Annotated in this window: 46 protein-coding genes and 1 pseudogene (2 of these 47 running past the window's edge); 28 read left to right on the plus strand and 19 right to left on the minus strand. The window is 66.2% G+C overall.

Annotated features, from left to right (window positions below):
• The 3 genes in view from ACZLZQ_RS00290 to ACZLZQ_RS00300 are tightly spaced (each overlapping or abutting the next) and all read left to right on the plus strand, a layout consistent with a single transcriptional unit that may run on beyond the window.
• Nucleotides 1-403: the end of an HlyD family secretion protein gene (locus tag ACZLZQ_RS00290; RefSeq protein WP_472947542.1), read on the plus strand. Its footprint begins 662 nt before the window's first position; 403 of the gene's 1,065 nt are visible here — the last part of the coding sequence; the start codon falls outside the window, past its left edge; it ends in the stop codon at nt 401-403.
• Entirely contained in the window at nt 400-2,736 is a 2,337-nt protein-coding gene (locus tag ACZLZQ_RS00295) for an ABC transporter permease (protein ID WP_472947543.1), read from the plus strand. Before ACZLZQ_RS00290 ends, ACZLZQ_RS00295 begins: the two co-directional genes overlap by 4 nt.
• Nucleotides 2,729-3,721, plus strand: coding sequence for an HlyD family secretion protein (locus tag ACZLZQ_RS00300; RefSeq protein ID WP_472947544.1), 993 nt, complete (start codon nt 2,729-2,731; stop codon nt 3,719-3,721). Before ACZLZQ_RS00295 ends, ACZLZQ_RS00300 begins: the two co-directional genes overlap by 8 nt.
• Nucleotides 3,722-3,830: 109 nt before the next feature.
• Here ACZLZQ_RS00300 and ACZLZQ_RS00305 read toward each other — a convergent pair whose 3' ends face one another.
• Together ACZLZQ_RS00305 and ACZLZQ_RS00310 are read right to left on the minus strand one after the other, a co-directional pair.
• Complete coding sequence (locus tag ACZLZQ_RS00305; RefSeq protein ID WP_472947545.1) at nt 3,831-5,549, minus strand: methyl-accepting chemotaxis protein; 1,719 nt, start codon at nt 5,547-5,549, stop codon at nt 3,831-3,833.
• Between the two features lie 365 nt (nt 5,550-5,914).
• On the minus strand, nt 5,915-6,157 hold the full coding sequence (locus ACZLZQ_RS00310) for a hypothetical protein (protein ID WP_472947546.1): 243 nt from the start codon (nt 6,155-6,157) through the stop codon (nt 5,915-5,917).
• Between the two features lie 228 nt (nt 6,158-6,385).
• Between ACZLZQ_RS00310 and ACZLZQ_RS00315 the strand changes: the two genes are divergently transcribed.
• Complete coding sequence (locus ACZLZQ_RS00315) at nt 6,386-6,580, plus strand: hypothetical protein (protein ID WP_472947547.1); 195 nt, start codon at nt 6,386-6,388, stop codon at nt 6,578-6,580.
• Between the two features lie 19 nt (nt 6,581-6,599).
• Here ACZLZQ_RS00315 and ACZLZQ_RS00320 read toward each other — a convergent pair whose 3' ends face one another.
• On the minus strand, nt 6,600-7,397 hold the full coding sequence (locus ACZLZQ_RS00320; protein ID WP_472947548.1) for a fatty acid desaturase: 798 nt from the start codon (nt 7,395-7,397) through the stop codon (nt 6,600-6,602).
• A gap of 301 nt (nt 7,398-7,698) precedes the next feature.
• On the opposite strand from ACZLZQ_RS00320, the gene ACZLZQ_RS00325 reads away from it, so the two are divergent.
• On the plus strand, nt 7,699-8,256 hold the full coding sequence (locus tag ACZLZQ_RS00325) for a DUF2585 family protein (protein ID WP_472947549.1): 558 nt from the start codon (nt 7,699-7,701) through the stop codon (nt 8,254-8,256).
• Nucleotides 8,257-8,385: 129 nt separating this feature from the next.
• On the plus strand, nt 8,386-8,925 hold the full coding sequence (locus tag ACZLZQ_RS00330; RefSeq protein WP_472947550.1) for a sterol desaturase family protein: 540 nt from the start codon (nt 8,386-8,388) through the stop codon (nt 8,923-8,925).
• A gap of 62 nt (nt 8,926-8,987) precedes the next feature.
• Here ACZLZQ_RS00330 and ACZLZQ_RS00335 read toward each other — a convergent pair whose 3' ends face one another.
• The 3 genes from ACZLZQ_RS00335 to ACZLZQ_RS00345 are packed head-to-tail and all read right to left on the minus strand — an operon-like array spanning nt 8,988 to nt 14,551.
• Nucleotides 8,988-12,416 (minus strand): SbcC/MukB-like Walker B domain-containing protein, encoded by a 3,429-nt coding sequence (locus ACZLZQ_RS00335; RefSeq protein WP_472947551.1) that lies wholly within the window; start codon nt 12,414-12,416, stop codon nt 8,988-8,990.
• Nucleotides 12,409-13,158, minus strand: a complete 750-nt coding sequence (locus ACZLZQ_RS00340; protein WP_472947552.1) for a DUF4194 domain-containing protein — start codon at nt 13,156-13,158, stop codon at nt 12,409-12,411. Before ACZLZQ_RS00340 ends, ACZLZQ_RS00335 begins: the two co-directional genes overlap by 8 nt.
• Nucleotides 13,148-14,551 (minus strand): Wadjet anti-phage system protein JetA family protein, encoded by a 1,404-nt coding sequence (locus ACZLZQ_RS00345; protein WP_472947553.1) that lies wholly within the window; start codon nt 14,549-14,551, stop codon nt 13,148-13,150. Before ACZLZQ_RS00345 ends, ACZLZQ_RS00340 begins: the two co-directional genes overlap by 11 nt.
• A gap of 367 nt (nt 14,552-14,918) precedes the next feature.
• Here ACZLZQ_RS00345 and ACZLZQ_RS00350 point away from each other — a divergent pair, with 367 nt between their 5' ends.
• Together ACZLZQ_RS00350 and ACZLZQ_RS00355 are read left to right on the plus strand one after the other, a co-directional pair.
• Nucleotides 14,919-16,793 (plus strand): heavy metal translocating P-type ATPase, encoded by a 1,875-nt coding sequence (locus ACZLZQ_RS00350; protein WP_472948417.1) that lies wholly within the window; start codon nt 14,919-14,921, stop codon nt 16,791-16,793.
• Nucleotides 16,794-16,832: 39 nt separating this feature from the next.
• Nucleotides 16,833-17,282 (plus strand): universal stress protein, encoded by a 450-nt coding sequence (locus ACZLZQ_RS00355; RefSeq protein WP_472934902.1) that lies wholly within the window; start codon nt 16,833-16,835, stop codon nt 17,280-17,282.
• Nucleotides 17,283-17,518: 236 nt separating this feature from the next.
• On the opposite strand, the gene ACZLZQ_RS00360 is transcribed toward ACZLZQ_RS00355, so the two are convergent.
• Nucleotides 17,519-19,288, minus strand: coding sequence for an SLC13 family permease (locus ACZLZQ_RS00360; RefSeq protein ID WP_472947554.1), 1,770 nt, complete (start codon nt 19,286-19,288; stop codon nt 17,519-17,521).
• 290 nt (nt 19,289-19,578) lie between these two features.
• Here ACZLZQ_RS00360 and ACZLZQ_RS00365 point away from each other — a divergent pair, with 290 nt between their 5' ends.
• Nucleotides 19,579-20,196 (plus strand): hypothetical protein, encoded by a 618-nt coding sequence (locus tag ACZLZQ_RS00365; protein WP_472947555.1) that lies wholly within the window; start codon nt 19,579-19,581, stop codon nt 20,194-20,196.
• On the opposite strand, the gene ACZLZQ_RS00370 is transcribed toward ACZLZQ_RS00365, so the two are convergent.
• On the minus strand, nt 20,174-20,584 hold the full coding sequence (locus tag ACZLZQ_RS00370; RefSeq protein ID WP_472948418.1) for a CBS domain-containing protein: 411 nt from the start codon (nt 20,582-20,584) through the stop codon (nt 20,174-20,176). The genes ACZLZQ_RS00365 and ACZLZQ_RS00370 overlap by 23 nt on opposite strands.
• 163 nt (nt 20,585-20,747) lie before the next feature.
• Between ACZLZQ_RS00370 and glgX the strand changes: the two genes are divergently transcribed.
• Nucleotides 20,748-23,015, plus strand: a complete 2,268-nt coding sequence (gene glgX / locus ACZLZQ_RS00375) for a glycogen debranching protein GlgX (protein WP_472934898.1) — start codon at nt 20,748-20,750, stop codon at nt 23,013-23,015.
• A 256-nt stretch (nt 23,016-23,271) separates the two neighbouring features.
• Here the strand turns inward: glgX and mbfA are convergent, their stop codons facing one another.
• Together mbfA and ACZLZQ_RS00385 are read right to left on the minus strand one after the other, a co-directional pair.
• Complete coding sequence (mbfA, locus tag ACZLZQ_RS00380; RefSeq protein WP_472947556.1) at nt 23,272-24,255, minus strand: iron exporter MbfA; 984 nt, start codon at nt 24,253-24,255, stop codon at nt 23,272-23,274.
• A gap of 147 nt (nt 24,256-24,402) precedes the next feature.
• Nucleotides 24,403-25,314 (minus strand): mechanosensitive ion channel domain-containing protein, encoded by a 912-nt coding sequence (locus ACZLZQ_RS00385; RefSeq protein ID WP_472947557.1) that lies wholly within the window; start codon nt 25,312-25,314, stop codon nt 24,403-24,405.
• Nucleotides 25,315-25,614: 300 nt separating this feature from the next.
• Here ACZLZQ_RS00385 and ACZLZQ_RS00390 point away from each other — a divergent pair, with 300 nt between their 5' ends.
• The 7 genes and pseudogenes from ACZLZQ_RS00390 (at nt 25,615) to ACZLZQ_RS00420 (ending at nt 34,957) form a co-directional block, all read left to right on the plus strand.
• Nucleotides 25,615-25,926: a hypothetical protein gene (locus ACZLZQ_RS00390; RefSeq protein ID WP_472947558.1), complete on the plus strand. Its 312-nt coding sequence runs from the start codon at nt 25,615-25,617 to the stop codon at nt 25,924-25,926.
• 134 nt (nt 25,927-26,060) lie between these two features.
• Nucleotides 26,061-27,795 (plus strand): annotated as a pseudogene (locus tag ACZLZQ_RS00395) (sensor histidine kinase).
• Nucleotides 27,792-28,520: a response regulator gene (locus ACZLZQ_RS00400; protein ID WP_472934893.1), complete on the plus strand. Its 729-nt coding sequence runs from the start codon at nt 27,792-27,794 to the stop codon at nt 28,518-28,520. The pseudogene ACZLZQ_RS00395 and the gene ACZLZQ_RS00400 overlap by 4 nt, the downstream one beginning before the upstream one ends.
• A 155-nt stretch (nt 28,521-28,675) precedes the next feature.
• Nucleotides 28,676-31,051, plus strand: coding sequence for a sensor histidine kinase (locus ACZLZQ_RS00405; protein ID WP_472947559.1), 2,376 nt, complete (start codon nt 28,676-28,678; stop codon nt 31,049-31,051).
• Complete coding sequence (locus ACZLZQ_RS00410) at nt 31,051-32,670, plus strand: ABC transporter substrate-binding protein (protein WP_472947560.1); 1,620 nt, start codon at nt 31,051-31,053, stop codon at nt 32,668-32,670. Before ACZLZQ_RS00405 ends, ACZLZQ_RS00410 begins: the two co-directional genes overlap by 1 nt.
• Nucleotides 32,671-32,909: 239 nt before the next feature.
• The gene (locus ACZLZQ_RS00415) at nt 32,910-34,571 is read left to right on the plus strand and encodes a phosphoethanolamine transferase (RefSeq protein WP_472947562.1); all 1,662 of its coding nucleotides are present in this window, start codon (nt 32,910-32,912) and stop codon (nt 34,569-34,571) included.
• Nucleotides 34,568-34,957 carry a diacylglycerol kinase gene (locus tag ACZLZQ_RS00420; protein ID WP_472947563.1) on the plus strand — a complete coding sequence of 130 codons (390 nt, stop codon included), beginning with the start codon at nt 34,568-34,570 and terminating at the stop codon, nt 34,955-34,957. The genes ACZLZQ_RS00415 and ACZLZQ_RS00420 overlap by 4 nt, the downstream gene beginning before the upstream one ends.
• Nucleotides 34,958-35,040: 83 nt before the next feature.
• Here the strand turns inward: ACZLZQ_RS00420 and ACZLZQ_RS00425 are convergent, their stop codons facing one another.
• Nucleotides 35,041-35,949 (minus strand): LysR family transcriptional regulator, encoded by a 909-nt coding sequence (locus ACZLZQ_RS00425; protein WP_472947565.1) that lies wholly within the window; start codon nt 35,947-35,949, stop codon nt 35,041-35,043.
• Nucleotides 35,950-36,053: 104 nt separating this feature from the next.
• Between ACZLZQ_RS00425 and ACZLZQ_RS00430 the strand changes: the two genes are divergently transcribed.
• The 3 genes from ACZLZQ_RS00430 (at nt 36,054) to ACZLZQ_RS00440 (ending at nt 40,160) form a co-directional block, all read left to right on the plus strand.
• Entirely contained in the window at nt 36,054-37,067 is a 1,014-nt protein-coding gene (locus tag ACZLZQ_RS00430; RefSeq protein ID WP_472947567.1) for a zinc-dependent alcohol dehydrogenase family protein, read from the plus strand.
• 328 nt (nt 37,068-37,395) lie between these two features.
• Nucleotides 37,396-38,823, plus strand: a complete 1,428-nt coding sequence (locus ACZLZQ_RS00435) for an MFS transporter (RefSeq protein ID WP_472947568.1) — start codon at nt 37,396-37,398, stop codon at nt 38,821-38,823.
• A 71-nt stretch (nt 38,824-38,894) separates the two neighbouring features.
• Entirely contained in the window at nt 38,895-40,160 is a 1,266-nt protein-coding gene (locus ACZLZQ_RS00440) for an arsenic transporter (protein ID WP_472947570.1), read from the plus strand.
• Between the two features lie 104 nt (nt 40,161-40,264).
• Here the strand turns inward: ACZLZQ_RS00440 and ACZLZQ_RS00445 are convergent, their stop codons facing one another.
• Nucleotides 40,265-41,380: a metallophosphoesterase family protein gene (locus tag ACZLZQ_RS00445; RefSeq protein ID WP_472947571.1), complete on the minus strand. Its 1,116-nt coding sequence runs from the start codon at nt 41,378-41,380 to the stop codon at nt 40,265-40,267.
• 371 nt (nt 41,381-41,751) lie between these two features.
• On the opposite strand from ACZLZQ_RS00445, the gene ACZLZQ_RS00450 reads away from it, so the two are divergent.
• From ACZLZQ_RS00450 to ACZLZQ_RS00480, 7 genes are all read left to right on the plus strand, one after another.
• Nucleotides 41,752-43,341 (plus strand): FecR domain-containing protein, encoded by a 1,590-nt coding sequence (locus ACZLZQ_RS00450; RefSeq protein WP_472947573.1) that lies wholly within the window; start codon nt 41,752-41,754, stop codon nt 43,339-43,341.
• A gap of 17 nt (nt 43,342-43,358) precedes the next feature.
• The gene (locus ACZLZQ_RS00455; protein ID WP_472947574.1) at nt 43,359-46,187 is read left to right on the plus strand and encodes an EAL domain-containing protein; all 2,829 of its coding nucleotides are present in this window, start codon (nt 43,359-43,361) and stop codon (nt 46,185-46,187) included.
• 69 nt (nt 46,188-46,256) lie between these two features.
• Nucleotides 46,257-46,607, plus strand: a complete 351-nt coding sequence (locus ACZLZQ_RS00460) for an ArsR/SmtB family transcription factor (RefSeq protein ID WP_472934881.1) — start codon at nt 46,257-46,259, stop codon at nt 46,605-46,607.
• Complete coding sequence (locus ACZLZQ_RS00465) at nt 46,604-47,134, plus strand: arsenate reductase ArsC (protein WP_472934880.1); 531 nt, start codon at nt 46,604-46,606, stop codon at nt 47,132-47,134. The genes ACZLZQ_RS00460 and ACZLZQ_RS00465 overlap by 4 nt, the downstream gene beginning before the upstream one ends.
• Before the next feature lie 9 nt (nt 47,135-47,143).
• Nucleotides 47,144-47,569 carry an arsenate reductase (glutaredoxin) gene (gene arsC, locus ACZLZQ_RS00470; RefSeq protein ID WP_472947576.1) on the plus strand — a complete coding sequence of 142 codons (426 nt, stop codon included), beginning with the start codon at nt 47,144-47,146 and terminating at the stop codon, nt 47,567-47,569.
• A gap of 14 nt (nt 47,570-47,583) precedes the next feature.
• Nucleotides 47,584-48,291, plus strand: coding sequence for an arsenical resistance protein ArsH (gene arsH, locus ACZLZQ_RS00475; protein ID WP_472948419.1), 708 nt, complete (start codon nt 47,584-47,586; stop codon nt 48,289-48,291).
• A gap of 99 nt (nt 48,292-48,390) precedes the next feature.
• Entirely contained in the window at nt 48,391-49,701 is a 1,311-nt protein-coding gene (locus tag ACZLZQ_RS00480) for an arsenic transporter (RefSeq protein ID WP_472947577.1), read from the plus strand.
• A gap of 208 nt (nt 49,702-49,909) precedes the next feature.
• Here the strand turns inward: ACZLZQ_RS00480 and ACZLZQ_RS00485 are convergent, their stop codons facing one another.
• From ACZLZQ_RS00485 to ACZLZQ_RS00515, 7 genes are all read right to left on the minus strand, one after another.
• Nucleotides 49,910-51,196, minus strand: a complete 1,287-nt coding sequence (locus tag ACZLZQ_RS00485; protein WP_472947578.1) for an MSMEG_0569 family flavin-dependent oxidoreductase — start codon at nt 51,194-51,196, stop codon at nt 49,910-49,912.
• A gap of 3 nt (nt 51,197-51,199) precedes the next feature.
• Nucleotides 51,200-51,487 (minus strand): MSMEG_0570 family nitrogen starvation response protein, encoded by a 288-nt coding sequence (locus ACZLZQ_RS00490; protein ID WP_472947579.1) that lies wholly within the window; start codon nt 51,485-51,487, stop codon nt 51,200-51,202.
• A 123-nt stretch (nt 51,488-51,610) separates the two neighbouring features.
• Nucleotides 51,611-52,591: a sll0787 family AIR synthase-like protein gene (locus ACZLZQ_RS00495; protein ID WP_472947580.1), complete on the minus strand. Its 981-nt coding sequence runs from the start codon at nt 52,589-52,591 to the stop codon at nt 51,611-51,613.
• The gene (locus tag ACZLZQ_RS00500; RefSeq protein WP_472947581.1) at nt 52,588-53,127 is read right to left on the minus strand and encodes an MSMEG_0567/Sll0786 family nitrogen starvation N-acetyltransferase; all 540 of its coding nucleotides are present in this window, start codon (nt 53,125-53,127) and stop codon (nt 52,588-52,590) included. The genes ACZLZQ_RS00495 and ACZLZQ_RS00500 overlap by 4 nt, the downstream gene beginning before the upstream one ends.
• Nucleotides 53,124-54,263 (minus strand): MSMEG_0568 family radical SAM protein, encoded by a 1,140-nt coding sequence (locus ACZLZQ_RS00505; RefSeq protein ID WP_472948420.1) that lies wholly within the window; start codon nt 54,261-54,263, stop codon nt 53,124-53,126. Before ACZLZQ_RS00505 ends, ACZLZQ_RS00500 begins: the two co-directional genes overlap by 4 nt.
• On the minus strand, nt 54,187-55,233 hold the full coding sequence (locus ACZLZQ_RS00510) for a Nit6803 family nitrilase (protein ID WP_472947582.1): 1,047 nt from the start codon (nt 55,231-55,233) through the stop codon (nt 54,187-54,189). Before ACZLZQ_RS00510 ends, ACZLZQ_RS00505 begins: the two co-directional genes overlap by 77 nt.
• 25 nt (nt 55,234-55,258) lie before the next feature.
• The gene (locus ACZLZQ_RS00515) at nt 55,259-55,738 is read right to left on the minus strand and encodes an MSMEG_0572/Sll0783 family nitrogen starvation response protein (protein ID WP_472934872.1); all 480 of its coding nucleotides are present in this window, start codon (nt 55,736-55,738) and stop codon (nt 55,259-55,261) included.
• A gap of 313 nt (nt 55,739-56,051) precedes the next feature.
• On the opposite strand from ACZLZQ_RS00515, the gene ACZLZQ_RS00520 reads away from it, so the two are divergent.
• On the plus strand, nt 56,052-56,878 hold the 5' portion of the coding sequence (locus ACZLZQ_RS00520) for an aminotransferase-like domain-containing protein (RefSeq protein WP_472948421.1). It continues 586 nt past the right edge of the window; the window shows 827 of its 1,413 coding nt (coding positions 1-827); it begins with the start codon at nt 56,052-56,054; its stop codon lies beyond the right edge, outside the window.

Below are 56,878 nucleotides of genomic sequence, written 5' to 3' on the forward strand. Positions count from 1 at the left end.
CCAGACCCAGATCGACGAGCTGATCGTCCGAGCGCCCTTGGCGGCGCAGGTCTACCAGATCGGCACGGAGGTCGGCGAATTCGTCTCACCCGGCGTGCAGTTGATGTCCCTGGTCGACCTTTCCGACGTCTGGCTGCGCTTCGATCTGCGCGAGGATCTCGTCCGAGGCTTGAAGGTCGGCGATCGCTTCCGGATGCGCGTGCCGGCGCTTCAGGATCGGGAGATCCTGGTCGAGGTGCGCTGGATCTCCGCCAAGGGCGAATATGCCGGCTGGCGCGCCACGCGGGCGACGGGCGATTTCGACCTCAGGAGCTTCGAGGTGCGGGCCTATCCGGTGGAGCCGAACCCCGAGCTTCGCCCGGGCATGAGTGTCTATGCCGAAGCGCCGGCCGGGCGCCCATGAGGCGGCCCCCCGCCCCTGGCTTCTTCCTCGTCGCCCGGCGGGAGTGGCGCTGGATGCGCCGGGATGGCGTCGCGCTCTTTCTGGCATTGGGAATGCCACTCCTCGCCTTTGCCTTGCTCGCCCTCACCTTTGGCAATGCCGTCATCCGCGACCTGCATGTCAGCATCGTCGATGCCGACCGCACGCCGACCTCGATGCTCTATGTGCAGGCGGTGTCGTCGTCTCCGTCGGTCATCGTCTCCGAGCGGTCGACAGATCTCAACGGCGCCATGCAGGCCATCCGTTCGGGGCAGGCGATCGCGGCTGTCTACATCCCGCCGGACTTCGAGAGATCCCTTCTCGCGGCAAAGCGCCCGCAGATCGTCGTCTTCTACAACAGACAGTTCTTCACGCCCGGCAACACGGCGGCCAATGCCGTCTCCGCGGCGCTGGGTTCGGTCACGGCGACCCTCTCGCCGCCGGTTCGCAGCGCCGCCTTCAGGCCGGGGGCTTTGGTGGTCGAGCAATATGTGCTGACCAATCCCGCGCTGAACTTTGCGCAGTTTCTGCTGCGCTCGGTTCTCCCGACCGTGCTGCATGTCGTGACCGCCATCGCTGCGGGCTATGCGGTTGGCTCGGAGTTCTCCCGTCGCAGCATGGGCGCTTGGCTGAAGGCGGCGGGGGGAAGCCCGCTGGTCGCCATCCTCGGCAAGCTGACCCCGCTCTTCGTCCTCTTCGCCGTGATGATGGCGGCCGTTTCGGTCATCGTCGAGGGCGTGTTCCAGATCCCGTTCCGCGGCGACGCTTTGCAGGCGGCGGTGGCGGCATGCCTTTTGCTGATCTCCTATCTCGCCATCGGCGCCCTTCTGCAGCTTCTGGTGCGGAACCTCGCGCTCGGCCTCAGTCTGACAGCGATCGTCTGCTCGCCCGCTTTCGGCTTTGCGGGCGTCGGCTTTCCGCTCTTTGCCATGAACCCGTTTGCGCATGCCTGGGGATCGCTGCTGCCGCTGCGCTGGTACATGCAGATCCTGTTCGAGCAGGCGGCCCGCGGCCTGCCGACCGCCGTCTCGGCCGGGCCCTTCGCGATCCTCGCCCTGTTTGCGGCCGGCACCGCCGCGCTCGCCTGGATGCGCCTTGGCAGCGTCGCGAAAACCTTTCGCCCCTTGCCCAGACCCCGCCCGGCCGCCCCGCAGGCAACCGTCACCGGCGTAGGCCCGGCCATGGCCGCGGAAATGCGCCGCATCCTCAGTGACCGCGGGGTCTTCGCCCTGATGGTGCTGGCGCCACTTGTCTACGGCGCGCTCTACCCCCAGCCCTATCTCGGCCAGGTCCTCCGGGACATTCCGGTCGCCGTCGTCGACCAGGATGGCACCGAGCTCAGCCGCGCTCTGGTTCAGACCCTCAATGCCGACGAGGCGGTCATGGTCGCGGCGCAGACGAAGTCACTTGCGCAAGCGCAGGCAGCTCTCGCGCGCGGCGAAGTGTTCGCCATTCTCGCTATTCCACAGGGAACCGCGCGGGAAGTGCTGCGCGGCCGCATGGCAGGGATCGCGGCCTATGTGGATTCGGCCTATTTCCTTCTCTTCAACCGAACCCTCCAGGGCATACGGGAAGCGGCCGGCGTGGTCTCGGCAGAGGTCGCGGCCAACGGCGCGCGCCCCGATGGCAGCCTGGCGCTGGCAGGTCTCGTGCGCGCCTCCCCCATCGAGGTGGTCTCGCAGCCACTGTTCAACCCGACCGGCGGCTATGCCAGCTACATCGTCCCCGCGGCATTCGTGCTGATCCTGCAGCAGACCCTTCTCATGGGCTCGGCCATGCTGGGCGGCATCGCTTTCGAGGAGGGCGGGGCGGCTGCAAGACGGCGGCGCGGCACCGCCCGGGCGATCCTCGGCCAAACGCTGGCCCATCTCTGTTCCGCGTCTCCGGGCGCCGCGCTCTACCTGTTCGTCCTCCCCCGGCTGTACGGCTTCTCGACGCTCGGGGCCCCCCTGGACATCGTCGCGATGGCCGTACCCTTCCTCATCGCCAGCAGTCTTCTCGGGCAGCTCGTCGGGGAATGGTTCGAGCGCCGGGAAACCGCGGTCCTCCTCTTCGTCGCGACCAGCGTCCCGCTGTTCTTCATGGTCGGCGTCGCATGGCCGCTCGAATCCATTCCCGACGTGCTGCGCAACGCCAGCCGCATCTTTCCCAGCACGTCGGCGATCGACGGGCTGGTCCGGATCAACCAGATGGGCGCCAGCCTCCAGGACGTCACAAGGGACTGGACGACCCTCTGGATGCTGACCGGCATCTATGCCGCGCTTGCCGTGCTGGCGGCCACCGTGATGCGCCGCCGGGAGACCCAAAATGGCTAGACCGCTGCGGCGCATTGCGCCTGCGCTCCTTGTTCTCGTCGGTGCGGGTGCCGTCGCGGCCGTCTCCTACAGCGCCGGGACCGGGGGGCGCCTGTCGACAACGGCGATCGTCGGCCTCGTGCGGGAGACCGAGGTCAAGATCGCAGCGGAAGTGGACGGCCGCCTGGCGGCCTTGGCGGTGACACCGGGCCAACGCGTGAAGAAAGGTGACGTGATCGCCGTTCTGAGCAGCCCCACGCTTGATGCAACCTTCGAAGAGGCCAAAGCCTCGGCGGCCAAGGCCCGGGCCGATCGCGCGCGCGTCTATGCCGGCATGCGCAAGGAGCTGGTCGATATCGCCCGGCGAAATGTTGAGATCGCCGAGTCGAACCGGAACCTGGCGAAGCAGCAATTCCAGAGGGTGGACACGCTGGCGGCGCGAAATGTCCAGAGCCAGCAGAATCGGGACGAGACGGCCGGCGCGCTTCGAAAAGCGGAGGCAAGACACCGGCTACAGCAAGCCGACTATCAGCGGAGCATGGCGGGTCCGACGGCGGAGGAAAGGGCGAGCGCGGACGCAGATCTGGCCTTGTCGGAAGCCCGGATGGCCCTTGTCGCCGCCAAGCGCGCCAAAACCAACCTTCTCGCCCCCGCCGATGGGGAGGTCCGGCTGATCGTCGCCTCCCCCGGGGAGGTCATCCCGCGCGGCCAGACCGTCGTCACTCTGGAAGCCGGAGCGGACCGATGGTTCGCGTTCACCTTGCGCGAAGACCGGCTCGGGGCTTTACGGGTCGGCGCCGAAATCACGCTGACGGATGCCAAGGACCGCTCATTTAAGGCGCACGTCACCGAACTGCGCGCGCTCGGCGAGTTTGCCACCTGGCGCGCCGCAAGGGCGGTGGGCGACCATGACCTCAACAGCTTCCTGCTGCGCGCCGAGCCCAAGGAGGCCGTGGCCGACCTGGACACCGGAATGAGCGTCTGGCTGGAACCCGGCCTGCGCTGAGCGCGCGTCCGTTCCTGCGAGAACTCGTAGCCGGCCATATTTCAAGAGTTCATGATCTCCACCCGCACCGGTGCGCGGTGCAGTGAGGGACCTAACTTTACAGGGATGCCTAGGACGCTATCAGCTGTAGTCCGAAACGTTGGGACCTCTGGCGGTCAGCGCTGGAGCGGCGTCCGGTCACTTGGTCGTCCTCAGTCTGGAACTGCAGCAGCTGCTGATTCAGCGCGTGCACTTCGGCGGCCAAGCTGTTGCTCGCCGCCGTCGATTCCTCGACCATCGCGGCATTTTGCTGCGTGCCGTGGTTCAGCGTGCCGAGCGCGACGTTGATTTCCTGGAGACCGACCGCCTGTTGGCGGGCCGAAGAGACGATCGCGATGACGTGGGCGTGGATCTCGGTGACCTCGCCCACAATGGCCTGCAGCGCCTCGCCGGTTCGCGAGACCAGGTCGACGCCCGCGCTGACCTGCCGACCAGACGACGAGATCAAGCTCTTGATCTCCTTGGCAGCCTCTGCTGAACGCTGGGCGAGCCCGCGCACTTCCTGGGCGACGACGGCAAAGCCACGGCCAGCCTCCCCCGCCCGGGCCGCCTCGACGCCGGCATTCAGCGCCAGGAGATTGGTCTGGAAAGCGATCTCGTCGATGACGCCGATGATCTTGCCGATCTCGTCGGAGGAATGGGCGATCTCGGCCATCGCCGCCGTCGCCTTCGCCACGACCTGGCCCGACAGTTCAGCCCCGCCCTTGGTACGGGACACGAGCTCGCCGGCCTCGTCAGCCCGCTTGCTGGAGGTGTTGACCGCCGCCGTGATCTCGGACAGCGCTGCCGAGGTTTCTTCGAGAGCCGCCGCCTGCTGTTCGGTCCGCTGGGCGAGATCGTCCGCGGCGATGCGGATCTGATCGGCGCCGTTGCCAATCTCCAGGGCATTGACGCCAACGGACCGGAGCGTATCTCGCATGTGCTCGACGGAGGAGTTGAAGCTGACCCGCAGCGGCTCGAGAGAGGGGATGAACGGGCGATCCAGCCGCTGCACGAGGTCCCCCTTCGCCAGTCGGTCGAGCGCTTCGTCGAGGCGGTTCACGACGCAAACGCGCTCCGTGACATCCGTCGCGAACTTCGTCACCTTCACCACCTTGCCATTGAGGTCGAAGATCGGGTTGTAGGACGCCTGGATAAACACAGACCGGCCGTCCTTGCCGATGCGCTTGAACTCGTCGGCGATGAACTCGCCGTTCCGCAGCCGCTCCCAGAAGACGGCGTAGGCGGACGCCAGTGCGACCGCGGGCTCGACGAAGATCCGATGATGACGGCCGATGATTTCCTCGAGCCGGTATCCCATCGTGGCGAGGAAATTGGCGTTGGCGGCGATGATCTCGCCGGTCGGCGTGAACTCGATCAGCGCCTGCGCCCGGCCGATGGCGTCGATCTTCGCGGACTTCTCGATCTGTTCGAGCTTGGATTCCGTGATGTCGTTGGCGAACTTGACGATCTTGTGCGGCTTGCGCCCCGGCCGGGCCACCGGATTGTAGTTGCCGCGGATATAGACCTGCTTGCGGTTCCGACCGTACCGCAGAAACTCGCTGCACTCGAACTCACCATCGCTGAGCCGCTTCCAGAAAGACGCGTATTCCGGCGACGCCGCATAGCCCTCGTCGAGGAACAGCCGATGATGCTGCCCGACGATGTCCGATAGCGAATAGTCCATCAGCGCGCAGAAATTGGCATTGGCGGTAAGGATGGTACCATCCATCGCAAACTCGATCGTCGCCATCGATTTGTCGAGCGCAGCCAGCAGCAGGTCGGATTTGGTCGGGAAAAAGTGGTTCACGTCGGTCTCCGGGGCGACAACCAACAGCCGGTCTCGCGCGGCGGACCGTTAGGCGCTTAACTTCTAAGAGGGCCCTAAGATTCCCTGTCGAATTGCTCACTGTCGCAAATGATCATGGAAAATGAGCAATAGACTGGAAAGCCCGCAATCACGGGATGTAGGCAGCGCAGAACTGCCCTTTTTTCGACGGTCCTGGCACGTCCGACTACCCTAGCGCCGGGTAGGCATGACACCTGACATCGAACGCCAGCGACCGACGACAGTTCACTTAAAACTGCTGGTCTGTTCCCGACCTTATGGTGCCGTTCCGACCCGTTCTCAGCACACTGGGAAGCAGAGGTTCAGAGCCAACCGCCCGGTTCGCTTTACCGGCCCGTCGCCACGATGACGACCACCAAAGTCAGCAGCCACATCAGAACGCCGATCCAGCCCGCCATTGGTGGTGTGAACACGAGACGGCGTTCTTCATCCTGGTAGCAGCCAAGCCATCTGCCCGGCCTCTCCGACGTCCAGCTGGCAGCCCTGATCCGGCCCATACTCAGAATGGGAAGGAGCACCCGCGCGGTATGATAGCCGGCGATGTCAGCAAGGACGTCTACAACGAACACCCTGCTCAGCCTCCCCACCTAGCCCACGCAACGCGATACCATACTGTATACGCTGGAGGTGGATCAAAACTGTCAGCTATCGCGCATGTTGCAACTGGAAGCTGCCAGTCAGTTTTCCACCCCGCCTTGCTATCGGAACGGCCGCGTGAATTGCGCCGGAGCGGCCATTCCTTCGATACGGCAGCGCAGGGTTGTTTTCGGAACCGCACTCTCGCGGCAAGGCGAACCATGGCTGGGCTGAAGGTGGTGGCAGCAGATGTTGCCGGACAGGTTGCCGATCCCCAGAACGCCGGCGGCACGACGGTTCACGTCGATGGCACCAACGGGCTTCTCGTCGACGGCGCCACTCTGGTTTCCGCCGATACCGGGTGCCCCTCTCCTGCCGCGCAAGCTGATGTCGGTCAGTCAGGTCAGTTCTTTTGAACCTCGGACGGCGTGAACGTCAGGACTGCCGACCTTCCCGCCAATGGGCCGGCAGGCCCCACCACGGGACCCAAGGCTGCGTGTGGTGCTCGTGGTGGTAGCCGAAGTGGAAGCAGGAAAGGAGCGACGCCAGGTACCCGAACTCGTTCGAGCGCGCATTGTGCTCGTCGGCGAATCCGTTCTCCTCCTCGTGACGGTGCGGGCGGAAGGTGCCGAAATAGAACAGCTGCAACGACGACAGCAGCGATGGCAGTCCATAGAACAGGACGACGTTCAAGACCGGGGCGCGGAAAACGAGGATGTAGCTGGCCACCACCGTGCACACGAAAAGGATGGAGCGGCGCCCGAAATACCGCGTGAAGAAGGTGCGGAACCATGGCCAGAAACGATCGGGCTCGTCGGCGCAGAAGTCGGGGTCGTCGGCGGTGCCCGGAGCGTCATGGTGGGCCATGTGCGCGCTGCGAATCTGGCGCCACGCAAAACCCGCATAGATCGTCAGGATGAAGGTGCCGATGAACGTGTTCAGCCGCGTCCAGCCGGGCGCGAGCGAGCCGTGCATGGCATCGTGCGCGACGATGAAGAGGCCTACCGTCAACCAGCACTGCAAGGCGATGATGATGGGAACAAACGCCAGCGTGCTCCAGCTGAGATCGAGAAAGAAAACCGTCGCGACGTGGATCGTCATCCAGGCAACGAGCACGCAGCCCGCAAGCGACAGACCGATGGCCGCCTGAAACGGACGGAGCCGCGGCCTCTGCGCGGTCGTGTCTTCGCGCGGGGCGAAAAGTTTCGGGCTGATCGGGGTGACCTCACTCATCTCCATCTTTTTATCCTAATCTGCGGGGTCAGCGGGCGGCATGCGGCGTATCGCCTCCCGACACTCCCGTTGGAGAGATTGGGCAGGTCAGCGTTGTTTAAAGGGCTTCGGCCAATGGCGGTTGATTTGCACGCCAGAAGGTCGAGAGGGTCAACCCTCGCCCTGAGGCGCAAGAAGTCAAACCAAACGATCGGGATCAAGCGCCACACAGGGCTATGGACCAGGTCGATGGCGGCTCCATATCTCGCGGGCAATGACAGAAGCCTCCCCCGATGCGAACCAGGGTCGTCTCGCGCCCTTCATGACCCCAGAGCGGTCCGACGCAGCGAAGCCGTCGCTCGGCGCTTGCGCGCTGTGGATGCTCCTCGTCAATGGCGTGGCCGCAGGCTTGCTCTGGCTGTTCGGGCGTTCGTTCCTGCCCCGGCTCGAGCCGCTTCGTCTGTGGAGTGCTGGCTTCGAGGAGGGAGCCAACTCCCAGCATCTATCGGATCCCTACTCGTTCATGCACGGCGTCTTCGGAGCCGGCCTGTACGTCTTCATCAACGGACTGAAGCCTGGCTGGTCGACCCGCGCCAAGATGATGGTCGCGGTGATGGGGAGCGCCGTCTGGGAGGTCGTCGAGAACACGCCGCCGGTGATCCGCCTGTTCAACGAGTCGGGCCAGCCGGGCGCCTATGCGGGCGACAGCATCCTCAACTCCATGAGTGACACCGGCTGCGTGATCCTCGGCTTCTTCGTTGCCCAACTGATCGGGTGGCGCGCCACGCTGGTGATGGCGATCCTGATCGAGGTGGTGCTGTCTTTGTCGATAGGGGACGGCCTCTTGCTCGGGGCGCTGAAGGTGCTCGGCCTCGTCTGAAGGGGTGCCGACCGAGGCATGGCCTGCGAGGATAAGGCGCAGCCTTCAAGGCTTGCCAGCCATCGGCCGATCCCCATATCTTCGGCAACCGACGCCGCGCCCGTCAGACGCGTAAACCGCAGAGCTGCCATGACATTTGAGATTCTCCTATACGTCCTCATAGCGCTCGTGACTGTGGCGGCGATGGAGGGTTTTGCCTGGGCGATGCACCGATACGTCATGCACGGACGGAGCGGCTGGGCCTGGCACAAGTCGCACCACGAGGAGACCGAGGGGCTTTTCGAGAAGAATGACCTCTACGCCGTGGTGTTCAGCGGCTTCGCGGTCGCCCTGTTCTTCGTCGGGCAGGCACTGTCTCCGGTGATCCTGGCGATCGCGTGGGGCATAACGCTCTATGGCCTGCTCTACTTCATCGTCCACGATGGTCTCGTTCACCAGCGTTGGCCGTTCCGCTACGTTCCGCATCGGGGCTATGCCAAGCGCCTGGTTCAAGCCCATCGCCTTCACCACGCGGTGGAGGGGCGCGGCCACTGCGTCTCTTTCGGCTTTCTCTACGCGCCGCCGATCGACAAGCTGAAACAGGAACTGCGTCGCTCTGGAGTTCTCGACCGTGAGCGCATCGAGCGCTCGGTGACGGCCCAGGGGTCGGCCCATGCGCCGGTGCGCTAGGCCGGAACATATCCTTCAATTCCTCTTGCCGGAGGCCTCCAACCTGGACGCCGGTCGTTCTCTCAGGTTGCGATCACGGCCGACCGCAGGTCTTTGAGGTCGCGGTGGTCCGGGTTCAGTTCGGCCAGCGCCTGCTTTGCCGCCTCGCGGGGATGCTCGGTGTCGATGTAGACGGAGGTGCCGTCGAGAGACTTGTTGACGAGAACGATGGTGTCGAGAACCTCGCTGAAGGTCGCCCGCTTGTCTTCTGGCCCGGCGATCAGAAGCTGGAGGCCCATGTCCTTGAAGAAGCGCAGCAGCGCCTGGGTATTGGGGACGTCGAGCTTGTTGAAGGCTTCGTCGAACAGCGCGAGCCCCATGCCGACCGGGCGACCGGCGATGTGGCCGGGGAAGTAGGCCAGTGACAGCGAGGCGGCGATCGCGACGTAGAACGGCACCTGCGCCTCGCCGCCCGAGCCCTTCATCGCCCGCGACGACAGGCTGGTCCGGGCGCCCTTTGCGTCCGTCATGACGATCTCGAAGGTGAAATACTGGCGGTAGTCCGCCATGGCCGAGGCGTCCTCGCCCCCCTCGATCATCGCCTCCACATCCTCCATCGACGCCTCGAAGACCGCCTCCGAGAGATCGCCATCGGCGACCCTCGCCGCTAGATCGTGCAGGCGGGCGAAGCGTCCGTCGACGGCATAGGTGAAGGCATAGGTCTGGCCGGTGAAGCGGTGGCGCCGCAGTAGACGGTTCATCGCTTCCATGCGGTGCGGGACATTGCCGAGCTTTTCGGACAACCGCGTTAGGAGATCCTCGCGCAACATCCGGCGCATCTCGCCCGCCGCACTCGCGCAGGCCTCGCGGTGAACCCTCAGATCGTTCTCCTCGAGACGCTGTCGCTCCTCCTCGATCCAGCGATAGCCGGCGATCATGCTGTCGGCGTCGACCACCGGAACGGCGATCCGCCACTGCGCCGCGTAGTCGCCGAGATCCCGCAAAGCGGCCAGCTGGTCGCGCCGTGCCCGTCCCTCGGCAAGGTCGGCGCCGGTACGCGCTTCGTTGCGGCAGGCCGCGAGCCAGGCCATCAGGTCGCGGCGCGGGGCACCGCCGGCGCGGACCTCGTCCCGGAAGGCGGCGCAGACCTCGGCGGCCGAGCGCGTCTTGCCGTCGAGGCGGGCGAGCGCACGGTTGGTCTCGCTCTCCAGCGCCGCAAAGGCACTCCGGCGAAGGGCGACAGCTGCTTTCAGCTTTTCCGCGGCGACCGTCTCCCGGGCCCTCGCATGGGCGACGGCCTGCTGCAGGCCGTCGATCTTCGGCTCGACCTCCTCGGCCAGTTCCGCGGCATGGGCGTCGCGCTCGGCCCGGATGTCGTCGAGCTCGGCGCGGAGCCCGGCAGCGTCGCTTTCCTCCACGGACCGGCGGTCGCGCAGGAGCGCGCTGTGCCGGAGGTGCGCCGTGGTGGCGCGGTGCTCCATTTCGGCCAGCGGCGGATCGGCGGTCAGGACCTGGAGGATGCCGGGCACGCGGCGCGCGGCGGCGCGGATCTCGTTGAGGCGCATCGTCGCCCCGGCGAGTTCACGCTCGATGCGCGCACGGCTGCCGTCGGGCCGATCGGCACCGGGAGCACCAACCTGCCGCCCGAGGAGGAGTTCCTTCAGCTCGCGCTGGACGGAGAGGCTCATGCCGGACGACGTCTTGCCGTTGCGCATGATGCCGCGATCGAGACGGTCGAGCTCCGCCTCGCTGTCCGCCTTGCGGAAGCCGCCGATACGGACGGTGAGGAACGCCAAAGCGTGCCGGTCCTCCGTGCGAAGCGCCTCGAGAATGCTGCCCGGCGGCGTGTTCGTGCGGGTCGAGGCGGTGGCGCTCGTCTTCACCAGCGTGCAGCCAGCAAACGCGTTCCGGTTCTGCCACATCAGATCGAAGGCGCGCGGCAACAGCGGTGGCTGGACGATGATCGCCTCGCGGCCCCGCCCGAGCAGCGCCTCGGCCGCATACTGCCAATCGGGATCGGCGACCCCGACAACGTCGCACAGCGGAACGGCGGGGATGCCCGCGGCGGCGAGCGCCGTCAGAAGCGCCCCGACCTCCCGCGACAGAACACCGCCACCCGTCCGTGATGGGCTGACGGCCGTTCGCTGCAGTTCCTCCTGCAGATGGCGCACCTCGTCCTGAAGGCTGTGGGTGAGATCATCGAGCGCTGTCTGCAGCGCATCGAGATCGCTGGCTCTGGAGAGAAGGTCCTGGACCTCCTCGGCACGCCCGCGGAGTGCCTCGTGAAACAGCTTTCCCACTGGCACCAGCGCCAGGGCCTGGCGCGCCGCCTCTCGGGCGGAAAGAATGCCGGGATGCTGAACGTCGGCCAGGGACGACAGGCGCACGAGATCAGCGAGCGCCCCGCGGATCCGGGTCCAGGCGGATTCCGCCTCGCGCAGATCGCGCTCGGCGAGCTTTGCCTCGGCATCGATCTGTCGGAGCTGCGCCTCGCCGCTGGCCGCGCCGAGCAAGGCCTGCTTGGAGCGGATCTCTTCGTCCCAGTTGCGGATCCATTCGCGGCGGCTGGTCAGCACATGGCGCTCGACATCGAGGCTGGCCGATCGGGTCCGTGAAAGTTCGCGGGCGGAGCGCAATTCGAGGGCTGCCCGGGTCGCGTCCGCAGCGGCCGCCCGCCAGCGCAGTCGGTCCGCCTCGACGCGCGCTGTCCCCCAGGCCTCGAACCGGGAGCAAATCCGGCTGACGCGCTGATGCTTGGCCTCCGCCTCCTCGATCAGCGCTTCCAGCTCCCGCCAGGTCGCGATCGAGGTGCGGACGCGCTGCACATCCAGCGGATCGGGCTCCAGCACGAACTCGCGCACGAAGACCGTGGGGTCGAAGATCGGCTTGAAGGCCAGCGCGTTGGAGAAGGCGCGCAGGAAGTGGCGGGCATTCGGCGGCGAGGCGGCGCCGCGCATCGCCGCCAGCATGTCGGCGGTGAAGCGTTCGGCCGAGGACTTGTACTCGGCCATGTCCGGATGCGCCTTGCGTAGGTCCGCGGCGACCTCCGCGAAGGGCGCAATAATCGAGACCCCGTCCTCCTCGCGGCGCAGGGCTGCGATCGAGAAGTCGTGCCCGGGGATGATGAAGCGCGACAGCACCTCCTCGCGGCTGTCGCCATGGCGGGCCGCGAAGGCGACGCCGACCGACAGGGCCACCCCCGTGTATTCGTGGACAAAGGTCAGCGCGAGGATGCTCTCGCAGGACTTGCGCAAGGGCCGCCCATCCTGCGCGGGATCTCCGGTCATGCCGAGGCAATATTCGAGCACACTGCGCGACGAGCGACCGCTGGCGCTCGCATTGAGGTTCAGGCGGTTGTGATTGCCGCCGGTGATGACGGTCTGGATCGCGTCCTGGATGGAGCTCTTGCCGGCGCCGGTCGGCCCAATCAGGGCGGCCTCGCCGCGGATCTCGATGTCTTGGGCATCGATCAGATACCAGTTGGAGATCGAGATCCGGCGCAGGCTATACAAGAGTACTGCCCCGGCCGGCCGGCCGCTGAGCCACGATATCGGCCGACGCCGCGCTGCGCTCGATTTCCACCGCCGTGCGGTCCGGATCGAGGCTTGCGCTACGCTCGGCGGGCGGCGCCGCGACCCAGGCCATCAGATCCTCGACGTAGGAGTCCGGCACCAGGACAGCGATCCCGGGGAGGATGGAAAGCGGCGATACGCGGCCCACCCGGTCGCGCTCGCCGAGACGGACGGCGCCGTTGCGCTGGAAGCGGCGCAGGATGTCGAGCAGGCGCATCTCGTCGGGCGGGACGCCTTGCGTCGCGCTTTCGATGCGGTCGACGAGCGTATCGGTCGTCCGTTCCACGACACCGCCATCCCCGATCTCGTGGGCCCGCATCGCCTCCTCCCAGAGCAGGCGCAGCGCCAGGAGAACGATCGTCTCGTCCTTGCGCAGCCGCTCGAACATACCGTCGTAGCGCGCCTCGTCGCCGGGAACGACGAGCGCCACCATCTGATCACGGGCCGCCACCTCAAGCCGGTAGCCGAGGGCGCCGAAATAGCGTTCGTAGAAGGTCGGATAGGCACGGACGAGATCATAGGTCCGGCCAAGCCCCGGCGTGTGCGAGTATATGCACTGGCGCGTGAGCAGCACCTGCAGCGAACGCGTCATCTCCTCGGCCGACGGGCGACGGCCGGCGATATGGCCGCCGGCCCAGTCGCCGTCGACGATATCGCGAAATTCGTCGGTCTCACGCTGCATCACTATCCCTAGGCATTCGCCGTCGTATCAGAAAATCCTGGCAGGAGATCCAGTCGTTGGAGCAGCGGCCAGGCAGGAGGACGAGCTCGAAGCGGGACGCCAAGGCCCCGTTAAAGATCGAGGGGAGTTCCCGCAGTCGCTGGAAGGCGACGAAGTCCTCCACCGTCTCAAGCATGATATCCTTGGCGCGAACCTCCGTCTTCTCGCCGAGGACCTTATCCACATAGCTTGCAAGCACCGGCGCCGTGACGCGGGTGCGCCGGACATACTCGGCCTTGGCCCGGGCATAGACGAGCGCGCCGGGATCGGGGGGAACGTCCCGGATGACGGTCTGGGCGACGACCGCCCGCTCGCGGCGCGGCGCCGGCACGTGGACGGGGCCGAGCGGCAGGATGCGCGGCAGAAGGGCGGTCGCGACCGGAACATCCTCGCGGCCGTCGTCGGCCAAGGCCTTGATGGCGTCGACGAGGCGCACCTGCGAGGGGTTGATGATCCGGTCCATGTAGCGGGCCGTGTTGACGATCCGCCGCTCGATCCGCGCAACGGTGGCGTCAATGGCATCGAGATGCAGGTCGGCGGCGTCGAAAACGGCGATGACCTCCGCGATCTCCTCCCGCACCCGCTCCTGCCCGGCCCCCGCGTCATCCGCCCTGCCCTCCCTGGCATAGGCCTCTCCCAGCCTTGCCACGAGGTCGTCGTCCATCATCATCTCGTTCGCCTGGCGGACGATGGCGGCGCGGAACCGGAACGGATTGTCCTTCGTGTGCAAGGTCTTGAAGTCGCGGATGAGGTGGCGCTCGACGAAATCCTCGAAGAAATGCCGGAACACCTCCCGGACACTCGGTTGCTTCAGGATCCGGTCTTCGGCCTGGCGGAGCGAGATCGAGACCGTGCGCATGTGGGCCGCGAACTCGTTCGCGCCCCGAAGGGCGTTGCGAAGGCTTTCGGACCGCTCGTCTGGCTCCGCAGCGGTTCCCTCCAGCGCGCCGAGAACGCCGAGGACCGCGCCGCCATAGCTGCGCGCCTCGCCCTTCTCGATCTCGGCCAAGGCTTGGACGAGGATGCTCGCCTCGGGATTGAAGTCGACGAGGCGCACGTATCGCTCCCGGTGCTCGACAAGCCACCCGGTGTCCACAAGCCGCTGATAGACGGCGCGCGCGCGGTCGTCGCCGGACGGCTCCAGCGCCTCCTCGTCGGCAACGGGTTCCTGCGTGGCTTCCCATCGCAAGAGGAAGTCCTCGACCTCGCTGACGACATCGGCACGGCGCGGTGCCTCCGGCGCGAGTTCGAAGGTGCGGTGATAGAGATGCAGCAGGAGGTCGGAGTAGAGCCGCCGCGACGGGGAAGCCAGCGGCTTGAACAGATCGGGCGGCAGGACGTCGAAGAGCGGCATTCGTTTCCTGGGCGCGTCGACGGGACAACTGCGGGCGAGGAGCAGTCCGCCTCCATATCGATCTAAGGGCACTGGATCAACCAAGGCAGGGCGGATCGAGGTCCGGCGCGGGAGGCCCGACCGGCCCGCACTCTGTCAGCGGCGCCGAAGACGGCGCCGGGTTTGCGCCAGATCAAGGCATCGGTGCGCCGTCCATGCTGAGAGAGAGTGACCGTCTCCGGGAGTTCGGCGCGACTTCAGAGGCTGCGGCGAGGCTTTGTGCCAGACCATCGCCGGGGGACAGCTTGAACGCCCGGCTCAGATGGATGCACGCTCTACCTCGGGCGGCATGTCGAACCTGCCGGACCTCTGGAGGAGGCACGCCATGATGATGCCATCGACTATCGTGCCGGTCGAAGCGGTCCGCTTTGCCGAGCGCGAAAGGCGGTTGTCGAGGCTGTTGCCAATCGGCTGCGCGGTGGCAGGGCTCGGCGCCGGCACCGCAGCCTTCCTGCTCGGCGAGGGAGAAGCTGCCGATCTGATCTGGTCGGCAGGCGTCCTGCCGGTCCTCGCCATCCTTCTCTGGCAGATCGCCTTGAGCCTTCGCCGCGGCGATGTCGGGCTGGACCTCGTGGCCGCCCTCTCGATGGCTGCGGCACTGCTGATCGGAGAGACACTCGCGGCGGCCGTCGTCGCGCTGATGTATGCCAGCGGGCAGGCGCTCGAGGCTTATGCCGCGGGCCGGGCCAACCGCGAGATGAACGCGCTTCTCGACCGCGTCCCGCGCACGGCGGTGCGGTATTCAGGCGAAACCCTCGCCACCATCCCGATTTCGGAGGTTGCCGCCGGCGACCGCCTGCTCGTCCATCTCGGTGATGTCCTTCCCGTCGACGGAACGGTTTCGGGATCGGCGCTGCTCGACGAGGCGCCGCTCACCGGCGAATCCCTTCCGGTGACGAAACGCGACGGCGACGCCGCGATGAGCGGCTCGACCAATGTCGGCGCAGCTTTCGACCTCGTGGCGAGTGAGCCGGCCGCCCGGAGCACCTATGCCGGGATCGTCCGCCTCGTCGAAGAAGCGACGACGTCGCAGGCACCGATGACGCGCCTCGCCGATCGCTACGCCCTCGGCTTCATGGCGGTGACCCTCGGGCTCTCGGCGCTGGCCTGGTGGCTGTCCGGCGATCCCGTCCGCGCCGTCGCGGTCCTCGTCGTCGCAACGCCGTGCCCGCTGATCCTTGCGGTTCCCGTCGCCATCGTTTCCGGCATCTCCCGGGCGGCCAAGGTCGGCGTTCTCGTCAAGGGCGGCGCCGCGCTCGAAACGCTCGGCCGCATCAGGACGCTCGTCGTCGACAAGACGGGAACCCTGACACACGGGACCGCCGCCGTGTCGGAAATCGTCGTCGGCGAAGGCTGGACGGAGACCGAAGTCCTGTCGCTCGCCGCCAGTCTCGATCAGGCGTCGCAGCATGCCGTCGCCAAGGCCGTCGTCGCCGCCGCGGTCGAACGCGGGCTCGCCCTTTTGCTACCGACCGAGACGCGGGAGGTGCCGGGCGAAGGCGTCGAGGGGCGCGTTGCCGGGCGCCGCGTGCGCGTCGGCGGCAAGGGCTTCGTCGCCGCGGGAATGGCCGATGCCGAAAGGGCGCTGCTGACCGCTGCCGTTCCCGCAGGCGCCCTCACCGTCGCGCTAGCCGTCGACGGCGCCTTTGCCGGGCTCGTCCTGATGCGCGACGCGCTCCGCCCGGATGTTACCGGGACGCTGGCGCGGCTGCGGACGCTCGGCGTGACGCGGATCGTGCTTGCCACCGGCGACCGCCGGGATGTCGCGCTCGCCATCACCGAGAGCCTCGGCCTCGACGAGATCGCCGCTGACCTCGTGCCGGAGGACAAGATCGCGCTGGTGCGGCGCGAGAAGCAACGGGCACCGGTGATGATGGTCGGCGATGGCGTCAACGATGCGCCGGCTTTGGTCGCCGCCGATCTCGGCATCGCCATGGGCGCCAAGGGGGCCGCCGCATCGGCGGAGGCGTCGGACGTGATCCTCCTGCGCGACAGTCTCGACGGGCTCGTCGAGGCCATGGCCATCGGCCAGCGCTCCCGAAAGATCGCGCTTCAAAGTGTCTTCGCGGGAATCGGGCTTTCCGGGATCGGGATGGTGGCCGCGGCAATGGGCTACCTGCCGCCCGTGCAAGGCGCACTCCTTCAGGAGGCGATCGATGTCGCGGTCATCCTGAATGCGCTGCGCGCCCTTCGTCCGGCCTGACGGCCGCCACAGCCCCCTTTTGCCCCCCGGAGACCGCAGATGTACAAGCATGTCCTCATCGCATCCGACGGCTCGGACCTGTCAACCAAAGGGGTTGCGGCCGGCCTCGAACTCGCAAAGCTGGCCAAAGCCAAAGTCACCATCCTGACAGTAAGCGAAGCCTTTCCAGTCTTCGACCTCGTGTCCAAGCTGGGTCTGTTCCAGGACCCGGCCGTGCTCGAAGGTTACAACACCAGTTGCGGCAAATGGGCAGACAAGGTCCTTGCCAGCGCCACCGCCGCCGCCGCAGCAGAGGGTGTGGAATGCGAGACCCTCTACATACCCGGCAGCTCGCCGGCCGACGCGATCCTCGAGACCGCGAAGTTCCGGTCTTGCGACCTGATCGTGGTGGCGTCCCACGGCCTGCGGGGTTTCGAGCGCTTCGTCATCGGCAGCCAGGCCTCTCGTGTCGTGCAGGGCGCCAGTGTGCCGGTGCTGGTGGTTCGCTAACCGAGCACGCCATCCCGGACGATCGTCAGCAGGCTGACCCTGCTGACCCTTGGTTCCGCGACACCGGTCCTGCGCTGACCAGGTCACCGCCAAAGACGGAACGCCGTTTTAGTCTGGAGAGTGGCGGTCGCAGTGCCCAGGTTCCGCGCACTGTTCGACGTCCGGTGCGGTTGTCGTTTCGGGCCCGCGAGAGATGCCACCCCCCGCGCTAATCGATCTGCGGGCAGAGCGGCAAATCAGAATGGCCAGACGAGTGAGATCAGCAACGTCCCACAGACGACGACGATAACCGAGAGCGGCAGGCCCAGCCGCCAATAGTCGCCGAATTTGTAGCCGCCGGGGCCCATGACGATCGTATTACACTGGTGGCCGATGGGCGTCAGGAAGTCGCAGGCCGCGCCGAGGGCGACGCCCATCAGGAAGGGATCCGGGTTGAGCCCGAGCTTGATCGCCACCGACGCTGCGATTGGCGCCATCATCAGCACCGTCGCGGCATTGTTGAGGAAGGGCGTGACGGCCATGGCGAGGATGATGACGACGGCGAGCGCGAGCGACGGCGCGAGCCCCGACAGCAGCGGCGAGAGCCAGGCCGCGATCAGGTCGGTGCCGCCGGTGGTCTGGATCGCCTCGCTGATCGGAATGAGCGCGGCGAGGAGCACGATCACCGAGGCCTCGACGGAGTGATAGGCATCCGACATGCTCATCACCCGCAGCAGCAGCAAGGTCACCGCCGCACCAAAAAACGCGACGGCGGCGCTGGCGATGCCCGCGGCCGTCAGGGCCATCGCGATGGCCAGCACCGCGATCGGCACGTAGCTGCGCCGGTTGCGGCCAAGGACGATGCGACGCTCGGCGAGCGGCAAGAGGTTCAAGGCGCCGAGGGCCTGTGAAATGTCGTCGGCAGTTCCCTTGAGAACGACGACGTCGTTTGCCCTGAGCTTCAGGGATGAAAGGCGCTGGCTGATCGGCTGCCCGCCCCGGCTGATCGCCAGCACGGCGACTTCCGGATATTGCTGCATGACGCCGCGGATGACCGGCAGCCCGATCACCGACGACGCCGGCGACACGATCGCCTCGACCACCGTCTCCGTCTCGACGTCGGCGGCGGCTGCGGTGATCGTCTCTCCCGCCAGCCGCAGTTCCGACCGGGCGATGGCGCGCTCGAGATCCTCGGGATCGCCGGCGATGAGCAGCACGTCGCCGCCACGCACCGGCATGTCGGGCGACGGCACGAGCCGGCGGAAGCGTTCCCGGATGACCCAGCGGATGCGGATGTCTCCGTCGCCGAGCGCCTCGATCTCACCAACGGTTCGGGACGCGGAGGCCGAGCCCTCGGGGATGACGGCCTCGACAGTGTAGGCATCGAGATTGAAGCTGGCGGACACCGTGCCGCCCGGCTTGCGTTTGGGAAGGAGGCCCGAGGCGAGCGAGAGGAAAATGAAGCCCGCCGCCGCCACGCCGAGGCCGACCGGAGCGTAGTCGAACATGCCAAACGGCTTGCCGGACACGTCGACCCTGATCTTCGAGACAATGATGTTCGGCGACGTGCCGACCAAGGTCACCAGGCCGCCGATGAGCGAAGCGAAGGACATCGGCATCAGGAAGCGCGAGATCGACGTGCCGCTGCGCTTGGCGACCTGGGCCGCCACCGGCATGAAGATCGCCAGTGCGCCGACGTTCTTCGTCACCATCGACATCAGCATGGTCGCCCCGACGAGGATCGGCACCTGGCTTCGGGCCGACTTCATGTACGGCAGAAGCGGGCGCATCAGGTCCTCGACGAAACCCGATCGCGCGACGGCGGAGCTGATGATCAGCGCGCCGGCGACAATGACGACGACATTGTCGGAGAAGCCGGTAAAGGCCTGATCGAACGGCACGATGCCGAGCACCAGCCCGGCGAACAAAGCCGCGACCGCCACCAGATCATAGGGCAAGCGCCCCCAGATGAAGCCGACGACGGTCGCGAAAACGAGGCCGAAAGCCAGGGCTTGGTCGATCGTCATTCTGAGGCTTTCGAGAGAGGCACGCGGTGATGCGACCCGGCGTCTGATAGCCGGGCTTTCCCGGCAGCTTGCGAGGATGGCGGGAGGGTAGAGCGAGCGCGAAAGGCGACAATGGCTGACCCACGCTTTTGCCCATGGCGTTTGGCGTCCTGCGCGGCATAGCCGCAGGGCCTTCGCGGCACGCTTATTACCGGCGGGTTGGAACACCTCCGGCTCCAAACCGTCCTTGGAGGGAGTTTTCACTGCCCCAACCCCGGTTTGGCCCGGCGCCAAAGATTGGATCTTTCGTGATGGAAAACGACAAGTCCCCCCGCGCGATCGATCCGGTCACCAGCGGCGTTCGAGACGGCGAGGTGCAGGCGCTGGTGGAACTGGCGGATCGCCCGTTCTCGGAAGCGCCGCCCGCCGACATGGGGCGGACCTCGTCCCTCGGAGAGATTTCCTTCGAGGAGTTGCGCTCGGAGATCCTTCTGAAGGCGCTCGCCTCCAAGGTGCTCGGCGCACACCTCGATAACCGTTTTCAAACCTCCTACCCGCTCGTCCTTGATCTCTCGGTGGTGACGCCGGAGGTCCGTTCGCTGATGCTGGAAGTGGCGGCGGCGGCAGCGGTCTCGGTGGACCTGTCGGCAGTGCAGCTGGAGGCAGCCGCCCGTGGTCTCGCGTCCATCCGCGCCGATGCCGCCGCCATCGCCGCCTTCCACCAAGCAGCCAGCCAGCCGAGGGCGCTGTCGCTGATCCTGGCGGAAACGGCAAAGGCGGGGTTCGCTGAATATGCCTATGCGGTGTCGTTGGTCACGCTGTCCGGCGTCGACAACGATCTGGCCTCGATTCATCTTAGCTATGTCGCAGCGCGCCTCACCCTGACGCGGGAGCTGACGCGGAGCCTTAACCGGCGCTTTCGGACCTGACCTCCTGAAGAGCTTCCGGTATCGCGCGCGTCTCCAGTAGCAGCTTGCGCGAAATGTCGGCCAAGGTCAGCCAGCCGACGATCTCGCCGGTATGATCCCTGACCCCCAGCCGCCGGATGTGATTTGCCGCCATCGTGCTCATGGCCTCGTTCACTCCATCGTCGACGCGGCAACAGATGATCGGGGACGACATGATTTCGGTGGCGACCATGGACGACGGGTCACCGCCCTTGGCGACGACCCGGTAGAGGATGTCCCGGACGGTCACGACACCCAGCGGATCCGAAGGGCTGCCGACCGGTACCGCCCCGACGTCCAGATCGCCCATCAGTTCGGCGAGCGAGCGCGCCGTGTCCTCCGGCGCTGCAAAATCCACGATGCGGCTCATCAATTCGGCAACTCTCACGACAACCCTCACGGTGATTTTGCAGTGCGATATAACGCACGGTTCGGGATTGTGTTCACCCGCAACTTAATAAGGCAGGGAGCGGAACGAACGGCATCGGCGGCACTTTCGACCTCGTCTTTGTATCCGAACACTGTGAGCCCGCATGACAATCCATACCCCGGTCGAGAAGTCTGCCACCCCGGCCTTTAGTCCGCCTTCGTCGCGGTCTCAACTTGAGGAGGGAAGGCCCTATCCTCTCGGCTCCACATGGGACGGGCGCGGCGTCAACTTCGCGATCTTCTCCGCCCACGCCACGAAGGTGGAGCTCTGCCTTTTCGACGCCACCGGAACGCAGGAGATCGAGCGGATCGAGCTCCCGGAATATTCCAACGAGATTTTCCACGGGTACCTGCCGGCGGCGCGCCCGGGTCTCACCTACGGCTACCGCGTGCACGGCCCCTACGATCCAAAGGCCGGTCATCGCTTCAACCACCACAAGCTGCTGCTCGACCCGTATGCCAAGCAGCATGTCGGCGAGCTGGTGTGGGACCATGCCCTGTTCGGGTACACGATCGGCCATAAGGACAAGGACCTGTCCTTCGATACCCGCGACAGCGCGCCGTTCGTGCCGAAATGCCGCGTGGTCGACCCGGCCTTCACCTGGGGCGAAGAGCGCAAGCCGAACGTGCCGTGGGAACGGACGATCTTCTACGAGACCCACGTCAAGGGCTTCACCCAGACTCACCCTTCCGTTCCCGAGAGCGACCGCGGAACCTTCGCCGGCCTGATGCACGCGGATGTCGTCGCCTACATCAAGAGCCTCGGCGTGACCTCGGTCGAGCTACTGCCGATCCATGCTTTCGTCGATGACAGCTACCTCGTCGAGAAGGGCCTCCGGAACTACTGGGGCTATAACTCGCTCGGCTTCTTTGCCCCGGACCCGCGCTATTGCTCGACGCCCTTCGTTAACGAATTCAAGGAGATGGTTTCGCAGTTCCATCATTCGGGACTGGAGGTCATCCTCGACGTCGTCTACAACCACACGGCCGAAGGCAACGAACTCGGCCCGACCTTGTCGTTCAAGGGCATCGACAACGCGACCTATTATCGCCTGATGCCGGACGACAATCGCTACTACATCAACGATACCGGCACGGGAAACACGGTGAACACCGCGCATCCGCGGGTGATGCAGATGGTGACGGACTCGCTGCGCTACTGGGCCGGCGAGATGAAGGTCGACGGCTTCCGTTTCGACCTCGCGACCATCCTGGCACGCGAGCCGACCGGCTTCGACGAAGGTTCGGGCTTCCTGCACGCGTGCATGCAGGATCCGCTGCTGGCGCAGACCAAGCTGATCGCCGAGCCGTGGGATTGCGGCCCGGGAGGCTATCAGGTCGGACGTTTCCCCCCCGGTTGGGCCGAGTGGAACGACGGCTACCGCGACACCATCCGCTCGTTCTGGCGGGGCGACGAGGGCAAGATTCCGGCTGTCGCGGGAAAGTTCAGCGCATCGGCCGACATCTTCGACCGGCGGGGCCGCAAGCCTTGGGCGTCCGTGAATTTCATCACGGCCCATGACGGTTTCACGCTGCACGACACGGTCTGCTACAACGACAAGCACAACGACGCGAACGGCGAAGACAACCGCGACGGCCACTCGCACAATCTCTCGTGCAACTACGGCGTCGAGGGGCTGTCGGACGACCCGGAAATCAACAACGTCCGCTTCCGGCAGCTGCGCAACTTCTTTGCGACCTTGCTGTTCTCGCGGGGCACGCCGATGATCCTGGCGGGCGACGAGTTCGCGCGGACGCAGAACGGCAACAACAATGCCTATGCCCAGGACAACGAGATCGGCTGGGTCAACTGGGATGTATCGCCGGAGGGCAAGGACCTCGCGGAGTTCGTGCAGAAGCTGATCATGCTCCGTCAGTCGCTGCCGATGCTGCGCCGGGGCAAGTTCCTCAGCGGGCGCTACGACGAGGAACTGGGCGTCAAGGACGTGACCTGGATCACGCCTGCCGGAACCGAGTTCGACGAGGTACACTGGGCCGATGCGGGGGCGCGCTGCTTCGGCGTGCTGCTGGACGGCCGGGCACAGGCCGCCGGCATCCGTCGTCCGGGCACCGATGCGACCATGATGATCGTCATGAACGCCCATCATGACGTCGTGAACTTCACCTTGCCAGAGGCTGCCGGCGGCACGCGCTGGCAGTGCGTGGTCGACACCAACCTGCCGGACCGCGAGGAGTTCGCGCCGTTCGACTTCGGGTTCGAATACATGGTCACCGGGCGCTCTTTCCTCGTTTTCATGCTGGAGCCGAGCGAGGGCGAACGCGGGCAAGCCGAGGCGCAGCGCTCCTTCGCGCATGTGTCCGAAGCCTTCGATCGGGCCTTCGTGGACCGCGTCCACTTTCCTCGAGACTGAAGTACAAAAGGGCGCCGTTGCACTCCAGCGACGCCTTTAAATAAAAAGTTAAATAAAAAGTGCAGAGGGCTGTGCGATGTTTACATCGCGCAGCCCTCTGCACTGAAAGCGGTCATCAGAAGAATGGCTTAACCCTCGGCACCCGAACGAAAGGCACTAACCCTCGCTTCGATATGAGGCATTGTAGGGCATTCGTTGTCCCGTCATCGCGGGTGCCGCGGCACCCTCTGTATATTTGATCGAGAAGCCATCGCAGTCAGCCGCCGCCGATCAGGATGCCCGCGGCGAGGACGAGCGCGCCGCCGACGACGATCTGAAGGGTGGCCCGCACGATCGACGTCTCCAGGAAGCGGTGCTGGATCCAGACGATCGCCCACAGTTCGAGAAAGACGACGGCGAAGGCGATGGCGGTCGCCGTCCAGAAGTCCGAGATGAGATAGGGGAGCGCATGACCGAGCCCACCGACGGCGGTCATGATGCCGGAGGCCAGACCCCGCTTCAGCGGCGAGCCGCGGCCGGAGAGCACGCCGTCGTCATGGGCGGCCTCGGTGAAGCCCATCGAGATGCCCGCGCCGACAGCGGCGGCAAGGCCCACCAGCAGCGTCGTCTTGGTGTCGTGCGTCGCGAAGGCGGTGGCGAAGATCGGCGCGAGGGTCGACACCGAGCCGTCCATCAGACCGGCAAGCCCCGGCTGGACCAAGGTCAGGATCAGCTGCTTGCGTGCCGTCTGGTCTTCACCCGCGCGTGCCTCTCCCGTCAGATGGACCTCCTCCAGCGAGTTGGCCTTGCCCTTATGCCGGCGCTCCGCTTCCGCCAGGTCGCCGAGCAAGCGGCGGGTGGAGGGGTCGCCGACGCGCTTGGCGGCCTCGTCGTAGAACCGGCAAGCGGCATCCTCCATCCGGTCGGCTTCCGCCCGCATCTGCTCGATCCCGAGATTGGCGACCAACCAGATCGGACGCCGGCTGACGTAATCTGCCACATGCTCGCGCCGGATCAGCGGAATGGCCCCGCCGAAACGGCGCTCGTGCTCGGCGATCAGGACGCGGCGGTGGCCGTCCTCCTCCTGTTCCATCTCGCGGAAGACCGCGGCCGTATCGGGAAAATCCTGCGCCAGGCGCTCGGCATAGCCAGAGTAGATCCGCGCATCATCCTCTTCCGCCGATATCGCGAGGGCCAGGATCTCCCGCTCCGACAAATCCTTGAAACGCTTTCTGCCGTTCGCGAACCACCGCATGGCCATGCCCCTAGTTTGGAACCATTCCAATATAGGTGATGGCGTAGCACTGTTGGCGGCGGTGGACCAGTCGGATGGCAGACGAAGGCGGGATCGTCAAAGCGAGCGACCGGCTTCCTTTGGCGGAAGCCGGTCGGCACTGCGCGCCAGGGCTTACGCCGCCTCCCTGCCCGCAATCCGCTCTCCGTGCGGCAGCGTGGAATTGGCGTTCGCATTGTCGAAGCGGCGACCAAAATTGGCGATGGATGCTGCCGCCGACAGCCAGTCGAGAAGGCTGGTCTTCAGCCGGGCCTCGATCTGCGCGGCTTGGCTCGTCGGGCAGAGAAACTCCGCTTCGAGGCAGACCTTGCCGAGTTCGGTCGTCGATATCCTTGTCCTCGGCTCATGCGAGCCGATCGTCACGCCGAGTTCCGCCTCGATCGCCGTTCGCGCTTTTGCTGCGGCGGCCGCGAAAGGCTTGCAGAGACGGGCCGCCTCGCTTCGCCAGATCGCCAGCGCCTCCGCGTTCGACGGCCCGCGGTCGAAGATCACCGCCACGCGGTGCTGCACGAATTCGCGACCGAACCGCTGGCGCCGCGTGGTGGCGTTGAAGAGGTGAATGTTCGACACCACGAGCCGGCGTCCGGTGTAGGCGTATCCAAAGGTACCGTCCCCGGTCTCGTTCAGCGTCGTCGTCAGGAGCGACCGGTCCACGACCTCGCCCCGCACGCCCGCCACCTCGATCCAGTCGCCGATCCGGACCGAGCCGGAGGCGCTGGACACCAAAATACCGAGGGCGCCCTGGATAATTTCTTTCGACACGACGACGAGCGCGACGACGACCGCCGCCAGCGAGACGAGGAGCGTCTGCAACTCGCTGTGCCAGATGATCAAGGTGCCGGTCACCAGCACCGAAGACGAGACAGCCCGCACCAGCGCCAGCCGGCGGCGCTGCTCGGGCGTCAGAACGGTCCGGCAAGGCGCGATACGCCTGGCGGTCAGGCGATTGGCGCCTATCACGCCGAACGCCATGGCGGCCGTCAGGGACAGCGATTGAAGAAGATGGAAATCAAGGATCGAAGACATCGTGTAGTCCTGAACGTTGAGACAGTGGCACGGGGAGAGGGGATACCCTCCGCCGCCGTTCACTGATGCCGCCGTCCTGTTTCCGCCTGATGCCCGGGACGTTTCCCGGTCCGGGAAAGTGGTTTCGGCGCGCCGGACTATTCCGCCTTGTTGTTTCACAGGCATGTCGCGTCACCGAAAGGTTCGGCGGCGACATCTGGACGAAACCATTTTCCCCCGTCTCGAACTGCCGCCGAAACATTCGCTCGCTACTTCCCGGCTCGAAAACCAAACGGCCCCTGGCCCTTCGAGTGCTTCATCATGCTGAACCTCGCCCCCCGGATCCATGACCTGACCACGCGTGTGTCCGTCTCGCCGGCGGCGCTGACGCAGGCGCTCTCCCGGTCCGCCGGAAAGCTCGGCGCTGTCATCCTCGCTCGCTTGCAAGTGACGCGGGGACGTCGGCGCACCATGAATAAGCGGCGATCGGCAAACGTTTTGCCAGGCTTTCACCGCGCGTCGCAGAACCTTTGTGAGTTCGATTACGACTACTACGTCGCCTTGGAGGCGCACCGGCAGGCACAGCCGAGCCGGCTGAACAGGGTGCACCCGTCGCGGGCGCGGGCCGTCTGACGCGCGGAGCGCCGCACTTGGTCGGGGCCATCTGAACTCCTCAGCTTTGCCTCTCCAAACACTGCCGAAGATGTGTAGACTTGACGCAATGGCACCGCCAAGAAAAGGCGCGTGGAAGGGCTGGATCGCTTCCGATGTCGACGGATCTCATGACCTTTGCCGATCCGGCGGGTAATCCCGGGCATGATATCGACCCGCCCCCGGCCGGCTGGAAGCTTGCGGTGATCGACGATGACCAGGCGGTGCATGACGGCACGCGGTACGCGCTCCGGAACTACCGCCTGCAAAGGTCGCGGCTTCGACCTCATCGGCGCCCATTCCGGGGCGGAGGGGTTCGAGTTGCTGCGCCGCAACCCCGACACCGCCATCGTGCTGCTCGACGTCGTCATGGAGACGGAGGATGCCGGGCTGAAGCTCGCCCGGCGGATCCGGGAAGACCTGCACAACGAGTTCGTCCGCATCATCCTGCGGACCGGGCAGCCGGGACAGGCTCCGGAGCAGCGGATCGTCGTCGACTACGACATCAACGACTACAAGGCGAAGACCGAACTGTCGGCGGAGCGTCTGTTCACGACGCTGACGGCATCCGTCCGCAGCTACGAGCAGCTTCGCCGCCTCGAGCACACCCGCGCCGGGCTGGCGTTGATCGTCGCCTCGGCGGCCGAGCTCTACGACAGGCGCTCGCTCGGAACCTTGGCCGAGGGGGTGCTGCTGCAGTTGAACGCGCTGCTGGGCATCGAGGCGGGGGGCATTCTTGTCCTCCGCGAGACCTTGGACGGCGTCCATTCGGTTCTGGCGCGCAGCGGCAGCTTCGCGTCGATGGATGACGGCGCCATCGACTTCGCCACCCTGTTTGCCGATGCCATGCGCGACGGACACGCCCTCGCCTCGCCCCGCCATAAGAGGCTGTATCTGCAGACCAGCAGCGGTGCGGAAATCCTCGTCATCCTCGACGGTCCCGACGCCTTGACCGAGACGCAGGTCGCCCTCGTCAACGTCTTCGCGTCCAAGCTCGGCGTCGCCTTCGACAATGCCCGCCTGCACGAGCGCCTCGCCGAAGCGAATGCCGAACTGGAGCGCCGGGTCGAGGAACGGACGGCGGCGCTCGCCGAGGCCAATGTGAGGCTCGAGGGGCAAGGGGCCCAGTTGCGGCGCGTCAACGCCTTCAAGAACGAGATCCTCGGGACCATCGCGCATGATCTCAAGAACCCGCTGATGGTGATCCTCGGCCGCGCCGAGATGCTGACGGCATTGGCAGCCAAGGGCGGCGGGGACGCGAAAGAGGCGATGGATGTCCAGATCGGATACGTGCGCACCGCGGCGCAGCGCATGAACCGGATTGTCGATGTCTCGGTCGCCGATGCCATGGCGGATGCCTTCGACATCTCGATCGATCGCCGCCACGTCGATCTCGGGAAGATCGTGCGAGCGGTCGCCGAACTGAACGAGGGCCTGGCCGCCGCCAAGCAGCAAACCCTGGAGATCGAGCTCGAAGCGGACCTCCCCATTTCGGCAGATCCGGATCGGTTGATGGAGGTGGTGGAGAATCTCGTGAGCAATGCCGTCAAGTACACCCCGCCCGGCGGCCATGTCCGCGTCACCGCGCGGCGGGTCGGATCCGAGGCGGAAGCGGTTGTCGCCGATAGCGGTCCCGGGCTGAAGCCGGAGGACGTCACCCGTCTCTTCGGACGGTTCCAGCGCCTGTCGGCGCAACCGACGGGGGGCGAGAGCTCCACGGGCCTCGGCCTCTCGATCGTCAGGAAGATCGTCGACCTGCATGGCGGGCGCATCGACATCTCGGAGAGCGGACCGCTCGGCGGCGCCAGCTTCGCCGTGGTCCTGCCGCTGCGTGCTGGGGCAAAGCCATGAGCCTCGACCCGCTGATCATCGTCGTCGACGACGAGACCGACACGCGCACCCTGATCGGCGACTATATCGCCCTCAACGGCTTTCGGGTGAAGCTCTGCGACGGCGGCGATGCCCTGCGTGCCATCTTGCCCGAAGAGACGCCGGCTCTCGTCGTGCTCGACCTCAACATGCCCGGCGAGGACGGGCTGTCGCTCGTGCGCTTTCTGAAAGGCGAGCCGTCTGTCCCAGTGATCATGCTGACGGCGACCGCGAGCCTGATCGACCGCGTGGTGGGGCTGGAACTCGGGGCGGACGACTATCTAGCCAAGCCTTGCGAACTGCGCGAGCTTCTGGCGCGCATCCGCTCCGTCGTGCGCCGCAGCGCGCAACCGCCGCGAACGGTCGGGCCCGCCTTGGCCAGCCTCGAGCCGCCGCGCCGGGAGGTGCGTTTCGGCGCCAAGCTGCTCGATCTCGACACCCAGCTTCTGCGCGACGAGGAAGGCAATGAGTGGCAGCTGATCCCGAGCGAGTTCAATCTGCTGAAGGCCTTTGCCGAGAACCCGCGCCGGGTGCTCACCCGGGAGCGGCTGCTGACGCTTGCCAATGCGCGCGACGTGGATCCCTTCGACCGGTCGATCGACGTTCGCATCACGCGCATCCGCCGCAAGATCGAGGATGACCCAGCGCGACCGACGATCATCCGGACGATCCGAGGCGCCGGCTATCTCTTCGCCCCGGAGGGATAGCCGCCGCGCTGGCGCGGCCTTCATTGCGCGACTGTTGCGGGGCTGAGGTCCACCAAGAAATCTGCCGGAAACATCGGCGGTGAAAGATGCCGGTGCAACGGAGCACGCGGCACGCATGACGGAGCAGGACAACCAGACAGGGGGGAGGCATTCCCGTGCGGCATGAACTGCCGGCCGAGCCTACGGCACCCCTGGCGCGGAAAAAAGCGAGAGGCTGGCTTCGCCCGCGTCCGCCCCGCATCCGGCATTCCATCCTTCTCGTCGGCGCCATTCCGATCGCCATCGCGGCCGCCCTCGCCTTTGCGTCGATCGGCTTGCTCCACAAGGCGGACCAGACCCATGAAGCGGCGCTGAAGGTCGCCACCATCTACCGTCAGATCGTGTCGGCCATGAGCCGTCGCGACGCTTACCTCGCCTCACCCCCGGCCACGCGGGACCGGTATCTGGCCGGCTTCGGGACATCCCTGAAATCGGCGGAGGTCGGACTGGAGAACCTGCAGGCGGGGAGCCTCGGCAGCGAGACCGACGGCGCGATCGCCTCGGTCCGCGAGAGCGCGACGCAGTACTTCACGGCGATGCAGGATCTCGCGCGGTCGACCGAGCGCAACGACGCGCTCTTCTCGCAGATGGACCAGCGGCTGCGCGGCCTGATCAAGCTGACCGACGAAGCCCGCCTTCGGCAGCACGAGTCCAACGCCGACGTGGTGCGGACGCTGACCCATCGCGACGCGGCGCTGCGGGCCGCCCAGACCCTCGTCGATACCGCCACCGCGGTCCGGATCGCCATCACCGACAGGGAACGGCGGGTGGCGGACGGCGGCACCGATCCGCCGCCGGACCAGTCCTACGCCAATGCCCGCCTCAGCCATGCGGCGCAGGATCTCGAAAGCGCGCTCGGGGCGTCCGGGAACGAGGCCGCCGAACTGCGGGTGCTTCTCGCGGACATCCTAGGCGGCGGGGCGACGGGCGCTTCGCTCGACTGGCTGGACCGTCTGCTCAAGGTCAAGTCGACCGAGCAACGCTCGCTGCACGACCAGGCCGCGGAACTTTTAACCTACACCGTCGAGGCGCACGAGACCGAGCAAGCCACCCAGAACATCGCGATCGCCACCTTGAAGCTCGGTGATCGCACGCTGGCCGCGTTCTCGGCCCACGACGTCAACGTCGTCTCCGACGTCATCGCGGAGAGCGTGGGCCTTGCCGACACCATCGCATCGCAACCGATCTCCCCCTTGATCCAGACCGAGATGCTCGACGCCATCGAGCAGTGGCGGGAAGGCCTCGGGGACATCAAGACGGGCCTTTCCGACCAGAACGCCATTCTCGGATCGATGGGCGACATCGCCTCGATCATGCTCCTCGAGGTCGCGACGCTGAATACGACCCTTTCGGCCAATGCGGAATCGATCGGCGCCAATGTGCGCCGCATTCTGGTGCTCGGCGCCATCATCGGCCTGGTCGTCGGCGCCGCGACCGCGGTGCTGGTCGCACAGTCCATCCTGAAGCCGCTGAAGCGGCTGGAGGACGGGATGCTCGACCGGGCCTCCCGTCACCTGTCGGGCCCCTTGCCCGACGACGATCGGCGCGACGAGATCGGCTCCATGGCGCGGGCGACCAACCATTTCCTGCGCGAGCTCGGCAAGCGCGAGAACGCCCTGCGCGTCGCCAAGGAACGCACCGAGGATGCGCTGCGCCAGCTGAAAGAGACCCAGTCCCAGCTGATCCAGGCGGAAAAGCTCGCCTCGCTCGAGCAGCTCGTCGCCGGCGTCGCGCACGAGATCAACACGCCGCTCGGCGTCGCCCTGACGACGGCGACGGTGATGAACGAGGAGACGCGCCGCTTCGAGACCGAGGCGCGACAAGGACAGGTGACGCGCCAGGCTTTCGACACCTTCGTCGAACGGACCGCAGAGGGCGCACGCCTGATCTTTGCCAACCTCGAACGGTCTGCCAATCTCGTCCAGAGCTTCAAGCAGGTCGCCGTCGATCAGGCGAGCGGCGAGCGGCGGACGTTCGAGCTCCAGGCCTTCACCGAGGACCTCTTCACCAGCCTCGGGCCGCTGACGAAACGCGCCGGACACCGCACCGAAGTCCTCTGCGAGCCGGACCTCGTGCTGGACTCCTATCCCGGCGCCCTCGCGCAGGTGCTGACCAACCTCCTGTCCAACGCCTTCGCCCATGCCTTTCCCGCGGACCGCCGGGGACTGGTCCGCGTCGAGATCGCCCAGCGGAACGGCGGCGTGCGCATCATCTTCTCCGACGACGGACAGGGCATCTCGCTTGCCCATCGGCGGCGGGTGTTCGACCCCTTCTTCACCACCGGGCGCGGCAAGGGATCGACCGGGCTTGGCCTCCACATCGTCTTCAATCTCGTCACCGCGACCCTCGGCGGCACGATCAGCATGGGTGGGCCGGAAACGGTGCGGTTCGACCGCCCGCCGCTGCCCGGCGCGCGCTTCACCATCGATCTGCCGTCTGCCGCACCGCAAGCCACCTCGATCGACGACACCGAAAGCCCGGAGGCCTCGTGATGATCCAGAGAATGTCGTGCATCCTGCCGAGCCTGATCCTCTTGGCATTCGCCTTCCCCGTGCTTCCCGCCGGGGCAAAGACGCTGGTCTTCTGCTCGGAAGGCAATCCCGAGACGCTCAGCCCGCAGCTGGCGGTCACCGGAACGGCGATGGATGCGGCGCATCCGATGTTCAACAACCTCGTCGAGTACAAGGTCGGCACCACCATCATCGAGCCGTCGCTCGCTGAGAGCTGGAGCATCTCCCCCGACGGGCGCGACTATGTCTTCAAGCTCCGCCGGAACGTGCATTTCCACGCCAATGCGCTGTTCACCCCCACCCGCGACTTCGACGCGCGCGATGTGGTGTTCTCGCTGCTGCGGCAGTGGAAAACGGATCACCCCTACCACGCGACCACGGGCGGCGGATTTGCCTATTTCCAGGACATGGGCATGGCCGACCTTCTGGAAAGCGTCGAGGCACCCGATCCGCACACCGTTCACATCCGTCTGACCCGTCCGGAAGCGCCGTTCCTGTCGGATCTCGCCATGTCGTTCAACGCGATCCTCTCCGCCGAATATGCCGACACCTTGCTAAAGACCGGCAAGAAGGAGCTGTTCGACACCCAGCCGATCGGCACGGGCCCGTTCATGTTCTCGAGCTTCCACGAGAACGTGACGATCCGCTATCGCGCCTTCCCCGGCTACTGGCGCGGGCGGCAGCCGATCGACACGGTGGTGTTCTCCATCACCCCGCAGGCGGCGGCCCGGCTGACAAAGCTGAAGGCCGGCGAATGCCACATTTCAGCCTATCCGGAACCCGGGGACCTTGCAGAGATCCGGTCCGATCCGAGGCTGACGCTGCATACGTCGGAAGGGATCAACATCGGCTACCTCGCCATGAACACGACGCGCCCACCCTTCGACGACGCGCGGGTCCGCCTTGCGATCAACCTTGCCATCGACAAGGCGGCGATCATCTCGGCCGTCTACCCGCGGACCGGCGTCGCCGCGGTCAATCCGATCCCCCCCACTTTGTGGGGCTACAACGACAGGATCGCGCCCTACCGCTACGATCCGGAGGCGGCCCGCCGGCTGCTGACCGAAGCGGGGATCACCGAGGGGATGACGGTCGATCTCTGGTATCCGCAGGTCGACCGTCCGTATACGCCGAACGGCAAGCGCGTCGCCGAGATGGTAGAAACCGACCTTGCCAAGCTCGGCATCCGGCTCGAGCTCAAAACCGCGGAATGGAAGGATTATCGCGACATCCTTCAGCAGGGCGAGTTCACGCTCGCGATCTACGGATGGGCGGCCGACATCGGCGACCCCGACAATTTCCTGCACACGCTGCTCGGCTGCCTTGCCGCGCGCATCGGCGGCAACAACATCGCACGCTGGTGCGATCGAAGTTTCGATGCTCTCGTGGTCGAGGCCAAAGCCACATCGGACGTCGCCAAGCGGATAGCGCTCTACCAGCAGGCGCAGGTCATCTTTCACGAGCAGGCCCCTTGGGTTCCGATCGCGCACTCGATCTTCATGGTCGCGGCCCGCAAGGAGGTCAGGGGGTTCATCATCGATCCGCTCGGCTACCACGTGATGGAGAATGTCGACCTGGTGGAGGACGCCAACGACAACTGACGGGATCACCGCGAAAGGAATCTTGCCCGCTTCAGGTCCATTGCCGGCAGCGCAAGATCGCCGCGTGCGATCGACCAGCACCCGGCACGCTGACAACATGTGCTTGGAGAGAGCGAACGCGGCGCCGCGAATGATTGGCGATCCGTATAGCCATGGCCATCAATCCGGCGGGGCAACCCTCTTAAGGTTCGGGGAGTTCACGCCCCAAATCGCTTTGCCCTTCGAATCCAAAGATCGCCATGAAACTATCCAGACCGCGCATCGGCAGCATCACGCTGTCGGTCGTCGTATCGGCCTACCTCCTCGTCGCAACGAACCAGACGTTCCTCGCAAAAGGCCTTCGTTACTTCGCCGGCCATGAGGCTCAGTTCGCCGCTCTCGTGGTGGCGATCTTCCTTTTGACGGTCGCGGCGCTGACGACGATGTCGATCAAATACCTGATCAAGCCCGTCTTTATCCTTCTCATCGTCATCGCTAGCTCGGCTTCGTATTTCACCGACACGTTCGGCACGATCATCGATCGCGAGATGATCCAGAGCGCTGTCGTCACGACGAGCGGCGAAGCGCGCAACCTCTTCACGCCCAATCTCTTCGTGCATCTCGCTCTCTACGTCGTGCTGCCCAGCCTGTTGATCCTCTGGGTGCGGATCGTCCATCGGGCCTTTCCGAAGAAGTTCCTGTTCAACATGGCGGTCATCTTGCCTTGCTTGCTCGGGGCGATCACGATCGTCGGATTGAACTACGCGTCCTACTCCTCGACCTTCCGCGAGCGCGGCGACCTGATGGACACCTTCAATCCCGGCGCGCCGATCGCCGGCGCCGTCAAATATGTCGAGAGCCTGAGAAAGGAGCGCGACATCGTTGCAGCGCCCTTGGGCACCGACGCCCAGCAAGGCTCGCGCTTCGCCTCCAAGGGCCTGCGCTCGCTGACCGTGATCGTCGTCGGGGAGACGGCGCGTGGCATGAACTTCAGCCTGAACGGCTACGGTCGAGACACCAATCCCGAACTCGCAAAGCGCAATGTCGTGAGCTTCACGCAGGCGTCGAGCTGCGGGACCGCGACCGCCATCTCGCTTCCTTGCATGTTCTCGGTCTACCCGCGCGTCGACTATTCGACGGCCAAGGGGCTCGCGTCGGAAAACCTCGTCGACGTTCTCCAGCATGCCGGCCTCGCCGTCGACTGGTTCGACAACAACACGGGCAGCAAGCATGTCGCCGACAGGGTCGCATACGAGTTCCTGCCGGACGCGAACGATCCCCGGTTCTGCGAGGGCGGCGAGTGCAAGGACGAGGTCCTGATCGAGCGCCTGAAGCTGTTCCTGCAGCAGCGGCCGAAGACGGGAAACGCCGTCGTCGTGCTGCATCAGCTCGGCAGCCACGGACCCGCCTATTTCAAGCGCTACCCGCCGGCGTTCGCAGGCTTTGGTCCGGCCTGCGAGACCGCCCAGTTCGCCGATTGCCAGCAGGAGGAGATCGTTGCGGCCTATGACAACACGATCCTCTACACCGACCATATCCTGTCCGAGGTCATCGACCTTCTGAAGGCAGAGGCCCCGGAGACGGCAACCGCCATGGTCTACATGTCGGATCACGGCGAGTCGCTCGGCGAGAACGGGCTCTACCTGCACGGGACGCCGTATTTTCTGGCGCCGCAGACCCAGACGCATATCCCCTTCATCACCTGGCTTTCGGATGCGTACCAGCGGGCCAGCAATATCGACATGAACTGCCTCAGCGACGAACGAGACCGTCCCGTCTCGCACGATAACCTCTTCCACACGATCCTCGGCCTCACCGATGTGTCGACCGGCGTTTACGATCCCGCGCTCGACGCTTTCGGCACCTGCCGACAGGCGAAGGAGAAGCCCACGGACGGCTCGCCGGCGGGAAACCCGTCGTGACCGACGACGCGCCGAAGTTTCAGACCAAACCAGTGAAGGCGTTCGGGCTGCGCCATACTTTCGCTTCCGCGGGCTACTCGTTCCTGGGGCTCAAACGCCTCTTCGGCGAAACGGCGTTTCGGCAGGAACTCATCGCGCTCTTCGTCTTGCTCGTCCTGTTCGCCGGATGGGGTGTTCCGATCGCGAGCTACGCGACACAGATCACCCTCGCCCTCGTCCTTTTCGCCGTCGAGGCGCTCAACACCGCGATAGAGGTGCTCGTCGACCGGATATCCCCGGACTATGCCGAATTTGCCGGGCACGCGAAGGACCTTGGTTCCTTCGCCGTTTTCTGCCTTCTCGCGGCAAATCTCGTTCACGCAATCGCGGCGCTGTGGACGGCTTGACCGGGCACCAGAAGCGCATCCGGTGATCAGGCCGTCACACCAAAATTGGACTGAGATCACGCTCTGTCTTCGCTATGAAAACGCTAGATGGCGTCCATGGTCCGGGGAAGCTCCTGAACCAAGGCGTCGATCGCCAGCCGGGTTCGAAACGGGAGATGGGGCGTCTCCGGCCAGACCGCATGGATGTCGACGACAAGCGGCGGGACGTCGGCGAGCACCTCGACGATCTCGCCAGCACCCAGCCGGTCGCTGACCAGCCAGCGGGGCAGCCAACCGATGCCATGTCCATCGGCAACGGCGTCCGAGATCGACTCGAGATCGTCGAAGCGCATCCGTCCTGCCGGCGGTATTTCGATCGGCGCATGGCCGCGCCGCGGGAACAGCCATGTCCTGAGTTGGCCCCTCGCGGCATAGGCAATCAGCGCGTGCCGCTCCAAGTCGGCGATCGATCGCGGCGCCCCCTTATCCGCGAAGTAGCGGGGTGCAGCACAGAGGATCATCGTCTGCGAGGCGAGGCGGCGGGTCATCAGCCCTGCGCCACCTTCAGGTGCGCCGCTGCGGATGGCTAAGTCATACCCGTCCTCGACGAGGTCGACGGTCCGATCGCTGAAGTTCAGCTCGAGTTCCAGGAGCGGGTGCTTGCCTGCCAGGCTCGTGAGGATCGGGGCGACGCATCTACGGCCGAACAGCACCGGCAAGGAGGCACGCAACCTGCCCGTCGCAACGCTCTTTCCGGAGGTGAGCGCCTCCCGTCCTGCCCTGAGTTCGGCGAGAGCCCGCAAGCAGTGCTCGTAAAAGAACTGCCCATCCTCGGAGAGCGTCATGCTGCGGGTGGTACGGTGGAACAGCCGAACCTCCAGCCGCTTCTCCAGGCGGCCGATCGACTTGCCGACCGCCGAACGCGACAAATGAAGGCGCTCGGCCGCCGCGGAAAAGCCGCCAGCCTCCACGGCTGTCACAAAGACGGAAATCCCCACCAGATCATCGGCCATCCCTGATTGTAGCGCATCGGTCGCCGCCATGGCGATCGATCATCGCCACTGCCGATCTGAATTCTCCGTATGCTCCCCACACACAACGGAAGAAGGCCAGCAGTATGAAAGCATTCCAGATTGGAGCGCGGAACGGCATCGAGGCCCTGACCGCAACGACGCGCGCGGAGCCGGTTGCCGGCCGCGGCGAAGTCATCGTGGCGCCACGCCTCGTCGGCATGATCAGCCGAGATCTGCAATTGTTGCGCGGCACCTATGGCGGCGACCAGCCTGCGACGCGAATTCCGATGTCGGAAGGTGTGGGCACCGTCGTGTCGGTCGGCGACGGGGTCACCGAGGTGAAGGCGGGCGACCGCGTCGTCTGCGGTCATTTCTCCAGCTGGCTCGACGGCGGGTTTCGTCAGGATGTCTTCGCCGAGGACATCGGCGTCACGCGGGATGGATGGCTGGCGGAAAAGGTCGTGCTACCCGCGCCCGCGTTGATCCGAGTGCCGGATGGCATTGCCGACGAGAACGTCGCCGGCCTTGCCTCGGCGGCCCTCACCGCCTGGCATGCTTTGACCGAGATGTGCCACGTCAAGCCCGGCGATCTCGTCCTGTGCCTTGGGACCGGCAGCGTTTCGCTGGCCGCGATGAAGATCGCGAAAGCGCATGGGGCGCGTGTCGCCATCACCTCCTCGCAGGACGAGAAGCTCGACCTCGTCCGTACGCTTGGGGCCGACATCACCATCAACTACCGCACCAGCGCCGATTGGGCAGCGGAACTGATGGCGGAGACAGGCGGTGCCGGCGCCGACATCGTCATCGAGACCGGTGGGGTCGATACGCTCGGTCATTCCATCGCCGCCTGCGCCGTCAACGGCCAGATCGTCGTGGTCGGCGTTTCCCCGGGCAAGGGCCCCGCCATTCCCGACTATCTCGCCTTCATCGCCAAGAACCTGACGATCCGCGGCATCGCCAATGGCAGCCGTGCCATGTTCGTCGACCTCCTTCGCTTCATCGAAGCCAAGGGCCTGGACACCATCCCTGGCAAGACGTTTGCCTTCGTGGACGCGCCCGAGGCTTACCGCTATTTCGCGGCGGCAGCGCATCTGGGGAAGGTGATGATCAAGTTCTAGGCGCCACAGGCGGACGCACGCCGCGTACTGCAATCTGCGGGGCGAGATCTCATCGCCGCGACGCGGCTATCCGTCGCGGCTCGTCCGGTTGTAGTGGTCTACACCCCGTCGTCGGCTTGATCGAAGGCGGGGTGCATACAGGTGCGACCGCTTCAGGGCGGAGCGTTGCTGCCAGATGCAGTTCTGCACCACGGCCCCACGGTTAAGACAACGCGGCTATCGCCATGATGCTTAGTGAGCAACCATAACACGGACGGCGCATTGAGAGGCCGGCCAGTCAGTGCGGTTACGCACAGATGTCGGCTCGGAACCCCTCCAGGATGCGCATATGACCACGGTTGCAGAAGCACTCCCGTCCGGACGCCAGGTTGCTCGATCGAGATCCTTGAAGGCTCTTGGCGCAGTCAACTTCTTCCTCGCCGACGTCCGGGACGGTCTCGGTCCCTTTCTCGGCATCTTCCTGATCGGGCAAGGCTGGAGCACGGCCACCATCGGTTACGTCATGACCATCGGCGGCATTGCCGGAATGCTGGCGACGACACCGCTGGGCGCCTTGGCCGACGCGTCGAAGGCCAAGCGCTTCATGGTCGCCTTCTGCGCGGCGCTGGTGATCATCGCCTCGGTCGCCATCCTGTTTGTCCCGACCTTCGCCTTCGTCACGGCCTCGCAGATCGCGACCGGCATTGCGGGCGCCGCTATCGGCCCGGCCATTGCCGGCCTGACGCTGGGTCTCGTCGGACAAAAGGGCCTTGCGCCCCAGCTCGGCCGCAACGAGGCCTGGAACCATGGCGGCAACGTCTTTGCAGCGGCTGGTGCCGGCTTCTTCGGCTACGAGTTCGGCCTCACCGCCGTCTTCATCCTCATGACCGTCATGGCGGCCGGCTCCATTGTCGCTGTCCTGATGATCAAGGCAGACGACATCGACCACGACGCCGCGCGCGGCCTCGAGAAGTCGAGCGGAGACGAGAAAGAGGCGCCGTCGGGTTTCAGCGTGCTGTGGAAGTCGACACCTCTGTTCGTTCTGGCCGCGACCTTGATGCTCTTCCATTTCGGCAACGGCGCCATGCTGCCGCTGCTCGGCCAGCAGGTCGCGACACAGGCGGAAAGTAGCGACACCGCACCTGCCGGCGCGACGACGGCATCCCCTGAAGCCTCGACGCAAGGCACGGCGCCATCCGACGCCAATGCGACGGCACCGTCGGTGACGATTGCGCCGGGACAGGCAACCGCAGGCCGGCCGGCGGCGGAGCCGAGCACCCAACATTCGACGCTTCAGACGCTCCTGTCCGACCCGGTCTCGTATACGGCCGCGACCGTCATCATCGCCCAGTTGACGATGATCCCGATCGCACTGCTGGCAGCGGGCTTCGCAGGCCGCCGAGGCTACTTTCTGCTCCTCGTCGCGGCCCTGGTCGCCATGCCGCTCCGGGGATTGATCGCCGGCCTCTGGCCAAGCCCTTACGCGCTGATCCCCGTGCAGATGCTCGATGGCGTCGGGGCCGGATTGCTCGGCGTGGCCGTCCCGGGACTGGTGGCGCGCATGCTGAAGGGAACCGGCCACATCAATGCGGGGCTTGGCGCGGTGATGACGGTGCAGGGCGTCGGCGCCTCGCTCAGCCCTGCCATCGCCGGCGTGATCGTCGCACGCTACGGGTTCTCCGTCGCTTACCTGGCGCTCGCGGGCTTCGCGCTGTGCGGCCTGGTGCTCTGGCTTGTCTGTGCTTCAAAAGTTGCAGCCGCCTGCAAGGGTGATTGACAGGTCGCTCGCCAACATCCGTAGAGATCCGATACCCATCGCCGGCTTCCCCCGGCAAGCCAGGCGTTCCCATGCCCATCAGCGTCAACCTTGCCACCTGGGGTATCAGCGCCCTTTCAGTCTTCGGCGTCATCTTCAGGCCGCTGAACAAGCCGGAATGGGTTTACGCCCTCGCCGGGGCGGTGCTTCTCGTCGTCCTCGGCCTCCTTCCCTGGCCCGAGGCGCTGCACGGCATCGCCTCGGGCACAGACGTCTATCTTTTTCTTGCGGGCATGATGCTGCTCGCCGAAACAGCCCGCCGTGAAGGGCTCTTCGACTTTCTGGCAGCTTATGCCGCCCGCTCGGCCAAGGGCTCGCCGCAACGGCTTTTCGGCCTCGTCTACCTGATCGGCACGCTCGTCACGGTGTTCCTGTCGAACGACGCGACCGCGGTCGTGCTGACGCCTGCCGTCATCGCGGTGGCACGGGCGGCCAAGGTCACGTCGCCCATTCCCTACCTCCTTATCTGCGCCTTCGTCGCCAATGCCGCTTCCTTCGTGCTGCCCATCTCCAACCCGGCCAACCTCGTCGTCTTCGGGGCGGACATGCCGGCGCTCGGCGACTGGCTTGCCCGCTTCGCGCTTCCCTCGGTCGCCGCGATCGGCGCGACATTCTTCCTGCTGCGGCTGACGCAGCGTGCCAACCTCACGGGAACGACGAACACGGACATCGCCATTCCCGCTCTGTCGACAGGTGGACGAATCGCGGCGATCGGCCTTGCGGCCGCTGCCGCCGTGCTGCTCGGCTCCTCGGCCCTTGGGCTGGAGCTCGGACTTCCGACGCTGATCGCGGGCCTCCTAACCGCGCTCGCCGTCACGGTCGGCGAACGCACCAGCCCGCTTCCCCTGTTGAAGGAAATCTCCTGGGATACGCTGATCCTCGTCGCCGGCCTCTTCGTGATCGTCCGCGCCCTGGAATTCAGCGGGGTGCAGGCGATGCTCGTCGGCCACCTCCAGGGTCCGCTGAACGCCAACCCGGATACCGGCGCGTTCCTTGCTGGCACCGCACTCGCCTTCGGCACGAACCTCACCAACAACCTGCCGCTCGGCCTCCTCGCCGGCGCCTTCACGACGGCCGCGGACCTGCCTCAGAAGGTCATCGACGCGATCCTCGTCGGCATCGACATCGGCCCCAACCTCTCGGTCACGGGGTCGCTCGCGACCATCCTCTGGCTGACCGCGCTTCGACGGGAGGGCCTGTCCTTCGGCGCGTGGAGCTTCCTGAAGATCGGCATCGTCGTCATGCCGCCTGCGCTTCTCCTCGCGCTCGGCGCAGTCCTCTTCCAGCCCTGGAACTGAGCGCCGGGAAACGACTGTCGCTCAGCCGAAGATCGCAATGTTGGAACGACCGGAGCGCGGCCGTTCTGCATCTGGGTCGAGCGGGCTGATCCGACGCGGCTAGCTCACCACTTGCGGCCGTTCGCGTTCGGCCCAAGGCGTCCACCGGGAATGCCGTGGCTCGGCCAGGAGCGGACGGAGTGCACGGAGTGCCCGAGAGCCGTGGCCGGACCGCGCTTCGGCCGTTCTCGCGGATTGCGCACCAGCACCTCGACGGTGTCGGTATTGCTGGCGCCGTCCTCCGACACCGCCGTCACGGCGAGGACACGCAGACCGTCCGAAACGTCATCGAAGCGGCAGCACCAGAGGCCACTCCCGTCCGGCGTCAGCTGCCGCTCTCCCCCACCGTCGAGCGTAGCCGTCACCCGCGTGCGGGGCCCAGCACCGAAGACTTCCGCGCGGACCTCGAAGGAACGGTCGGGCACCTGAGTACGCGACTGCGCCTTCGTGACCAGCCGGATGTCCGAGGGCGAGGTGATGAGCACGAAGGGCCAGCCGGATCCCAGCGCGCGAAAGCGCCAGGAGACGACATCGCCGTCCAGCGCCGAGACGGTGAAACCCGGCGGCCCCTCCTCGATTTCCCCGGTCGAACGGGTCGCGCCATAGATGACGTGCCCGTCGTTCAACACGTCGTTGTAGTGGGTGTGCCCGGTCCCGACATAGGAAACGCCGCCTTCTGCCAAGGCTGTCGCAACCGCCTCGCCGCCTTCGTGCAGGTCCTCGGGGAAGGCATGCATGAAAACGAGGGTCGGGGCATCGGCTTCCTCCGCCAGCCGCCGCCTCAACCAGGCAGACTGTGACTGTCCCAGACGAAAATCCGGACCGCCCGATCCGGCGCTGACGATGTCGAGGAGCAGAATGCGAGCGGCGCCGATCGTTTCCATGCGTGGCAGGGGCTGCGCCGCGAGGTATTGGCGGAAGTCGTCAAGATGCCCTGCCTCGAAGTCGTGGTCACCCGGGAGGATGAATAGCGGCGATGCGAGCCCGGCGGCGACTTCCGCCACGCGCTTGAACTGCTCCCGCGTCGCATGGTTGGCGTTGTCACCCGGCAGAACCGCGAAGCCGATGCGCCCCGAACAGCCTTCGTTCGCCTCCGCGACAAGACGCTGGAACGTCGACAGGCTGTCCCAATCATCGCCCTCGCAGGCATGCAAGTCGCCAAACTGCAACCAAGTCACCATGGCATGCTATCCCAGCCCAACTGCTCGCTGAGCCGAACAATTGGCCGCTGAGTAATGGGTCTCCGGAGGGGCGGTTCCATGGGCTGCCCGCGGTTCTGCGACCCAGTCTTGGCGGCTGTCGGACCAACTGACATGACGACAGAGCCTTCCTTCACGAACGCTCTCGCGGCTTTTCTGCCGGCAGGAGCACTGCGGGCACTGGCATCATTGATTCACCGGCCTGTCTTCGAGCGAGTGTCGCGCGCGAATGCTCCTCATAGGCCCAGTCGCGCAGGAAATGCACTTTCGACATCACTTGTCGGCTTCTGATTAAGTGGTCCTTAGCTGGACAATCATAGTCTCCGCTGACTTCGGAATGGCGGATACACACGATGAAAACATTCATCTTTCTTCTTACGATCATTGGCTGGGCCTTCAGCGGCAGCGTTGCGATGGCCAGAGAATGGTTGGTCGATCGCGTCTCAGGCACCGCCTATGCCATCTCGCAGTCGAAAGAGCGCTTCGAGATCAAACGGGAGATGAAGATCGCCGAGGGTCTGACCATTGCGACGGGGTCGAACGGCCGCGTGCGTCTCGTCAGCGAGAACAATGTGATGACCTTGATGCCGAACAGCGTGGCAGCGGTCGTCCCCAAATCCTTCTTCAGCGCGAAGACGGAGGTCAGGCAGAAGGCCGGCAGTATCGAGTTCGACATCGAGAAGCGGAAGCAGCCGCACTTCACGGTGCAGACGCCCTACATGGCGGCCGTCGTGAAGGGCACGAAGTTCACGGTTAGCGTTGCCAGGGCGAAGACGAACATCGGGGTCACCCGTGGCCTTGTTCAGGTCAGCGATCTGCGGACGGGTCAGACGGCCGCGGTGGGCGCGGGGCAGAACGCCAGCGTTGCCTCCGCGAAGGGCGGCCTTAGCACGGGCGGCGTGAATGCGCCGGCGGTAGCATCGGGCACGCCTTCCTCGCCATCCGTTGCGCCGGCGGGAATGACCATGAAGGAATTCAGCGCCGAAGCCCGGGTCGGCGAGGCCAGTGCGTCGACCGCCGGTCCCGGGACAGGCGATGCGGGTTCCACGACGCCTTCCGCCGCTTCTGACAACCGGGGCTCTCAGACATCGTCCGCGCGTTCGGGCGACAACAGCAACAGCGATGGCCGGAGCGACCGCGAGGGAAGCGACAATGGCGATCGAAGCGGCAAGGGCAACGGCAACGGCAAAGGCAGCAGCGGCGGCAACGACGGGAAGGACGGCACGGGCACCCCTGGCGGCGGCAAAGGTAAGGGGAACGGCAACGCACCTCGCGGCGACACTGGTGACGACGGCAAGGGCGGCAAAGACAAGCCTGGCGGCGGCAAGGACAAAGAGCCGGGCAATGGTCCTGGCGGCGGCATCAACGTCGACGGCAAGGGCGGCAACGGCAATCCTGGCAAAGGCAACGGCAAGGGGAACGGCAACGGACCGGGCAGCGTCGGTGACGACGGGAAGGACGGCAAGGGCAACCCTGGCAAGGGCAAGGGCAAGGGGAACGGCAGCGAACCGGGCAGCAGCGTCGGTGACGATGGAAAGGACGACAAGGGCAACCCAGGTGGCGACAAGGGTAAAGAGAGCGGCAACGGACCGGGCGGTAGCGCCGGTGACGCTGGCAAGAGCAAAGGAAACGGCAACGAACCTAGCGACAGCGACAAGGGTGACGGAAACGGTGGCAAAGACAATGCCGGCGGCAACGGCAATGCCGACGCCAACGGCAACGGCAACGCCGGCGGCAACGGCAATGCCGGCGGCAACGGCAACGCTGGCGGCAACGGCAACGCCGCCGGCAACGGCAACGCCGCCGGCAACGGCAATGCCGGCGGCAACGGCAACGCCGGCGGCAACGGCAATGCCGGCGGCAACAGCAATGCCGACGCCAACGGCAACGCTGGCGGCAACGGAAACGCTGGTGGCAGCGGCAACGGCAAGGGTAAGCACTGACGGACGGGACCGCTGGTATGTCCAGGGATCAACTGACGTCGGCCAGCAAACCTCGGCCGGCGCTTTTCCGCGCGTTTCGGAAAATGGGGCTGCTCGGGTTGCTGGCGCTGGGCCTTTCCGTGGCGCAGGCGACCGGGCTCTTCGATGCGCTCGACAACCGCCTGTCGGAACTGCGTTTTTCGGCGCACAGCCGCTCGCCCAGCGGCAGCATCGTCCTCGTCGATATCGATGCAAAGAGCCTTTCCGACGTCGGGATCTGGCCATGGCCGAGACACCTCTACGGCGAAATGCTCGCATCGGCTGCGGCAGCGCGGGCCGAGCGCGTGGCCTTCGACATCGATTTCTCATCGTCCTCGACGGCGACGGAAGATCAGGCTTTCGGTGACGCGCTCGCCAATGCGGGGATAGAAACCTACCTCGCCGCCTTCGCGCAGCCCGAGACGACGGGCGCCGCGACGCTTCACGCGGCCATGCCGATCGACTCGCTGCTCCAGGCGTCGTGGCCCGTCGGTGTCGACGTCGCCATCGACCCCGACGGGCGGCTGCGGCGCGTGCCGTTTGCGACAGACATTGCGGGAGAAACCCTGTCCTCGCTGGCGTCGGTCGTCGCCGGCCGTGAGACCCAGACCGGCACTTTCGGCATCGACTACAGCATCGCCGCCTCTCAGATACCGCGCATTTCGTTTGTCGACCTTCTCCACCGCCGCGTGGCGCCAGAAGCTCTCGCCGGCAAGACGCTGATCGTCGGCGCCAGCGCCGCCGAGTTGCGCGACCTGTTCACCGTGCCCGTCTTCGGGACGGTTTCGGGATCGCTCGTTCACGCGCTGGCGGCCGAGACGCTGATCCAGAAGCGGGAGATCACCGAGAGACCCTTGCCCATAGCGGCCCTCGCGATCATTGGGATCCTCGCCCTTGCTGCCATCGCACGGGTTCCGGCAAGACGCGCCGTCATCGTCCTGACCGCGGCGATGGTGTCGCTGGAATGCGGCGCCTTCCTCCTCCAGCAATACGGAAACGTGTCGCTACAAACGGCCAGCCTTCACGGTCTCGGCCTCGGCCTGCTGATCCTGACGCTCCTGCGCGAGTTCAACCTCGGCCGGCTCCGGGTCTGGCTCGCCCGGCTCCACGCATCGAACTCAGAGGGCATGCTCGAGCATGTCGTCGACGAAAGCTTCGACGGTATCGTCATCGTCGATGGCGATGGCCGGATCGCGCGCAGTAATGTCGAGGCGGCGACCCTCCTGCGCAGTCCGGTCCCGATCGCGCTTCTGGGCGACCTGCCGCCTGCACTGAGCGAGGCGCTCAGCGAAGCTGCCCGGATCGGATCGACAAGAGCTGCCCATGCCGACCGGACATTGCGGCATCTGACGCTCGATGCTGGGGAGGAAGAGCGCGTGATCGAATATTCGATTGCGCCCTTCTGGATGAGAGGAGTGACCGCCCACGAGGATGCCGCCGCGGACGATGTCCTGCATCTTTGCCTGACGCTCCGCGACGTTACCGACCGCGAGCGTGCGCAGCAGCGGCTGCGGCACCAGGCGCTGCACGATATGCTGACGGGACTCGCCAATCGCCGCGCCCTCGAAGGCGCAATCTCGGACCTGGGCGACGCGGAACGTCCGGACGGCGTCGCGCTGATGGCGTTCGATCTCGATCGGTTCAAGGCCGTCAACGATGCCCTGGGCCACGGGACCGGCGATGCGGTGCTGGTCGAGACGGCACGGCGTGCCCGCCGCGTGGTCGGACCGGAGGCCCTTGTCGCGCGGATCGGGGGAGACGAGTTCGCGATCCTGTTGCGGTGCGCCGACGTCGCGATAGCCGTCGAGGCCGCCCAGCACCTGCTCGCCGCCATCCGCGAGCCTTACCTTATTAGGGGGCACCGCATCTCGGTCGGCTCCAGCGTCGGCATTGGCTGGTGGCAGCATCATTCCGTGGATGGGACCGACATGATGCGCCAGGTCGACATTGCGCTCTACCGGGCGAAGTCACTGGCCAGCGAGCGGATCGCCGTCTTTGACAGCGGCATGGAGGTCGACCGCCTTGCCCGTCTCACGCTCGAACGCGATATCGAAAACGCCTTGGACAAGGGCGAGTTCGAGGTCGTCTATCAACCGCAAGTGCTGATCGAGAATGCTAGGATCATTGGCGCGGAAGCGCTCGTGCGCTGGCGGCATCCGGTGCGCGGTTACATCTCGCCCATCGCCTTCATCCCGGTCGCCGAGGAAATGGGCTACATCCACCGGCTCGGCGCCTTCGTCCTCGAAACAGCCTGCCTTGCTGCTACAGGCTGGCCCGATAGCGTGAAGGTAGCGGTCAACGTGTCGCCGATTCAGTTCGAGGCCGGCGACCTCGTGGCGGCGGTGACACGTGCCTTGGCGCTGTCGGGCCTTCCGGCCAGACGGCTCGAACTGGAGATCACCGAGTCCGCCTTCGTCTCGGAGAGCAGCGGCCTGCAGGAGGCCTTCGCGGCTCTGACGGCCCTTGGCATCAGCTTTGCCCTTGACGATTACGGCACTGGCTATTCGTCCCTCGGCTACCTCCGGCGCTTCCCGATCTCGAAGATCAAGATCGACCGGAGCTTCGTGACGGACGCCCCGGAGAGCCCGCCGTCGATCGCCGTCCTCAAATCCGTCATCACGCTTGGAGAAGGTCTCGATATCCGGGTCATTGCCGAGGGAATCGAGACGCTGGAGCAGGCTGAAGTGCTTCAAGCGATCGGCTGTCGCGAAGGGCAAGGCTATCTGTACTCCAAGCCGCTCAGCCGGACGGCCTTCGAGGTTCTAATCAACGGCATGCCGAACCCAGCGACGACGCCTATCGCAGACGCAAAAGAAATGAACGGCTAAACGCCATGCCCGGCGGAAAGAAGTTGGCACGCGCTTGAACTCTACAAGGATGTTTGCATAATAGCAGACATGAATGATGACCGCGCCGTTGCCGCCCTTTCCGCCCTTGCCCATGCCGACCGGCTCGCCGCTTTCCGCATGCTCGTCCGGGCGGGGCCGAACGGCGTTCCGTCCGGCGAGATCGCCGAGCGGCTCGCCATTGCCCCGACGCGGATGAGCTTCCACCTAGCGACGCTTGAACGCTCGGGGCTCATCGCCTCGCGCCGGGATGGGCGCCGCATCCTCTACGCCGCCAGCTACAACGACATGCGCCAGCTCCTCGGCTTCCTCACCGAGGATTGCTGCGACGGCAAGCCTGAGATCTGCGGCGACCTGACCACGCTCACCTCCCCTTCCTGTTCCCTGGAGACCTGCACGTGACCCAAGGCACTCCCTTCAACGTCCTGTTCCTCTGCACGGGCAACTCCGCCCGCTCGATCCTGGCCGAGAGCATCCTGCGCAAGGAGGGCGGCAACCGGTTCGTCGCCTTCTCCGCGGGAAGCCGTCCCAAGGGCGAGGTCAACCCGATGGCCTTGAGCGTGCTGGAGGAGTTCGGATACCCGACCGACGGCATGCGCTCGAAGGCATGGGACGAGTTCGCGACACCGCAGGCGCCGATCATGGATTTCGTGTTCACCGTCTGCGACCAGGCCGCCGGCGAAGCCTGCCCGGTCTGGCCGGGGCAGCCGATGACCGCGCATTGGGGCATCGAGGATCCAAGCCAGGAGAGCCGCGGCGAGATCTGGCAGCGCGCCGCCTTCACCACCGCCTTCCGCTACCTGAAGAACCGGATCTCGGTCTTCACCGCCTTGCCGATCGAAAGCCTTGAGCGCACCCGGCTCGCCGTCAAGGTCCGCGAGATCGGGCAGCTCGAAGGCGCCTCTTTCCGCCCGTCCGATGTCGCCTGAGAGAACATGATGACCGTCACGATCTACCACAACCCCGCCTGCGGCACGTCGCGCAACACGCTGGAGATGATCCGCCAGTCCGGCGAGGAGCCAGAGGTCATCGAGTACCTGAAGACGCCGCCGAGCCGGGAGACTCTGATCGAACTCCTCGACGTTATGGGCATGAAGCCGCGCGAACTCCTGCGCGAGAAGGGCACGCCCTATGCCGAGCTCGGCCTCGACGACCCGCAGCTCTCCGACGAGGAACTGCTGGACGCCATGATGGCGCATCCGATCCTGATCAACCGCCCGATCGTCGTCACCGACAAGGGCGTCGCGCTCTGCCGCCCGTCCGAGAAGGTGCTGCCGCTCCTCGACAACCCCGTTGCGTCCTTCACCAAGGAGGACGGTGAGGCCGTGACATCAGTCGTCACCGCCCCGGGACCGGCGGCGTGACCGACCCGCTCTCGATGGACCTTCCCAACGTCGCGCTCGATCAGCTCCGCCCGATCGACGTGGCGACGCTGGCCGGCCCCGGCGCGCCGGCGCATGCACCCCGCATTCTCGTCCTCCACGGCTCGCTCCGCGCGCGCTCCTACTCGCGGCTGGTCTCGGAGGAAGCCGCCCGGCTCCTGCGCTGGTTCGGCTGCGAGGTCCAGAGCTTCGATCCGCGCGGCTTGCCGCTGCCGGACGGCGCAGAGCCCGACCACCCGAAGGTGCGCGAGCTGCGCGACCTCGCCGACTGGTCGGAGGGCATGGTGTGGGTGAGCCCCGAGCGGCACGGCGCGATGACGGCGATCCTGAAGGCGCAGATCGACTGGATCCCGCTTAGCGACGGCGCGAGGCGCCCGACGCAAGGCAAGACGCTGGCGTTGATGCAGGTCTCCGGCGGCTCGCAAAGCTTCAACGCCGTCAACCAGATGCGCGTCCTCGGCCGCTGGATGCGGATGATCACCATCCCCAACCAGTCTTCGGTGCCGAAAGCCTTCCTCGAGTTCGACGAGGCCGGCCGCATGAAGCCTTCAGGCCTCTACGACCGCATCGTCGACGTCTGCGAGGAGCTGGCGAAGTTCACCGTGATGACGCGCGGCCGCTCTGCCTACCTCACTGACCGCTATTCAGAACGGGTCGAGAGCGCGGAAACGCTGATGAAGCGGGTGAACCAGGCCTCGATCTGACACTGCCCGCGGCCGACGTTTTGACCGATCCGATTCAATGCCCCGGGGCAGCGCCAAGCCCGCTGCCCCGCACGACCTCATCCAGCCGGGAACCCGCCCATGCTCGCCTTCGCGATCTTCGTCGCCACCCTGGTTCTCGTGATCTGGCAGCCGAGAGCGCTCGGCATCGGCTGGTCGGCGCTAGGCGGTGCCGCGCTGGCGCTGCTCTCCGGCGTCGTCGGCTGGGCCGATGTCGGCGTGGTCTGGGACATCGTCTGGGACGCGACCTTCACCTTCGTCGCGCTTATCGTCATCTCGCTGATCCTCGACGAGGCCGGGTTCTTCGCCTGGGCGGCGCTGCACGTCGCCCGCTGGGGCGGCGGCAACGGGCGCAGGCTCTTCCCGCTCGTCATCGTCCTCGGCGCGGTGATCGCCGCCTTCTTCGCCAATGACGGCGCGGCGCTGCTGCTGACCCCGATCGTGCTGGCGATCCTCCTCCGGCTGAACTTTCCGCCGGCGGGGGCGCTCGCCTTCATCGTCGCCTGCGGCTTCGTCGCGGATACGACCAGTCTGCCGCTGGTGATCTCCAACCTCGTCAACATCGTCACCGCCAACTACTTCGACATCTCCTTCGGCCGCTATGCCGCGGTCATGGTGCCCGTCGACCTCGTGGCGCTCGCGGCGACGCTGGCTGTCCTCTGGGGATACTTTCGCAAGGACATCCCGGCCACCTATCCGCTGGGCGAGCTTGAGGCACCGGCCAGCGCGATCAAGGACCCCGCCGTCTTCCGCGCGGCCTTCCCGCTCCTCGGCCTTCTGCTTGTCGCCTACTTCGTCACCGGCCCGCTCGGCGTTCCCATCGCCTTCGTCACAGGCGCTGCGGCCCTCGTCCTCCTCGCCATCGCCGGACGCTCGTTCTCAGGCGGGCGCGGCGCCGTGGTGCCGCTCGCCAAGGTCCTCCGCGAGGCGCCCTGGCAGATCGTCCTGTTCTCGGTCGGCATGTATCTGGTGGTCTACGGCCTCGGAAATGCCGGCCTCACCGACATCGCCGCCGGCATCCTCGTCTGGCTCGGCGCGCAAGGGACATTCGTTGCCACCGTCGGCACGGGGTTCGTCGTCGCGGTGCTCGCTTCCGTCATGAACAACATGCCCGCTACCCTCGTCGGGGCGCTCGCCATCGACCGCGCCGCCCTCGACCCCGTCACCCGAGAGCTCATGGTCTACGCCAACGTCATCGGCAACGACCTCGGCCCGAAATTTACGCCGATCGGCTCGCTCGCAACACTGCTCTGGCTGCACGTTCTCGCCGGCAAAGGGCAGACGATCACCTGGGGCCAGTACATGAAGGTCGGTCTCGTCCTCACGCCGCCGGTGCTGTTCGCAACGCTCGTCGCCCTCTGGATCTGGCTCCCGGTCGTGGCGTCCCGGTGAGGAGCTCAGGCGGCGATTGAGCGAACATCGCCGCCCTCGGCCTGCCCAGCCCGAACGTGTCCGCCAACTGTTCTCGTAAGGGCAATCCGAGACGAACCGACGCCGGAGAACTGCGGCATCTCGACAAGCACGCTTCGTTCAGGTGGGGAAAGACTGACGGCGGCGGCAATATCCGGCGTCCGCGATCAAGCCTCAACGGCCGTCCCGTTCAGTGGCGGCAACCCGCGGCGGCGAGACGGCGCGGGGCCTGTCGCGTTTTGAGGGCACCCGCAATGGCGTCCGCCAGATAGGCAGCGTCCCTGCCGACGCTGGAGAACCGGCCCGAGCCCCAGGTGTGGAGCCAGGGCAGGCCGAGGAAATAGAGGCCGTCGACGTCAGTCACGCCGCGCCGGTGCTTCGGGTGGCCTTGAGCGTCGAAGACCGGCGCCTGCAGCCAGCCGAAGTCGGGACGGAAACCGATGCACCAGACCACCGCCGCGATCCCCTCTGCCACGAGGTCAAGCGATGTCGCTTCGCCCTCGGGCTGCCAGACCGGCGCGTAGAACGAGGCCGGGGGCGCGTCGATGCCCTGCTCCAGGATGAAACGGTCGATCGAGGCGTTGATGCGGTTGTAGGTGCGATCGGCCTCGTCGAGGCTCACCGCGACAGTCGGCTGAAACTGCAGGTGGCCTTTCGAAAAACCCTCGAGATGGCCGTAGAGCCGCATGCCCTCCAGGGCAAAGCGCCGGAGGTCGATGTCGCGGCCGCCGTCGCGGCCGGTGACGTAGTGGTTGGTGTTGTCGCGCACGCCCTCGCGCAAGGGGTGCTCCTCGACGGGGATGTCGTAGTAGTTCATGTCGGCGAGCCAGGTGACGACGTCCCGGCCGCGGTAGAAGCGCGCGCAGCGGGGCGCGTTGCCGACGGCGAGATGCACGCGCCGCCCCTCCAAATGCAGGTCCTCGGCGATCTGCGCGCCGGACTGGCCGGAGCCGACGACGAGCACCGGGCCGTCCGGCAACTGCTGGGCATTGCGGTACTGTTCCGAGTGGATCTGAACGATCGGGGTCGGCAGGTCCCTGGCATAGGCCGGCATGATCGGCACCGTGTACCCTCCGGACGCCGCAACGACCTGATCGGCGTGGAGCGAGCCGACTGACGTTTCGACGAGAAACCCGCCGCCCGGCTGCGGCACGATCCGGGTGACGGCCGTCCCCTCGCGGAGCGGCGCGTCCACCTTCGCGCGGAAGGCCGCGAGGTAGTCGAGGATCTCGGGCTTGGTCATGAACCCGTCGGGGTCGGGGCCGTCATAGGCGTGGCCCGGCAGATCGCACTGCCAGTTCGGCGTCACCAGGCAGAAATTGTCCCAGCGCCGGTCGTCCCAGACGTGCATCGCGGTCGACTTCTCGAATACGAGGTGCCCTATGCCGCGGGACGTCAGGTGCTGGCTGAGGGAGAGGCCCGCCTGGCCGCCGCCGACGATGGCAACGGGGATCGAGGGAGGAAGCGATCCGGCCATGAACTACTCCTGAAAAGAGAGGACGCCGACGGCGGCGTCGGCGGTGTCGGCGAAGGTCCAGCACCGGGCTTCGATGCGCTCGATCTGTCCGAGGGCCTGGGAGCAGGGAAAACCGTACTTCGCCCGGACGCGGTCGCTGGCGATCGACAGGGCCGTGCGGGTTCGATCGCGGAACTCGGCGAGCGGGTAGGCACGGCCGGGCTGCAAGTGCTCCTTGATCACCGACGAGGGCGAGTAGCAGTCCTCGGACTGTCCGTCGGGCCAGCGGATGGTGAAGCGGACCTCAGGCATGGATGCCTCCGGGCCCGTCTGCGCGAGGGCGCTCGGCACCTACGCCGGGCGCGCTGTCGCGAGGGACAGCCGCCGGCTTTGCGCGGGACTGCAAGCTGGAACCGGATGGAGACGCCACGGCCCTCATGCCGCAACACCTAGTTCAGTAGGCAAGATCAGGGGTTCAATGCCGAGATTGCGGATGACCTCCACCCGTTCCCCATCCCGGATCGAGACAGCGTCGCCCACCGAAACGACGCCGATTTGGCTGGCGGCGATCTGGCGCTCGGCGAACAGGCCGAGCACGGCCGCGACGTTGGGCGGAGATACCGAAAGAAGGTAGCCGTAGCTCGGGAAGGTCAGCAGCCAGCGCTCCAGAGACACGCCGTCGGGCTTCGGGACAGCGCCGACGTCGATCGTGATCGCGACCTTCGAGCACTCGGCGAACATCGCCGCGGTCCCGACGATGCCGCCCTGGCTGATGTCCTTGGCTGCCTGCGCCAGCCCGCTTTCGGCAATGCGCGGCAACAGTTCCAGATCGCCGCGCAGCCGCTCGCCCGGGGCGTCCGTCGCCGCCTCGAAATTGGAGAAGGGCTCGCGGTAGCGCCCGCGCAGGTCGATCGCCGCCACCAGAACGTCGCCGGGCCGCGCGTCGAAACTGGTGAGCAGGCGCTTCGCCCGCCCGAGGATCGCGACGGAAAGCTGGGCGCGGTCCGTCTTGAGGTTGGTATGTCCGCCGACGATGGGCACGCCATAGCGCTCGGATGCCGCCCGCATGCCTTCCATCACCGCCCGTGCCGAGGCATCGCCCTCGGCCCAGAGGGCATCGACCACGGCGATCGCTCGCCCGCCCATGGCGGCGACATCGGAGAGGTTGACCATCACGCCGCACCATCCGGCGAACCAGGGGTCGCGGGCGACGAACTCGTTCATGAACCCCTCGATCGCAAGAAGCTGCCAGCCCTCGCCGTCGGGAATGGCGGCGCAGTCGTCGCCGACCGGCACGGCCCCCGCTGCGGATAGGCCGAGCCGGCTGGTCGCCTCGGCGATATCGCCCTTGGCCGTGAGCCCCGCGCTGCTGCGCAGGACTTTCGCCAACGCCGCGAGGTCGATTGCGCTGGTCATGCGGCGGCCCTCAAGGCCATGAACCCGGTCTCGGGGGTGTGGAATGGCGGGTAGCAGGAGAGGTCAGCCTCCATGCGGTGATGCAGGCGCCCGTGCAGTTCGACTTCCTCGACGGTCTCCCAGTGCAGGCGGCGGAAAAGGAGGACGTTCTGGCTCTGCACATGCGCAAGGAAGCGCGTGCAGCCGCGCGCATGGGCCGACGAGACGGCGAGCTTGATCAGCGCCGTGCCGAGCGCGCCGACCTTGCGGTGGTGCTCGCAGACCGCGAGGCGCGATCCCCACCAGAGGCCGGGCGCCTCCTCGTGGATGCGCACCGTGCCGACCACGGCATCGGCATAGACGCCCCAGAGCGCCAAAGCGACGATCGGGATCGCCACATCGTCGATCGCGTCGCGGTCGTCGCTCTCGAAAAGGCCCTGCTCGCGGCAGAAGACGGCGCGGCGGAGCGCGGCCGCGCCCTTCTTCTCCCAGGGATCGACGGCGTGCTTGATCTGGAAACCGGGGGCCACGAAGGAGCGGACGGGATCAAACATCATGCCGCGCACCCCTTCACATCGGCTTCGCCCCGCTCGTAGGTGGAGAGCGCCGAGCACGCGCCGCACTTCGCGCAGCCGGCTTTCACGTCCACCGACCTCAGCCCGCCGTCGACCAGCATCCTCGCCAGTGGGCGCAGGATCGCGTGCATGAAGGCGGGATCGGGCGTCGGATGGCTTTCCATGGGCGTCCCGGAGATCGGCACGAACGGCACTACGAAGGGATAGACGCCGATCGCCACCAGCCGCTCGCACACCGACAGGATCTCGGCTTCACTGTCGCCGAGCCCGGCGAGGATGTAGGTCGAGACCTGGCCGCGCCCGAACACCGGCACCGCGGCCTCGAAGGCCGAAAAATAGCGCTCGACCGAGACCTGCGCCTTGCCCGGCATGATGCGGTGGCGCACCGCCTCGGTCACCGCCTCGAGATGCATGCCGAGCGCATCGGCGCCGCTCCCGCGCATCCGTTCGAACCAGGCGTCCTCGTCCGGCGGCTCGCACTGCACCTGGATCGGGAGGTCCACCGCCGCCTTCACGCCGGCCGCGCTTTCGCAGAGGATCGCGGCGCCCCGATCGCTGCCGGGCGGCGTGCCGGTGGTCATCACCATGTGCTTGACCCCGTCGAGTTCGACGGCGGCTTTCGCGACCTCGCCCAGCTGCGCCGGCGTCTTGCGCTCGATCGTCCGCCCCGCCGCCAGCGACTGGCCGATGGCGCAGAACTGGCAGGTCTTGGTGCGGCTCTGGTAGCGGATGCAGGTCTGGAGGACAGTCGTCGCCAGGACGTCGCGTCCATGCAGCACCGCGATCTTGGAATAGGGAATGCCGTCCGCCGTCGACAGATCGTAGAATTTCGGGCGGAGCGGGAAGGAGATGTCGCCGATCGGCAGGCCCTCGCGCAGCACCCGGCTGCGGCCGAAGGCGTCGGGCTTCTCGACGAGATAGGGGCTTTCGAAGGCCGGTGCGGTGTGGACGGGGACCATGACGGTCATTCCGTCGATGGTCATCGCCTTATGGTCGGACGGCCCTGCCCCGCCGCGGCGGGAGTCGGCGCCGGCCTTGGGATCAACGAGGCGGGCGCCGAAGGACTGCAACTCGTTGATCAGTTCCGCTGTGTCCATCGCGGTCGGCAGGGTCGGCATCATCGCTTTCGTCTCCGAAGGAAAGGGCGGCGGGATCGGCGGCGGCGCGCATCGGCGCCTGGCGGCGGTTGTCGAGGACGAGCGACAGGAGTTCCGGCCGCGCATAATGGCCGACCGAATCCATCATGCGCTTGCGCTTGGTGATGAGGCCCATGTCGAGGTCGGCGACGAGGATGCCCTCGGCCGTCGTCAGCGGCGGCACGAGATGGGCGCCCTCGGGCGAGATGATCGCCGTCATGCAGCCGCCGCGCAGGCCGCGCTGCAGCTTCTCGTCCGGCTGGATCTCGGCGATCTGCTCTTCGGTCAGCCAGCCCGTGGCGTTGACCACGAAGCAGCCGGACTCCAGCGCGTGGTGGCGGATCGTCACCTCGATCTGGTCGGCGAAGATCGGCCCGACCAGCGAGCCCGGAAACTGCGCGACGTGGATCTCCTCGTGCTGCGCCATCAGCGCGTAGCGGGCGAGCGGGTTGTAGTGCTCCCAGCAGGCGAGCGCCCCGACGCGGCCGACGGCGGTGTCGACCACGGTGAGGCCGGAGCCGTCGCCTTGCCCCCAGATCATCCGCTCGTGGAAGGTCGGCGTGATCTTGCGGCGCTTCAGGGCGATGCTTCCGTCCGCGTCGAAAACGATCTGCGTGTTGTAGAGCGTGCCGTGGTCGCGCTCGTTGACGCCCAGCGCCACCACGACGCCGTGGCGATGGGCCGTCGCGGCGACCGCCGCCGTCGCCGGGCTCGGTATCTCGACCGCGTTCTCGTAGAGGCGAAGGTGCTCCGCCCCCGTCGCCATCGGCGGATGGCAGAAGGAGAAGTAGGGGTACCAAGGCACGAAGGTCTCGGGAAAGACGACGAGCTTCGCGCCCTTGCCCGCCGCCTCCGCGATGGCGTTGAGGACACGTTCGACCGTGCCCTCGCGGGAGGCGAGGTCCGGCGCGATCTGCACCGCGGCGACCCTGACCAGCTGCTTCTCCTTCATGGCCAGTCCCTTCCTTCCCGCGGTCTCAGACCGTCCAGGTGTGCATCATGAAGGCGTCCTTGCGGTGCAGCAGGATGAGGTCCAGCACGTCCTGCGGCGCGATCGGGCGGATGCCGGGGATGAGCGAGCCCTCGCCATGGCCGTAGAGCGCCTGCAGGGCGAAGCGGCAGGCATAGACCTTGCCGCCCTCCTCCATGAACTTGACGAGCTGGTTGTTCATGTTCTGGTGGCCTGGAAAGGCCTCGTCGCCGAGTTTCGGGAAGCCGCGCAGAAGCCCTAGGGTGACGCCCGGCCCGTAGAGCAGCACGCTGGTCTCGAAACCCTTGCGCAAGAGACGGGTGGCCTGGAGCAAGTTGACGAAGCCGATCGAGCCTTCGAACGCCACGGTGTGGAAGGTGACGAGCGCGCGCTCGCCCGGATCGGCCTTCACGTCCTCGAAGACCTTCTCCTCGTAGTCGACGAGATAATCACCCTTCTGATGCGGCTCTTTTTGAACGACGGGCATGACTGTCCTTCCTCGTGACGGATGCGGGTAGCGGGCGCGGCCGACTGGCGGCGAGAGAAGGATCGGTGCCATCAGGCGATCCGGTCAACGCGGATCGATTGATGCAGTCAATTTTGCGATCAATAGAACTCAGTCAGCGCGACCAATTGGCGCTTTGGGCAGCGACTGTCATCAATATAGGCAGCCTTCTGCATCTTTTCGGGCAGTTTGGACCATTGTGACGCAAGACATTGTGCTGTTTTGAAAAGCTTCCCGATACAGTCAATGTATGGTCAATCTACTGGATGGATCCCCCGTCGACGTCAGGATCACCATGCAGGACTGGAAGCCCGACCTCTCGCTGAGCGACAAGCCGCGCTACCTCGCCTTGGCGGACAGCATGGCGGCGGACATCATGGGCGGCATGCTGGTGGCGGGGGACCGCCTGCCGCCGCAGCGCCGCCTCGCCGAGCGCCTCGGGATCGACTTCACGACGGTCGCCCGCGGCTATGTCGAGGCGCAGAAGCGCGGGCTTCTCGTCAGCCGGGTCGGGCGCGGGAGCTTCATCGCCGCCGACGCGCCCGAGCGCCTGAAGCGGGACCGCCCGGCCGCCACATCCTTCGCCCGGCCGCCCTCCTCCTCCCGCACCGATTTCAACATGAACCTGCCGCCCGAGCCGGACAGCCCCGCTTTGCTGGCGAGAATGGAGGCGGGCTTCTCCGTGGTCGCCGGCAACATGAAGGCGCTGCTGCGCTACCAGGGTTTTGGCGGCGCGCCGAGCGACAGGGACGCGGCATCGAACTGGCTGGGACGGCGGGCCTTGGTCCCGACGCAGGAGCGGCTGTTCGTGACGCCCGGCGCCCATGCCGCGCTGCTCGGCATTCTCCGCCTGCTCTGCTCGGGGGGCGACATCGTCCTCTGCGAGGCCATCACCTATCCCGGCATCCGGGCGATCGCCGCGCAGAAGGACCTGCGCCTCGTCGGCATAGCCATGGACCGGGACGGCATTCTCCCGGCGGCCTTCCGCGCCGCCTGCCGGACGCTGGAGCCGAAGGCGCTCTATCTGAACCCCACCCTTCACAACCCGACGACGCTGACCATCCCCGCCGCCCGCCGGGCGGAGATCGCCAATGTCGCGCGCGAGTTCGGCGTGCCGATCAT

The organism is Mesocryomonas lacus (assembly GCF_055730105.2).

What these genes read in the sequence shown, in the direction of transcription:
- ACZLZQ_RS00325 (WP_472947549.1), top strand. Translation starts at nt 7,699, where the DNA reads ATGACCCCAGAGCGGTCCGACGCAGCGAAGCCGTCGCTCGGCGCTTGC.
- ACZLZQ_RS00360 (WP_472947554.1), bottom strand. Translation starts at nt 19,288, where the DNA reads ATGACGATCGACCAAGCCCTGGCTTTCGGCCTCGTTTTCGCGACCGTC.
- arsH (WP_472948419.1), top strand. Translation starts at nt 47,584, where the DNA reads ATGGACCTTCCCAACGTCGCGCTCGATCAGCTCCGCCCGATCGACGTG.
- ACZLZQ_RS00480 (WP_472947577.1), top strand. Translation starts at nt 48,391, where the DNA reads ATGCTCGCCTTCGCGATCTTCGTCGCCACCCTGGTTCTCGTGATCTGG.
- ACZLZQ_RS00330 (WP_472947550.1), top strand. Translation starts at nt 8,386, where the DNA reads ATGACATTTGAGATTCTCCTATACGTCCTCATAGCGCTCGTGACTGTG.
- ACZLZQ_RS00400 (WP_472934893.1), top strand. Translation starts at nt 27,792, where the DNA reads ATGAGCCTCGACCCGCTGATCATCGTCGTCGACGACGAGACCGACACG.
- arsC (WP_472947576.1), top strand. Translation starts at nt 47,144, where the DNA reads ATGACCGTCACGATCTACCACAACCCCGCCTGCGGCACGTCGCGCAAC.
- ACZLZQ_RS00345 (WP_472947553.1), bottom strand. Translation starts at nt 14,551, where the DNA reads ATGCCGCTCTTCGACGTCCTGCCGCCCGATCTGTTCAAGCCGCTGGCT.
- mbfA (WP_472947556.1), bottom strand. Translation starts at nt 24,255, where the DNA reads ATGGCCATGCGGTGGTTCGCGAACGGCAGAAAGCGTTTCAAGGATTTG.
- ACZLZQ_RS00425 (WP_472947565.1), bottom strand. Translation starts at nt 35,949, where the DNA reads ATGGCCGATGATCTGGTGGGGATTTCCGTCTTTGTGACAGCCGTGGAG.
- ACZLZQ_RS00495 (WP_472947580.1), bottom strand. Translation starts at nt 52,591, where the DNA reads ATGACCAGCGCAATCGACCTCGCGGCGTTGGCGAAAGTCCTGCGCAGC.
- ACZLZQ_RS00355 (WP_472934902.1), top strand. Translation starts at nt 16,833, where the DNA reads ATGTACAAGCATGTCCTCATCGCATCCGACGGCTCGGACCTGTCAACC.
- ACZLZQ_RS00435 (WP_472947568.1), top strand. Translation starts at nt 37,396, where the DNA reads ATGACCACGGTTGCAGAAGCACTCCCGTCCGGACGCCAGGTTGCTCGA.
- ACZLZQ_RS00505 (WP_472948420.1), bottom strand. Translation starts at nt 54,263, where the DNA reads ATGCCGACCCTGCCGACCGCGATGGACACAGCGGAACTGATCAACGAG.
- ACZLZQ_RS00500 (WP_472947581.1), bottom strand. Translation starts at nt 53,127, where the DNA reads ATGATGTTTGATCCCGTCCGCTCCTTCGTGGCCCCCGGTTTCCAGATC.
- ACZLZQ_RS00370 (WP_472948418.1), bottom strand. Translation starts at nt 20,584, where the DNA reads ATGAGCCGCATCGTGGATTTTGCAGCGCCGGAGGACACGGCGCGCTCG.
- ACZLZQ_RS00485 (WP_472947578.1), bottom strand. Translation starts at nt 51,196, where the DNA reads ATGGCCGGATCGCTTCCTCCCTCGATCCCCGTTGCCATCGTCGGCGGC.
- ACZLZQ_RS00300 (WP_472947544.1), top strand. Translation starts at nt 2,729, where the DNA reads ATGGCTAGACCGCTGCGGCGCATTGCGCCTGCGCTCCTTGTTCTCGTC.
- ACZLZQ_RS00445 (WP_472947571.1), bottom strand. Translation starts at nt 41,380, where the DNA reads ATGGTGACTTGGTTGCAGTTTGGCGACTTGCATGCCTGCGAGGGCGAT.
- ACZLZQ_RS00490 (WP_472947579.1), bottom strand. Translation starts at nt 51,487, where the DNA reads ATGCCTGAGGTCCGCTTCACCATCCGCTGGCCCGACGGACAGTCCGAG.
- glgX (WP_472934898.1), top strand. Translation starts at nt 20,748, where the DNA reads ATGACAATCCATACCCCGGTCGAGAAGTCTGCCACCCCGGCCTTTAGT.
- ACZLZQ_RS00430 (WP_472947567.1), top strand. Translation starts at nt 36,054, where the DNA reads ATGAAAGCATTCCAGATTGGAGCGCGGAACGGCATCGAGGCCCTGACC.
- ACZLZQ_RS00460 (WP_472934881.1), top strand. Translation starts at nt 46,257, where the DNA reads ATGAATGATGACCGCGCCGTTGCCGCCCTTTCCGCCCTTGCCCATGCC.
- ACZLZQ_RS00365 (WP_472947555.1), top strand. Translation starts at nt 19,579, where the DNA reads ATGGAAAACGACAAGTCCCCCCGCGCGATCGATCCGGTCACCAGCGGC.
- ACZLZQ_RS00385 (WP_472947557.1), bottom strand. Translation starts at nt 25,314, where the DNA reads ATGTCTTCGATCCTTGATTTCCATCTTCTTCAATCGCTGTCCCTGACG.
- ACZLZQ_RS00350 (WP_472948417.1), top strand. Translation starts at nt 14,919, where the DNA reads ATGATGCCATCGACTATCGTGCCGGTCGAAGCGGTCCGCTTTGCCGAG.
- ACZLZQ_RS00455 (WP_472947574.1), top strand. Translation starts at nt 43,359, where the DNA reads ATGTCCAGGGATCAACTGACGTCGGCCAGCAAACCTCGGCCGGCGCTT.
- ACZLZQ_RS00410 (WP_472947560.1), top strand. Translation starts at nt 31,051, where the DNA reads ATGATCCAGAGAATGTCGTGCATCCTGCCGAGCCTGATCCTCTTGGCA.
- ACZLZQ_RS00440 (WP_472947570.1), top strand. Translation starts at nt 38,895, where the DNA reads ATGCCCATCAGCGTCAACCTTGCCACCTGGGGTATCAGCGCCCTTTCA.
- ACZLZQ_RS00450 (WP_472947573.1), top strand. Translation starts at nt 41,752, where the DNA reads ATGAAAACATTCATCTTTCTTCTTACGATCATTGGCTGGGCCTTCAGC.
- ACZLZQ_RS00295 (WP_472947543.1), top strand. Translation starts at nt 400, where the DNA reads ATGAGGCGGCCCCCCGCCCCTGGCTTCTTCCTCGTCGCCCGGCGGGAG.
- ACZLZQ_RS00415 (WP_472947562.1), top strand. Translation starts at nt 32,910, where the DNA reads ATGAAACTATCCAGACCGCGCATCGGCAGCATCACGCTGTCGGTCGTC.
- ACZLZQ_RS00510 (WP_472947582.1), bottom strand. Translation starts at nt 55,233, where the DNA reads ATGAAGGAGAAGCAGCTGGTCAGGGTCGCCGCGGTGCAGATCGCGCCG.
- ACZLZQ_RS00320 (WP_472947548.1), bottom strand. Translation starts at nt 7,397, where the DNA reads ATGAGTGAGGTCACCCCGATCAGCCCGAAACTTTTCGCCCCGCGCGAA.
- ACZLZQ_RS00340 (WP_472947552.1), bottom strand. Translation starts at nt 13,158, where the DNA reads ATGCAGCGTGAGACCGACGAATTTCGCGATATCGTCGACGGCGACTGG.
- ACZLZQ_RS00390 (WP_472947558.1), top strand. Translation starts at nt 25,615, where the DNA reads ATGCTGAACCTCGCCCCCCGGATCCATGACCTGACCACGCGTGTGTCC.
- ACZLZQ_RS00315 (WP_472947547.1), top strand. Translation starts at nt 6,386, where the DNA reads ATGGCTGGGCTGAAGGTGGTGGCAGCAGATGTTGCCGGACAGGTTGCC.
- ACZLZQ_RS00515 (WP_472934872.1), bottom strand. Translation starts at nt 55,738, where the DNA reads ATGCCCGTCGTTCAAAAAGAGCCGCATCAGAAGGGTGATTATCTCGTC.